This is a genomic window from Streptomyces sp. NPDC030798 (assembly GCF_055572275.1).
On the sequence record NZ_JBVIDR010000005.1, the window covers coordinates 206,688 to 261,352 of the forward strand.

The window sequence follows — 54,665 nt, forward strand, 5'->3', positions numbered from 1 at the left end:
CGCCGGGCAGGGCCTGTGGAACACCAGGATCTCCGGGCAGGGCTGGGTCGCGCTGACCTCCCGGGGCAAGCCGATCGTCGTCGACTGCGGCGGCGGCGAGGACGAGACGTACGTCGACCCCGACGCGCTCGTCGCCTGGTCGCCGAACCTGAAGGTGAAGGGCAAGCGCAGCTTCAAGGCGCAGTCACTGATCGGCCGGGGCAGCGGGGAGGCCTACCAGATGGCGTTCTCCGGCCAGGGCATCGTCGTCGTCCAGCCCAGCGAGGACAGCACCGACCGCCTCCGGTTCCGGGGCTGAGGGGGAGCCAGAACACCATGCAGAGCCCGCTTTTCGCGCACAACGACCTCCAGACCCAGGAGCGCTGGAGCCTGCAGAACAAGCAGATGCTCCGCGTCACCCTGGAGGGCCACGACGACATCCTCGCCCGCAAGGGCACCATGGTCGCCTACCAGGGACTCGTCGAGTTCGACGCCGAGTACCGCAGCAACAACCAGGCACGCGCGCGTGCGCACACCGGAGAGGGCCTGGACCTGATGCGCTGCCACGGGCAGGGCACGGTCTTCCTCGCCAACCTCGCCCAGCACGTGCATGTCATGGACGTCGAGCAGGACGGACTGACCGTCGACAGCTCCTACGTCCTCGCCATGGACTCCTCGCTGCACCACGAGGTCATCGCCGTCGACAGTCTCTACGGCATCTCCGGCTCCGGGAAGTACCAGCTCAACATCACCGGGCGCGGCAAGGTCGCCCTGATGACGTCCGGCGCACCGCTGCTGATGCAGGTCACGCCCGACCGGTACGTCAACTGCGACGCCGACGCGATCGTCGCCTGGTCCACCGGTCTGCGGGTGCAGATGCAGGCCCAGACGCACTCCTCCGGCGTGTGGCGGCGGCGCGGCAACACCGGTGAGGGCTGGGAGCTGAGCTTCATGGGCAGCGGGTTCGCGCTCGTGCAGCCCAGCGAGCTGCTGCCCCCGCAGAACGCCCAGATCGGCCAGGGCCTCGCCGCCCAGTTCGGCATGGGGCAGCACGGGGCGCGCGCGCAGAACCAGGGCAACGTCTGGAGCTGAGCAAGGGGTGAGGGGTGACCGTCCAGCCGGTCACCCCTTGCCCGTCAGAGCCTGGCGCGCGTCGCCTCCAGCAGGCGTACGACCGACTCGTCCGCCACGCCCGCGACCTCGTCGTAGGCGAACCAGCGCACGTCGAGCGACTCGTCGCTGATCGCATGCTCGGCGCCGCGCGGTGCCAGCACCGCGTACTGGACGTCGAGGTGCCAGTGGCACGGCGCCGGGATCGGATGCCGGTCCAGCCGCACGGGGCCACCGGGCAGCGGCGTCAGCCCGGCGATGCCGGACTCCTCGGTCGCCTCGCGCAGGGCGGCCGCCTCCAGGGTGGCGTCGCCCGGCTCGCAGTGGCCGCCCATCTGCAGCCACATCCGCAGCTTGCGATGGAGGGTCAGCAGCGCCCGGCCGCGCTCCGGGTCGATCACCAGGGCGCTCGCCGTGATGTGCCCGTCCGTGCAGGCCTTCCACAGGCCGTCCGGGTGCGCCTGCAGGTGGTCCAGGTAGACCTGGCGCAGCTCTTCCTGGTCCTCGTACTGCTTCAGCACGAGGACCGCGTCGTCGTAAAGGCTCACTCGGCGTCGTCGTCCTTCGCGTCGGCGTCGCCCTTCTTGCGCAGGTCGGGCTTGTCCGCCGCCTCGCCGAGCATCTTGTCCAGCTCGGAGAAGTCCAGCTGCTCGCGGTGCACGAAGCCGTCCGGGTCGTCCAGGTCGGTGGCCGTGGGCAGCATGTCCGGGTGGTGCCACAGCGCGTCCCGGCCGTCGACCCCGCGCGCATCCGTGAGCGAGGCCCACAGGCGGGAGGCGTCGCGCAGCCGGCGCGGGCGCAGCTCCAGGCCGATCAGCGTGGCGAACGTCTGCTCCGCGGGGCCGCCGGTGGCACGGCGCCGGCGCAGGGTCTCGCGCAGGGCGTCGGCGGACGCCAGACGCGGCTTCGCCGCCGCGTGGACCACCGCGTCGACCCAGCCCTCCACCAGCGCCAGAGCGGTCTCCAGACGGGCCAGGGCGGCCTTCTGCTCGGGCGTGTCCTCGGGCTGGAACATGCCCTGCTGCAGGGCGTCCTGCAGCTGCTCGGGGTTCTGCGGGTCGAACTGCCCGACCACGTCCTCCAGCTTGGCGGTGTCCACCTTGATGCCGCGCGCATAGCCGTCGACCGCGCCGAACAGGTGCGAGCGCAGCCACGGCACGTGCGCGAACAGGCGCTGGTGGGCCGCCTCGCGCAGGGCCAGGTAGAGCCGCACCTCGTCCTTGGGCACGCCTAGGTCCTTGCCGAACGCCTCGACGTTGGCCGGGAGCAGCGCGGCCTTGCCGGCCGGGCCCAGCGGCAGCCCGATGTCGGTGGAGCCGACGACCTCGCCGGCCAGCACGCCGACGGCCTGCCCGATCTGCGTGCCGAACATGGCACCGCCCATCGAACGCATCATGCCGATCAGCGGGCCCGCCATCGCCTGCATCTCCTCCGGCAGGACGTCGCCCATCGCCGCGCCGACCCGCTCGGCGACCGGGTCGACCAGCTCCCGCCACGCGGGCAGGGTCGCCTCGACCCACTCCGCGCGCGACCACGCCACGGCCGAGCCGGAGCCGGACGGCAGGGACGTCGCGTCGTCCAGCCACAGGTCGGCGAGGCGGACGGCCTCCTGGACCGCGGAGCGCTCGGCGCTGCCGACGCTCGTGTCCTTCACGCCGTCCGGAGTGCCCTGCGCGACCGTCTGGCGGGCGATCTGCTTCGCCATGTCCCAGTTCACCGGGCCGCCCTCGTAGGAGAGCATCTGGCCCAGCTGCTGGAACGCGGCGCCCAGGTCGGTGGGATTGAGCGAACCGAACATGGCTGCGAGCGGGTTGTCGGCGCCGGGGCCGCCAAAGCCTCCGGCTCCGGGCAGACCGCCGAAACCGAACGGATTGGCCGGTCCCTGCCCACCGCCGCTCTGCTGGTCCTTCTTCTTGCCCTCGTCGCCGTCGTCCGGCTCCTCCGGCGGAAGGCCGAAACCGAATGGGGTGTCACTCACGGGATTCCTCGGCTGGTAAGGCCACCGGTTCTCTCCGGCGGCGCGGCTGCCCGACGTCACCACCCAGCGTAGACACCCGGAACCGATCGGGGCTCGGTGCTTCGCCCACGGACGGGCTGCGGCAGGATGGATGCACCTGGTACGGACGCGTCAGCCGCGCCCGTACTGAAGACAACCTCTGGAGACGCCCGGTGAGTTCCCCAGATCCACAGGTTCGCGCAGCGCGAAACCCCTCAACCTCTCCCGCCGTGCGCGGACCCGTCGTCGCGGTCACCGGCGCCGCCACCGGGGTGGGCGCCCTGCTCACCGAGCGGCTGGCCGCATCCGACGAGATCAAGCAGGTCATCGCCATCGACGAGCGGCGCGGGGAGTGCGCGGACGCACAGTGGCACATCCTCGACGTGCGCGACCCCGCCATCGCGGACAAGCTGCGCGGCGCGGACGTCGTCGTCCACCTGGCGCTCGACCTGGATCTCGGCAGCGACGCGGCCGCCCGGACGGCTTACAACGTCCGGGGGACGCAGACCGTGCTCACCGCCGCCGCGGCGGCAGGAGTGCACCGGGTCGTGCTGTGCACGTCCGCGATGGTGTACGGGGCGCTGCCCGACAACGAGCTGCCCCTGTCGGAGGACGCCGAGCTGCGCGCCACGGCCGAGGCCACCGGCGTCGGGGACCTGCTGGAGATCGAGCGGCTGGCGCGGCGCGCTCCGCGCGCGCATCCCGGGCTGAACGTGACCGTGGTGCGGCCCGCCGTGCTGGTGGGCGGCACGGACACCGCGCTGACCCGGTACTTCGAGTCGCCCCGGCTGCTGGTGGTCGCCGGATCGCGGCCGGCCTGGCAGTTCTGTCACGTCGAGGACCTGTGCGGTGCCCTGGAGTACGCCGTGCTCGAGAAGGTCGACGGGGAACTGGCCGTCGGCTGCGACGGGTGGCTGGAGCAGGAGGAGGTCGAGGAGCTGAGCGGGATCCGGCGGATGGAGCTGCCCTCGGCGGTCGCGCTCGGCGCGGCGGCCCGGCTGCACCGGATCGGGCTCACCCCGTCCCCGGCGGGGGACCTGGCGTACACGATGTACCCCTGGGTGGTCAGCGGGAGCCGGCTGCACGATGCCGGGTGGCGGCCCCGGTGGACCAACGAGGAGGTGCTGGCCGAGCTGCTGGAGGAGGTCGCCGGGCGGCACACGGTGGCCGGGCGCCGGCTGGGGCGCAAGGACGCGACGGCCGCCGGCGCGGCGGGAGCGACGGTGGCCCTGCTGGGCGCCGCCGCTGTGGTACGACGGGCCCGGAAGGCTCGGCGGCGCCTGTGAGCGGGTGCGGCCCGGTCGGTCGGAGGCGGCTGTAGAAGGCTCCAAACGCCCCCGCGCGCGTGCCTGGTGAATCTCGTATTCCTGGACGCCCGGCGCGTGCGGCACGATGGAGGCATGGCACCCACGAACGATCACCCCGGTGAGCAGGCCGCGCAGGATCCCGTCAAGCTGATCGGCATCCGGGACACCCCGCTCTCCCTGGACGAGGTCTTCCAGGCCGTCGGGGACGACGCCGCGGGCGGCATCGCGCTGTTCGTCGGGACCGTGCGCAACCACGACGGGGGCGCCGACGTCGACGCGCTCGGGTATTCGTGCCACCCCAGTGCCGAGGCCGAGATGCGGCGGATCGCGGAGAAGGTCGTCGCCGAGTACCCGGTGCGAGCACTGGCCGCCGTTCACCGCGTGGGGGATCTGAGAGTGGGGGATCTCGCTGTCGTCGTCGGGGTCTCCTGCCCGCACCGGGGCGAGGCCTTCGAGGCGTGCCGGAAGCTGATCGACGACCTCAAGCACGAGGTGCCGATCTGGAAGCACCAGAAGTTCTCCGACGGCACCGAGGAATGGGTCGGCGCCTGCTGAGCCCCTTGCGCGCGTCACTCCCGGGCATCGGCGTGTCCGGTTGCGTAACCGCCCCCCTGGCGTGAGCGTTGTCAGTGCGGATGATTAATCTGCTGATCAGTCAGTCTCGGACGCTCATGGGGTTGGGAGGTCGGCATGGCAGCGCTCGTGTGGCTGCTGATTCCGCTGGTGGCGGCGGTCGGTGCCGGTCTGTGGGGCAGCTGGGCCAACCGGACACGGAAGGCGCGCGGCGACGGACCCGAACTGGACGGGTACGCACGGTTCCGCGAGGCGATGGAGAAGTCGCACCCGCGTGCGCGCGGCGCCTGACGGGGGTGCCCTGACGGTGCGCTGACAGAGGCGTCCCGTAGTGTCGTTGCATGCCACGCCGCACCGCGACGATGCTCGCCTCCACCCTGATGCTGATCGCGCTCCTGTGCGCGGGAGTGCTCATTCCCGTGCCGTACGCGGAGATGTCCCCCGGGCCGACGGTGAACACGCTCGGGGAGCACGGGGGCGAGCCGGTGCTGCAGATCGCGGGCCACAAGACGTATCCCACGGACGGGCATCTGAACATGACCACCGTCCGGGTCACCAGCGCCGACTTCCGGATGAACCTGGTCGAGGCGGTCTACGGCTGGCTGGCGCACGACAGCAAGATCGTGCCCCACGACACCCTCTACCCGGACGGCAAGACCGAGGAGCAGTCCTCCCAGGAGAACGCGGAGGAGTTCAGCCAGTCCCAGGAGAGCGCCAAGGTCGCCGCCCTGAAGGAGCTGGGCATCCCCGTGAAGTCCTGGGTGATCGTCTCCACCGTCGTCAAGGACTCCCCGGCCGAGGGCCGGCTGCACGCCGGTGACGTGATCAAGGCCGTGGACGGCACGGCGGTCAAGCAGCCCTCCGACGTCGCCAAGCTGGTGACCAAGCACACCCCGGGCCAGAAGGTCGTCTTCACCGTCGTCCCGGCCAAGGAGCAGGCCGCCGCCGAGAAGGACAGGAAAACGGCGACCACGACGCGGGACGTCGCGATCACGACGGCGACCTCGCACGACTCCGGCCCCCAGCGGGCCATTGTCGGGATCTCCGCCGGGACGGACCACACCTTCCCGTTCGACATCGACATCAAGCTGGCCGACGTCGGCGGCCCCAGCGCCGGACTGATGTTCGCGCTCGGCATCTACGACAAGCTCACGCCGGGCAGCCTGACCGGCGGCAAGTTCGTCGCCGGCACCGGCACCATCGACGACAACGGCACGGTCGGGCCGATCGGCGGCGTCGAGATGAAGACCGTCGGCGCGCGCGACAAGGGCGCCCAGTACTTCCTCACGCCCGCCGACAACTGCGCGGCCGCGGCCAAGGACACCCCGAGCGGCCTCACCCTCGTCAAGGTCAAGACCATCGACGACGCCATCGGCGCCCTGAAGGACATCCGCAGCGGGGACACCGCGGCCCTGCCGAAGTGCACCACCAAGGGCTGACCGGCGTGGGTACGGCGCCCGCGCGCCGCACCCGACCGGGTCAGTCCTCGAAGGTCGCCGCCAGGGCCTCGGCCAGGCCGGGCACCAGGTCCGGGCCCGTCAGGACCTCCGTCGGGGAGTCCTTCTCGCGCAGGCGCAGCGCCGAGTCGCGGCTGCCGTCGCGCAGCACCGCGACCGTCATCCGGACCTCCTGGCGCTCGGGGTGGTCCGCCACCCACCTGGCCAGATCGGCCTCGCTCAGGCCCTTCGGGACCTGCGCCTCGGCCGACGGAGGCAGCATCAGACGCTCCACCGTGAGCGCGCAGCCGATCACCGCGTCGGGCCAGGCGATGGTGGCCAGGAACTCGTCGAGCGGCTTGTCCGTTGCAATCTCGTCCTGCTCGATCGGGGTGAGACCGGTGGTCTCGGGCGCGTCCTCCAGGCCGAGCTGGGCGGCGAGCGAGGGTTCCTGAGCCCGCAGCCGTGCGGTGTCTACGAGGGCGAAGAGGCGGGCGGGCTGGTCCCAGCCGAGGCCGGAGGCGTACTCGTCGATCTCGAGTACGGCCCGGGTGAGCGGGCTCGCTGCCATGGGAGTGTTGGACATGGTCACAATCCTGCCTCGTTCCTGGCCCGAACCGGGAACCGAGTAAACCGTGAGTAAGTTGCATAGGTGTGGGCCCACGATCACGGGGGGCCACGGCCGGCCCGCGAACACGGGGGCCTGACGGATCGACAGCGAACTTCGAGGGGCGCACCTTGGCTTTCCAGATGCCGGACCGCGGCGGAGGCCCGACGGGGCCGCGGATCAGAGCGGGCCGGCCGTCCCGGCGCGCCAGGACCCTGCTGACCACGCTGGGCGTCCTGGCCGTCCTCGGCATGGCCTTCACCATGTTCGCGGGCTTCTGGACGGACTGGCTGTGGTACCGGTCGGTGCACTACTCGTCCGTGTTCACCACCACCCTGTGGACCAAGATCGGGCTGTTCTTCGTCTTCGGCCTGCTGATGGCGGTCGCGGTGGGCGTGAACATCTGGATCGCGCACCGGTTGCGGCCCCCGCTGAGCGCCATGTCCATGGAGCAGCAGAGCCTGGACCGCTACCGGATGGGCATCGCGCCGTACAAGGCGTGGCTGCTGCTCGCCGTCACCTCCCTCGTCGGCCTGATCGCGGGCGCCTCGGCGTCGAGCCAGTGGCGCACCTGGCTGATGTGGGTCAACGGCGTGCCCTTCCACCAGAAGGATCCGCAGTTCCACCTCGACGTCTCCTTCTACGCCTTCGACCTGCCCTGGTACCGGTTCCTGCTCGGCTTCGGCTTCGCCGCCGCGATCCTGTGCCTGATCGCCGCAGCGCTCACCCACTACCTGTACGGCGGGCTGCGGATCACCAGCCCGGGCGCGAAGGCCACCGCCGCCGCGACCGGGCATCTGTCGGTGCTCCTCGGCATCTTCGTGGCGCTGAAGGCGGTCGCGTACTGGCTCGACCGGTACGGCCTCGCCGTGAAGTCCAGCGACTTCAGGGCGACGGGCAACTGGACCGGCCTGCGCTACGTCGACGCCAACGCCTATCTCCCCGCCAAGACCATCCTGTTCTGCATCGCCGTCATCTGCGCGCTGCTGTTCTTCGCCACCCTCTGGAGGCGCACCTGGCAGCTGCCGGTCATCGGTTTCGGCCTGATGGTCCTGTCGGCGATCCTGATCGGCGGGCTGTACCCGGCCATCGTGCAGAAGTTCCAGGTGCAGCCCAACGAGCAGGCCAAGGAAGCGCCGTACGTCCAGAAGAACCTCAAGGCGACGCGCGAGGCCTACGGCATCGACGACACCAAGGTCACCGACTACTCCGGCAAGTCCGCCACCGCCGACAAGACGAAGCTGCGCGACCAGGTCGACGACGCCGCCGAGATCCGCATCCTGGACCCGAACATCGTCTCGCCGACGTTCCAGCAGCTCCAGCAGATCCGGAACTACTACGGGTTCCCGACCAACCTCGACGTGGACCGGTACCCCGACAAGGACGGCAAGGAGCAGGACACCGTCATCGGCCTGCGCGAGCTGAACCTGGACGGCGTCCCGAAGAACAACTGGATCAACGACCACTTCCGCTACACGCACGGCTACGGTGTGGTCGCCGCCAAGGGCACGGAGGCCGACGAGGGCCAGCCGGTGTTCACCGAGAAGAACCTGCCCTCCAAGGGCGACCTGCCCCGGTACCAGCAGCAGATCTACTACGGCGAGAAGACCACCACCTACTCCATCGTCGGCGGCCCCCAGAAGGAGGTCGACTACTCGGACAACGAGGGCGAGAAGACCACCAGTTACCAGGGCAGGAGCGGGGTCAACCTCGACAATCCGCTCAACCGGGCGGCGTACGCGGTGGCGTTCAACGAGCCGCAGATCCTCTACTCGGGCGCGATCGGCAAGGGTTCGCGGATCCTGTACAACCGCACGCCCAAGGACCGCGTCGAAGCGGTGGCCCCCTGGCTGACCATCGACGGCGACGCCTACCCGGCGGTGGTGGACGGCCGGATCCAGTGGATAGTCGACGCCTACACGACGTCGAACGGATACCCGTACGCCTCCCGCACCACCCTGGGTGACACGACCGCCGACTCGCTCACCGCCACCAACAACTCGCGCGCGGTGGTGGCCCAGCAGAACCAGGTCAACTACATCCGCAACTCGGTGAAGGCGACCGTCGACGCGTACACCGGCGAGGTCAAGCTGTACCAGTGGGACACCAGGGACCCGGTGCTGAAGACCTGGATGAAGGCCTTCCCCGGCACGGTGAAGCCGCGCAGCGCGATCTCCGACTCCCTGCTGGCCCATCTGCGCTATCCGCAGGACCTCTTCAAGGTCCAGCGTGAGCTGCTCACCCGCTACCACGTGACGGACGCGCAGACCTTCCTCAGCGGCAGCGAGGTCTGGGAGGTGCCGGACGACCCGACCAACGACTCGGGCAGCGCGGTGCCGCCGTACTACCTGAGCATGAAGATGCCGGACCAGAGCGCGCAGGCGTTCTCGCTGACGACGACGTTCACGCCCAACGGGCGGGACAACCTCAGCGCGTTCATGGCCGTCGACTCCGACCCGCGCACCAGCGACTACGGCAAGATCAGACTTCTGAAGCTGCCGACGAGCACAACGGTCGACGGACCCAAGCAGGTCCAGAGCAAGTTCAACTCCGAGTCGTCCATCGCCGAGACCATCAGCCTGCTCAGCCGCGGGCATTCGAAGGTCGAGTACGGCAATCTGCTGACCGTGCCGCTGGACGGGGGACTGCTGTACGTGGAGCCCGTCTACGTCCGGGGCGGTTCGCTCAAGTACCCGTTGCTGCGCAAGGTCCTGGTCACCTATGAAGGCAGGACCGCCTTCAAGGACACCCTGGACGAGGCGCTGAACGAGGTGTTCGGGGTGAAGAGTCCGACCACACCGCCGGACACGGGCACCAACCCGCCGGGCACCAGCAACCTTACGGTCCAGCAGGCGCTGGAGGACGCCCAGAAGGCCATCGACGCCGGCAAGGACGCCCTGAAGCAGCCGGACGGGCCGGACTGGGACGCGTACGCCAAGGCCCAGAAGGACCTCGAGGCCGCGCTGAAGCGGGCCGCGGAGGCGCAGAGCAAGGCGGACAAGGCCGGTGCCGGCGGCGGGAGCGGTGACGGCAGGAGCAGTGGCGGAAGCAAGAATTGATCAAGCCCGCCCCGCGCCGTGATACGGTTGCCGAGCAACGGCGCGGGGTGGAGCAGCTCGGTAGCTCGCTGGGCTCATAACCCAGAGGTCGCAGGTTCAAATCCTGTCCCCGCTACTGCATCGAAGGCCCGGATCCTCACAGGATCCGGGCCTTCGTGGTGTGCGAACTCATGTACAGACGGCAAGGACGGCCGCGCCGCCGCGGGGAGTTGGGCGATCTGTGTTTGACTTGTCTCTCTGTGGGCATGTCGACAAAACGCTGAAGTGACCTCACGGGCTGCGGTATACCGGGTGTACCCAGGTTGCAGGTGGTGCGACGATGGACGTTATGGGGGACAAGGCAACTCTGTTCGAGACAGGGCGATTTGTGCGGCCTTCGGGCGAAGAGCCGGCCCGGGACGAACTGGGCGACATGGGGGAGGCCGCCGAGGAGGTACGACTGCGGCTCGCCGCACAGACCGGCGACACCGAGGCGATGAGCGTCCTCGGTGCCCTGCTGCTGCGCCGCGGCGACCTCGACGGAGCCGAGCCCCACCTGCGCGCCGCGACCGCCGCCGGAGACCGGGCCGCCGCCAACAACCTGGGCGTCCTCCTGCACCAGCGCGGCTACGCGGAGGAGGCCGCCGGCTGGTGGCGGATCGCCGCCGTCGCCGGCTCGGCCGCCGCCGCGCACGCGCTGGGACGCCACCACCGCGAGCGCGGGGACGAGCCCGCCGCCGAGTACTGGCTGCGCCAGTCCGCCGAACAGGGCCACGCGCTCGGCGCGTACGCGCTCGCCGACCTGCTGGAGCACCGCGGGGACGTCGGCGCCGAGCACTGGATGCGGGCCGCCGCCGAACGCGGCCACCGGGAGGCCGCCTACCGGCTGGCCCGCGCGCTCGACCGCCGGGCCGCCGGCGATGAGGAGCCCGCGGCCGACAACGCTGTCGAGGAGATCGAGCAGTGGTACCGGCAGGCCGCCGCACGCGGCCACCGGCGGGCCGCGCTGCACCTCGGCGCGATCCTGGAGAAGCGCGGGGATCTGAAAGAGGCCGGCCGCTGGTATCTGACCTCCGCCAAGGACGGAGAGTCGCGCGCCGCCTGCGCGCTCGGCTTCCTGCTCCGGGACGCCGGCGACACCGAGAGCGCCGCCGTGTGGTGGCTGCGCGCCGCCCAGGAGGGCGACGGCAACGCGGCCAACGCGCTGGGCGCCCTGCACGCCGAGCGCGGCGAGACCCAGACCGCCGAGCGCTGGTACCGGGCGGCACTGGACGCCGGGGACGACAACGGGGCGTACAACCTCGGGCTGCTCTGCGCCGAGCAGGGCCGCACCGTGCAGGCCGAGCAGTGGTACCGGCGTGCCGCGTACGCGGGGCACCGGGAGGCCGCCAACGCGCTGGCCATCCTGCTGCTGCAGGGCGGCGACACCACCGGCGCCGAGCCGTGGTTCTCCAAGGCCGCCGAGGCCGGGAGCGTGGATGCCGCCTTCAACCTCGGCATCCTGCACGCCGGGCGCGGCGAAGAGGAGGCCGCGCTGCGCTGGTACGAGCAGGCGGCCGCCGCCGGGCACACCGAGGCCGCGCTGCAGGTCGGGATCGCGCGACTGCGCGAGGGAGACGAGCAGGAGGCCGAGCGGCACCTGCGCTGCGCGGCCGGCGGGGGCAGCGCGGAGGCGGCATACCGGCTGGCCACCCTGCTCGACTCGCGGCGGCCGCCGGAGCCCGCGCACGAGCTCGGCGAGATCGTGCACGAGAAGACGGAGTGCGAGGAGTGGTACGAGCGGGCGGCCACCCAGGGGCACCGGCGGGCCCAGGTCCGGGTGGGCATGCTGGCCGCCGCCCGGGGTGACGTGGTCGAGGCCGCGCGCTGGTACCGGGCGGCCGCGGAGGCCGGGTCGCGCAACGGAGCCTTCAACCTGGGGCTGCTGCTGGCCCGCGAGGGCAGCGAGCCGGAGGCGGCGGTGTGGTGGACCCGCGCCGCCGACGCCGGGCACGGCCGTGCGGCTCTCCGGCTGGCCCTCGTCTACGCGCGTCGGGGGGAGCTGGCGGAGGGGCAGAGGTGGGCCGACCGGGCGGTGGAGCTCGGACCGGCGGAGGTGACGGAACGGGCGGGCAGACTGCGGGACGCGCTGCGACAGGAGCTGTCGGCGTGACGGTGCGCTGTGCGTCCCCTATTGATTTGCCTCGCCGTGCCTCTCTCGCGTAGTGTCGTGTTCACCGACGCGGGGTGGAGCAGCTCGGTAGCTCGCTGGGCTCATAACCCAGAGGTCGCAGGTTCAAATCCTGTCCCCGCTACTGAAGGCCGAGGGCCGGAATCCAGAGATGGATTCCGGCCCTCGGTCGTTGTGCCGCACAAGAAAACACGACACAAGAAAAAGAGGGGGCTTGCGCCCCCTCCGGATCACGTTGTCGGCTGGATCACGCCGCTGCGCAGCTCGGGCACAGTCCCCGGTACGTGACCTCGACGTCCGACACCGTGAAGCCGAAGCGCTCGGTGTCGGGGAGGTCCGCGAGCGGGTTGCCCGTGGGATGCACGTCACGGATCGCGCCGCACTGGGCGCAGACCAGGTGGTGGTGCGGACGGTGCGCGTTCGGGTCGTACCGCTTGGCGCGGCGGTCCGTGGTGACCTCGAGGACCTCGCCGAGGGAGACCAGCTCGCCCAGCGTGTTGTAGACCGTCGCCCGGGAGATCTCCGGCAGCTTGGCGACAGCCCTCGCGTGGACCTCGTCGGCCGTCAGATGGACGTGCTCGCCGTCGAGAACCTCGGCCACGATGCGCCGCTGCGCGGTCATCCGCCATCCGCGGCCGCGCAGCCGTTCCAGAAGGTCGCTCATGGAGCCAGCGTAACAGCAGGAGCGACCAGGTTCCGAACAGGTGTGACTTTGGATCGTGGATTGACTTGGACTAAGTCCAATGGGATGGGCGGGCGGCCGGCGGGGGCGCTCGAGGCGCTGCGCGGCTGACGCACCGGTGCCGGGCGGGCCGGATTCCCTCTGGATTCCGGCCCGTATCGCGTGTCCGGGACGCCGGCCTGATCAGGACACCAGGGCGGGGACCCAGCAGCGGATGATGTCGCGGACCGAGACGATGCCGGCCGGCTCGCCGCGGTCGAGGACGATCAGATGCCGGAAGCCGCCGTGCGCCATGGCGCGGGCCGCCTCCTCCAGGGTCCAGGTCGGGGTGGCGAAGACGACGTTGTTGGTGGTGTGGGCGTGGGTGCGCTCGGTGTCCGGGTTCTGGCCGAGGCCGACGGAGTTGAGGATGTCGCGTTCGGTGAGGATGCCGATGCCGCCGGCGTCCGGGTCGAGCACCACGGCGGCGCCGACACGGCGGGCGGACATCAGGGTCGCTGCCTGACGGAGGGTGTGGGCGGGGCCGATGGTGAGGACCACCGTACTCATGGCGTCTCGGACGAGCATGGAAAGGGCCACCTCCTTGGAATCCCCGAGAAAGTTCAGGCCTGGCGCCGGAGGCGCCCGTGACGGCACTGCACAAGTTCACAAGTGGGGGTGGCCTCAGAGTGCCAGGTAAAGCGGAGGTCAACAAGAGGGCGCACGCGGCCAGTTGAGGGCGTGCGCAAGCGTCCCTTGCTTCTCAGTAGCGCTGGTTGAGATACCCCAGCAACTCGTCGTGCAGCAGACCGTTGGACGCGGCCGCGTTGCCGCTGTGCGGGCCAGGGCGGCCGTCGAGGCCGGTGAAGGTGCCACCCGCCTCGGTGACGATGATCGCGTTGGCGGCCATGTCCCACAGCGACAGCTCGGGCTCGGCGCACAGGTCCACCGACCCCTCGGCGACCATCATGTACGGCCAGAAGTCGCCGTACGCGCGGGTGCGCCAGACCTCGCGGGTGAGGTCGAGGAAGCCGTTCAGGCGGCCCTGCTCCTCCCAGCCGGAGAGGGAGGAGTAGGCGAAGGAGGCGTCCGCCAGCTTGCCGACGCGGGAGACGTGGATGCGGGTCGCCGAGGTCAGGCTGCGGCCGGTGAAGGCGCCGTGACCCTTTGCGGCCCACCAGCGGCGGCCCAGGGCGGGGGCGGAGACGACGCCGACGACGGGGTGGTAGCCGCCCTCTCCCGCTTCCATCAGGGAGATCAGGGTGGCCCAGACGGGGACGCCGCGGACGTAGTTCTTGGTGCCGTCGATCGGGTCGATCACCCAGCGGCGGGGGCCGGTGCCCTCGACGCCGTACTCCTCGCCGAGGATCGCGTCCCGGGGGCGGGCGCGCTGGAGCTGGCCGCGGATGAGTTCCTCGGCGGCCTTGTCCGCCTCGCTCACCGGGGTCATGTCCGGCTTCGTCTCGACCTTCAGGTCGAGGGCCTTGAAGCGGGCCGTCGTGGCGGCGTCGGCCGCGTCCGCGAGGACGTGGGCGAGGCGGAGGTCGTCGAGGTAGTCCGGCATGTGTGGAACGGTATCTGTCGTGGTCGGTACGGGGCTACAGGGGGCGGGGTGCGGTGGCGGTGCCCCGTACCGGCGGCTGGGGTGAGGGGAGTGCCGCTGCGCCCACCCGTGCCGCCCCAGCGGCACGACTGCCGCCTGCCCCCAGCTACGCCGGTGCGCCTGCCCGCTGCCCGGTGCCCCCAGCGACGCCGGTGCGCCTGTCCGCTGCCCGTGGCTCCGTCGGTGCGTTGGCGCCGCGGACTCTTGACAGTGCATCAAAGCGCGTCAAATCTGGGCGCAGAGTCGCTCGCCCCAGGGAGGCGATGATGCCTGCAGCGCGGGAATCGCTACTGGACGCCGCCTACACGGCCCTCGCGCGTCGGCCGTGGTCCGCGGTGCGGATGGTCGATGTGGCCGCGGCGGCCGGGGTGTCCCGGCAGACGCTGTACAACGAGTTCGGCAGCAAGGAGGGCCTGGCCAGAGCGCTGGTGCGGCGGGAGGCCGACGGGTATCTCGCCGGGGTCGAGCGCGCGCTCGCCGCCTCCACCGACCCGCGTGACCGGCTCACCGCCACCGCCGAGTGGATGGCGGCCGCCGCCCGGGACAACGTGCTGGTGCGGGCCCTGCTCACCGGCTGCTGGAGCGAGCGGCTGCCTGCGCCGACGCTCTCCGGCGTGCCGTCCTCCTCCACCGTGCCCGCGCAGCGCCGGGCCGACGGGCCACTGCCCTCGCCGGGCGACCTCGTGCAGATCGTGCGGGACCGGGCGGTGACGGTGCTGGGCGGACCCGAGGCCGCGCAGGTCGACGCATCCGAGCTCGCGCGCTCCTGCGAGCTGGTCGTACGGATCGCGCTGTCCTGTGTGTCCGCGCCCCCGCCGGAGGGCGGCATCGCCGGCCTGGTACGCGGCGCGCTCTCCAGTCGGACGGCCTGACCACACCGGACCGCCGGAGCGCCGTCCGGCGGTGAGCCCCTCAGTGCGCCGACCCCGACAGCTGGAGCCCGATCACCCCCACGATCACGAACGTGATCGACACGATCTTCAGCGTCGAGACCAGGTCCCCCAGGAACACCATGCCGTAGATCGCGGTGCCGGCCGCACCGATGCCCGTCCAGACCGCGTACGCCGGGCCCACGTCGAGCTTCTTCAGGGAGAGGGTCAGCAGGCCGAAGCTGCCGAGCGCGAAGGACGCGAAGGCGATCGTCGGCCAGAGCCGGGTGAACCCGTGGGAGAGCTTCAGGCACACGGCGAAACCGGTCTCCAGAATCCCGGCCACTATGACCAGCAGCCACGCCATGTGCGGTCCTCCCGTAGGTCCGGATCTCCGGCTCGGTGCGATTATGCACTTACCGGAGGGGGACCCCCGCAAACAACGCGGTGCTCAGTCGCCCTCCCTGCGCTCCCGCGTGGCCAGCAGCCGGCGCAGCGAGTACAGCCGGGACGGGTCGGCGTGCCCCTCCTCCACCCACGCGTCCAGCGCGCAGTCCGGCTCGTCGTGACTGCACGCGCGCGGGCAGCCCTCCGTGCCGGGTTCGAGGTCCGGGAAGGCATGGATCACCCGGGACGGGTCGATGTGCGCGAGACCGAAGGAGCGCACGCCCGGGGTGTCGACGACCCAGCCGCCCGTACTGCCGAGGGGCAGCGCCAGTGCCGAGGTGGTGGTGTGGCGGCCGCGGCCGGTCACCGCGTTCACATGCCCGGTCACCCGGCGCCGCTCCTGCGGCACCAGCGCGTTGACCAGGGTCGTCTTGCCGACGCCCGAGTGCCCCACGAACGCGGTGATCTTGCCGTCCAGATGCGCGCGCACCCGGTCGGCGGCGTCCCCGCTCTCCAGCTCCTCGCGGCTGGTGACGACGTACGGGATGTCGAGCGCGCCGTACAGCTCCAGCAGCTTGTCCGGCGGCGCCAGGTCCGACTTGGTCATCACCAGCAGCGGCTCGAGGCCGCCGTCGTAGGCGGCGACCAGACAGCGGTCGATCAGGCGCGGGCGCGGCTCGGGGTCGGCCAGGGCCGTCACGATCGCCAGCTGGTCGGCGTTGGCGACGACCACCCGCTCGTAGGGGTCGTCGTCATCGGCGGTACGGCGCAGCACCGAGGCGCGCTCCTCGATGCGCACGATCCGCGCGAGCGTGTCCTTGGCGCCGGACAGATCGCCGACCAGGGCCACCCGGTCACCCACGACGGCCGCCTTGCGGCCCAGTTCACGGGCCTTCATCGCCATCACCGTCCGGCCGTCGACGAGGCAGGTCAGCCGGCCCCGGTCGACCGTGAGGACCATGCCCTCGGCCGCGTCCTCGTGCTTGGGCCGGATGTTCGTCCGCGGCCGGTTGCCCTTGCGGTGGGGACGGCTGCGGATGTTGTCCTCATCGGTGTGCTTGCCGTAGTGGCGCATGGCGTCGTCCCTACTGCCCGAGCATCCCGGTCCACAGCTCGGGGAAGTCGGGCAGCGTCTTCGCCGTGGTCGCCACGTTCTCGATCCGCACGCCCGGGACGGCGAGCCCGATGACCGCGCCCGCCGTCGCCATGCGGTGGTCCTCGTAGGTGTGGAAGACGCCGCCGTGCAGCGGGCGCGGGCGGATGTGCAGGCCGTCGGCCGTCTCGGTGACGTCACCGCCGAGCTCGTTGATCTCCTTGGTGAGCGCGGCCAGCCGGTCCGTCTCGTGCAGCCGCAGATGGGCCACGCCCCGCAGGGTGGAGGGCGAGTCGGCGAGCGCCGCGACCGCCGCGATGCCGGGCGTCAGCTCGCCCACGTCGCCCAGGTCGACGTCGACACCGTGGATGGCACCCGAGCCGGTGAACTCCAGCCCGTACTCGTTCAGTTCGCAGGAACCGCCCATCTCGGTGAAGATCTCCCGCAGCCGGTCACCCGGCTGGGTGGTGCGGGCCGGCCAGTCCGGGATCAGCACCTTGCCGCCGGTGACCAGGGCCGCCGCCAGGAACGGCTGGGCGTTGGACAGGTCCGGCTCGATCGTCAGGTCCCGGCCGAGCAGCGCACCCGGCGTCACCCGCCACACGTTCGGCTCGCCGCCCGACTCCGGCGTGTCCACCTGGGCGCCGACCGCGCGCAGCATGTCCACGGTCATCCGGATGTGCGGCAGGGAGGGCAGGGTCGCGCCGGTGTGCCGGACCTCGACGCCCTGGTTGAAGCGCGGGCCGGACAGCAGCAGCGCCGAGACGAACTGGGAGGACGAGGAGGCGTCGATCGACACCGGGCCGCCGTCCAGTGCCCCGCCGCCGTGCACGGTCAGCGGCAGCGAGCCCCGGCCGTCGTCGTCGATCCGGGCGCCGAGCACCCGCAGCGCGTCGATCACGCCGTTCAGGGGGCGCTCGTACGACCGCGGGTCGCCGTCGAAGCGGATGGGACCGTCGGCCAGCGCGGCCACCGGCGGCAGGAAGCGCATCACCGTGCCGGCGTTGCCGACGTCGACCGTGGCCGGGCCGTGCAGGCCGGTCGGCAGCACCCGCCACGCCTCGCCGGTGCCGTCGGGGCCGCCCGCGACGGAGGAACTCGACGACACGGTCTCCTCGATCTCCACGCCCATCGCGCGCAGCGCGCCGGCCATCAGCAGCGTGTCGCGGGAGCGCAGCGGACGGCGCAGCCAGCCCGGCTCGGAGGCCAGGGCGGCCAGCACGAGGGCACGGTTGGTGACCGACTTGGACCCCGGCACGTGGACCGTCGCGTCGACGGCTCCGCTCGCGTGCGGGGCGGGCCAGAGGGCGGTGGGGGCGGTGTTCGGGGCCATGGGCCCACTTTATAAGGAGGGGCCGGACTCAACCTTCCAGCAGCCAGCGGCCCCCGCCGATCAGCGAGCACAGCGACACCGCGTGGAACAGGAACAGCCACAGCCCCGCCGGCACGTGCGTCAGCCGGGACAGCTGGTCCGCGTCCGAGTCCCCGGCGCCTCCCCGCGACCGCTTGGCCTGCAGCTCGAAGGCCGGCCGTACGCCGCCGAGGAGCAGGAACCACACCACCGCGTAGGCGAAGGCCGCCTGCACCTGCGGCCCCGCCAGCCACGACACCAGCAGGAAGGCGCCGCCGGCCAGGACCACGGTGAGTACGCCGTACGCGTTGCGGATCATCACCAGCATGGCCACCAGCAGGGCGGTCGCCGCCCACAGCAGCAGGGTGATGCGGCCGGCGGCGAGCAGGGCGGCGCCGCCCAGGCCGAGCAGCGGGGGAGCGGTGTAGCCGGACGCCGCCGTGAGGATCATGCCCAGGCCGTACGGCTTGCCGCGGCTGACGGTGAGGCCGCTGGTGTCGGAGTGCAGCCGGATGCCGGTGAGCTGCCGGCCCGTGAGCAGGGCGACCAGACCGTGTCCGCCCTCGTGCGCGATGGTGATCGCGTTGCGGGATATCCGCCACAACGTGTGCGGGACGACGACGGCGAGTGCGGCGACCAGGGTGGCGAGCACCACCCACAGGTCGGGGTCGGGCTGGGTGCCGGTGAGCCGGTCCCAGAGGCCGGGCAGCGCGATGGCGGCGAGGCTGTCCATGTTCTCTCGGTGGCTCCCTCTTCTTGCTGCGGAATCTGGCAGTGTGGCACGCATGTGCGGACGGTATGCATCGAGTCGTGGGCCCGAGGATCTCGCAGGAATCTTTGAGATCGAGAAGTGGGAGCCCGAGGAGACCCTGGAGCCGGACTACAACGTGGCGCCGACCAAGGAGGTCTACGCCGTCCTCGACCGTCCCCTGAAAGACGCGGACTCGCCGCGTCCGGTTCGCCAGCTCCGCAAGCTGAGGTGGGGCCTGGTGCCGTCCTGGGCCAAGACGCCCGAGGGCGGTGCCCGGATGATCAACGCGCGCGCCGAGACCGTGCACGAGAAGCCCGCCTACCGCCGGGCCTTCGCCACCCGGCGCTGCGTCATTCCCGCCGACGGCTACTACGAGTGGGTCACCGGCACCCAGGAGCGGGAGCTGGAGGTCGAGGGGAGGAAGAAGCGGCCGCGCAAGCAGCCGTACTTCGTGCTGCCCGCCGACGGCTCGGTGTTCGCGATGGCCGGGCTGTACGAGTTCTGGCGCGACCGGACGCTGCCCGACGACCACCCGCGGGCCTGGTGGGCGACCTGCTCGGTGATCACCACGGAGGCCGAGCGGACCCCGCTGGCCGTCGCCCCGGCCGAGGGCCCGCACTCCCTCGCCGAGATCCACCCCCGGATGCCGCTGATGCTCACCCCGGACCGCTGGGACGCCTGGCTGGACCCGGCCCGCACCGACCCGGACGGCCTGCGGGAGCTGCTCGCGCCGCCGGGGCCGGGGCTGATGCGCGCCTACCCGGTCTCCACGGCCGTCAGCAACGTCCGCAACAACGGCCCGGAGCTGCTGAAGGAGCTGGAGGCGCCGGAAGAGGGCACACTCTTCTAGCGTGATCGAGATTGTCGAGACCGACGCCGGAACCGCACGCATCACCTGGCACCGGGCGGACGAGCCCACGCTGGTCCTCGCCGCGAGCCACGGCGCCGGCGGCGGCGTCGAGGCGCGCGACCTCCAGGCGCTCGCCCGGACCCTGCCCGCCCACGGCGTGACCGTCGCCCTCGTCGAGCAGCCCTGGCGGGTGGCGGGCAAGAAGGTCGCGCCCGCCCCCAGGACCCTGGACACCGGTTGGCGCGGCATCTGGCCGGCGCTGTGCGGGATGGGGCTGCCCGTGATCTCCGGCGGGCGCAGCGCCGGCGCCCGGGTCGCCTGCCGTACGGCGGCCGAGTTGAGCGCGCACGCCGTGCTCGCGCTCGGCTTCCCGCTGCATCCGCCGGGCAGGCCCGAGAAGTCCCGCGCCGAGGAGCTGCTGGGCGCCGGGGTGCCCACGCTGGTGGTGCAGGGCGGCAACGACCCCTTCGGCAGGCCGGAGGAGTTCCCCGAGGGCGACTTCGACCTGGTCGAGGTGCCGTACGGCGATCACGGGTTCGCCGTGCCCAAGCGCGCGGAGATCACCCAGGAGCGGGCGCTGGAACTGATCACCGACGGTGTGCGGGAGTGGGTCGCCTCACTCGGGTGACCCGGGAATGTTCGGCGGCGGACCACTGTTGTGGCGCACAGAGGTGTTCGAGCACCGGCACCGACGTCACAGGAGAGGAAGTCCGCCGCATGGGTTCGACCTTTTGCCCGAGCCGTGAGCGCCGCACCGATCTGGACTGGACGGTGCTGCACGCGGCCAGGACCGCTCCTTTTCGAGCGGCGGCAGGCACGGGTCGTGTTCTATCCTCCGAAACGAGTGGGACCGGTTTCGGTCCCGCCCGGGATCTTGAGGAGGTGGGTCCGGTCACCGGTACCGACGCAGGGACCGACAACGGCCAGGCGGAGCAGCCCGAGGGCCAGGGCGTGAGCGCGGAGGCGGGCTCCGGGACGAGTCCGGAGTCGACTTCGGAGCGCAGCGCGCGCTTCGAGCGGGACGCGCTCGAGTTCCTCGACCAGATGTACTCGGCCGCGCTGCGCATGACGCGCAACCCCGCCGACGCCGAGGACCTGGTGCAGGAGACGTACGCCAAGGCGTACGCGTCCTTCCACCAGTTCCGCGAGGGCACCAACCTCAAGGCGTGGCTGTACCGGATCCTGACCAACACCTTCATCAACTCCTACCGCAAGAAGCAGCGCGAGCCGCAGCGCTCCGCCGCGGAGGAGATCGAGGACTGGCAGCTCGCCCGTGCCGAGTCGCACATGTCGACGGGTCTGCGCTCCGCCGAGTCGCAGGCGCTCGACCACCTGCCGGACTCGGACGTGAAGGAAGCGTTGCAGGCGATCCCCGAGGAGTTCCGCATCGCCGTCTACCTCGCGGACGTAGAGGGCTTTGCGTACAAGGAGATCGCGGACATCATGGGGACACCCATCGGTACGGTGATGTCCCGGCTGCACCGGGGCCGCCGCCAGCTGCGCGGCATGCTGGAGGACTACGCCCGTGAGCGCGGGCTCGTCCCGGCCGGCGCCGGAGAGTCGGACGAAGCGAAAGGCTCGGGCTCATGAGCTGCGGAGAGCCGCACGAGACGGACTGCAGTGAGGTCCTGGACCACCTGTACGAGTTCCTCGACAGTGAGATGCCGGACGTCGATCGCGACAAGTTCCAGCACCACTTCGAGGAGTGCTCGCCGTGCCTGGAGAAGTACGGCCTGGAGCAGGCCGTGAAGAAGCTGGTCAAGCGGTGCTGCGGCCATGACGACGTGCCCGCCGACCTGCGCGCCAAGGTCATGGGACGGATCGATCTCATCCGCTCCGGGCAGACCGTCCCCGAGCACGACGTGACCGCCACGGCTCAGGAGAGCTGAGCGCGAAGGCCCTCGACGGCACCCCGGTGGTCCGTCACCCGAATGTGCTAATCCTCGGGCCATGAGCCCGCGCGCCCCCCGACGCCCGCCCTAGGCTCCGAGCCTGCACGGGCAGGGTCGGGGAAGGGGCGCGATGGAGGCGGTTCCGGCGAGAGCACGCGGCTATGTGACCTTGGTCGCCCTGCTCTGCGTGCTCTGCCTGCTGCCCCTGCGGGCCGCACACACACCCTGGCCCGAACTGGCCCTGCTGGCCGCGCTGTACGCGGTCTGCAAGCACGTGGTGCGGCGCCGGCTGGGCGGAACGTTCTACCCGGTGCTGCTGGCCGGCGCGTTCCTGCTGCCCCCTGCGGCCGCCGCGCTGGTCCCGGTGCCCGCCGCCCTGCTGCTGCGGGTCCAGGACCGGCCCGTGCTGCTGCGGCGCGTGTGGCGGGCCGCGCGGCCCTCGCTCGCCGTGTGGAGCGCCGCCCAGGTCCACCAGGCACTGGACGGGCCGCATTCCGTCGGACCTCCCGACTTCCCCTGTGCCCTGGCGCCCGCCGGCGCCGCCGTCCTCGCCTTCTGCCTGGTGCTCACCGTCCTCGACGGCGGCATCCTCGCCGCCGTGGAGCACGTGCCGCTGCGCCGGGCCTGGCGCGGGCTGCTGTCCCGCTCGCTCGCGCCGGTCGCGGTGCACGGACTGGCCGGGCTGATGATGGCCGTGCTGTGGCGCAGCCCCTACGGGCCCGTCGCCGCGCTGCTGGTGCTGCTCCCGATGGGCGTCTCCTGCTGGATCTTCGCCCAGTACCACCGTGAACGGGCCGCCCATCAGGCCACCATCCGCGCCCTCGTGCAGGCCGTCGACATCAAGGACGGCTACACCCGCGGGCACAGCGAGCGGGTCGGCCACGCCTCCGTGCTGATCGCCCGCGAACTCGGCATGGACGACGACCGCGTCGAGGTGCTGCGCTTCGCCGGCATCCTGCACGACGTCGGCAAGCTGGGCGTGCCCACCCGGCTGCTGCGCAAGGACGGGCCGCTCACCCCCGAGGAGCGGCGGATCATCGAGCTGCACCCCGAGTACGGCCACGAGATGGTCCGCGGGATCTCCTTCCTCGGCGAGGCCCGCGCGGCGATCCTGCACCATCACGAGCGCCTCGACGGCAGCGGCTACCCGTACGGGCTGGCGGGCGCTCAGATCCCCGAGTGCGCCCGCGTGGTGGCCGTGGCGGACGCCTTCGACGCGATGACCTCCACCCGCTCCTACAGCAGGGCCCGCCCCGTCGAGACGGCGGTCGCCGAGCTGGAGCGGTGCGCCGGCACCCAGTTCGACCCCCGCATGGTCACGGCCCTCGCCCGCGCCCTGCGCCGGCACGGCTGGCACCCGGCCGTCACCGCCGACGAGACGCCCCACGGCATTCCCGCCCAGCAGCCCGGCACCGGCAGCCGCAGCGGGGCACCCCGGTGACCGCCCTGCGGCTCATCCAGGCCTGTGCCGTCCTCACCGCCGCCGCCTGTCTCGCCGTCACCCTCTGGACCGGGCTGCACGACCGGGGCATCGCGCTCGCCTTCGGGATGCTCGTCACCGTGGGCGAGCTGACGAGGTGGAGCGGACCCCGGGTGCGCCAGGCCGCGCCGCTGGGCACCGCCGGATCGCTGTCCTACGCCCTGCTCGGCGCCGACGCCGGACAGCCGGCCGGGCACGACGCCGCCCAGGTCGTCACCGTCGTCCTCGCCGCATCCCTGCTCGGCGGCGTCCCGCACATCTGGTGCGGCCGCAGCCCCACCCTCGACCACCTCGCCCGCCGCGTCCTCACCGTCGGCTTCACCGCCCTGTGCTTCCAACCCCTCTCGAACCGCGGCGCGTTCGCGCAGTGGAACGGCCCCGCGTACGCGCTGCTGCTGGTCGCCCTGCTCCTGCTCACCGCCCTGTGCGACGCCCTGCTCGCCGCCGTCCTCGCCCACGCCCGCACCGGCTGGCCCTTCGGCGCACTCCTGCGCGACGAGCTGCGCGGGCTGCGCGGCATCGGCTTCGCCGTCTGCGCGACCGGCGCGGTGATGGCGCTCGCGGTCGGCGTCGCCGGACTGTGGGCACTGCCCGTCTTCTGCCTGCCCCTGCTGCTCACCCAGCTGTCCGTCCGCCGCTACGCCGCCGTCCGCGCCACCTACCGGCAGACCATCGCCTCTCTCGCCCGGGCCACCGAGATCGCCGGCTACACCCCTGCCGGGCACGCCCGCCGGGTCGCCGCCCTCAGCCTCGCCGTCGGCCGGGACCTGGGCCTGACCCGGCCCGAGCTGACCGTCCTGGAGTACGCGGCCCTCATGCACGACATCGGCCAGCTCAGCCTCGTCGACCCGGTCCCGGCGGGCGCCACCGCCGCCCTGCCCGCACCGGAACAGCGCCGCATCGCCCTGCTCGGCGGGGCCGTCGTACGGCAGACCGGGGTGGACGAGACGGTCGCCGTGGTCGTCGAGCGGCAGGCCGACCCCTGCGCGGAGCAGCCGCTCGCCGCCCGGATCGTCCGTGCCGTGAACGCCTACGAGGAGAAGTCCCGCGACGCCGGTCCCGACGGACCGCTGCGCGCGCTGGAGGAGCTGCGCCTGGCCACCGCCGGCGACTACGCTCCGGAGGTCGTGGAGTCGCTCGCCCGGGTTCTCGCCCGGGGCAGTCTGACCCTGCCGGTGGCGGGGTAACCCATGGGTAATGAGCGCCTGTCCCCGCGTACGTGGTTGGATGCGAGGGAGAGGGTGTCCGGGGGCACAAGCCAGCCCACTGAGCGGAACTGGAACTGGCAGGCGGGAATCGTGAGGATCTTCGGCAAGGGACGGCACCGGCCCTCCGCCTCCTGGCGGCAGGCCACCGACCGCGCGTTCACGCTGATCGGCGACGGCCGGTACGAGGACGCGGGTGAGCTGCTGACGCGCGCCGCCGACCTGGAACCCTGGCTGTCGGAGTCCTGGTTCAACCTCGCGCTGCTGCACAAGTTCCGGCACGACTGGGAGCAGGCGCGCGCCGCCGGACTGCGCGCCGTCGCGCTGCTCGACCGGGAGGCCGGGGCGCCGGACTGGTGGAACGTCGGCATCGCCGCCACCGCCCTGCAGGACTGGCCGCTGGCCCGCCGCGCCTGGCAGGCCTACGGGCTGAAGGTGCCGGGCGGCGCGACCGCCGCCGGGGAGCCGCTCGGCATGGAGCTGGGCAGCGCGGCCGTACGGCTGTCCCCGGAGGGCGAGGCCGAGGTGGTGTGGGGCCGCAGGCTGGACCCGGCGCGGATCGAGGTGCTGTCCATCCCGCTGCCCTCCTCCGGACGGCGCTGGGGCGAGGTCGTGCTGCACGACGGCGTCCCGCACGGCGAGCGCACGACGTCCGACGGGCACAGCTTCCCGGTCTTCGACGAGATCGAGCTGTGGGCGCCCTCGCCGGTCCCCACCTGGGTGGTCCTGCTGGAGGCCGCCACGGAGGCCGACCGGGACGCGCTGGAGCAGCTCGCCGCCGACGCGGGGTTCGCCGCGGAGGACTGGTCGTCGTCGGTGCGGCTGCTGTGCCGGATGTGCTCGGAGTCGCGGATGCCGTCCGACGAGGGCGAGGGGGTGCATCTGGACCCGCACGACCACAGTGAGCCGGGGCATCCGGGGCCGCTGGGGCACCGGACGGACGGGCAGCTGTGGGTGCCGGAGCGCGAGTGCGGAGTGGCCGCGCCGGCCTCGCTGGTCCGGGGGCTGCTGGACGGGTGGGTCGCCGACAGCCCTGATTCCCGGGACTGGAGGGATCTGGAAGAGGTGTGCTGAGGGCTTCGGCCGGCCGCAGGCTCGTCGTGGCTGGTCGCGCCGTTCCCCGCGCCCCTTCGGGGCGCGTCCACGTACCCTGTAGCAGCAACTTCACCCCCTGTTTTTCCGAGGAAGGCGTACGTCGGTCATGGCGCAGCAGGACACCGATCAGCAGCACGCGGGCGTGCTCCCCGTCGACGACGAGGGCTATGTCGTCGACACGGAGGACTGCGAGGAGCGCGAGACCGCCTGGCGCGAGCGCGGGACCTCGCGGCCCATCACGGTCGTCGGCAACCCGGTGCTGCACAAGGAGTGCAAGGACGTCACCGAGTTCGGCCCCGAGCTGGAGCAGCTCGTCGCGGACATGTTCGCCAGCCAGCGCACCGCCGAGGGCGTGGGCCTGGCCGCCAACCAGATCGGCGTCGACCTGAAGGTCTTCGTCTACGACTGCCCGGACGACGAGGGTGTCCGGCACGTGGGCGTGGTCTGCAACCCCAAGCTGGTCGACCTGCCCGCCGACAAGCGCCGGCTGGACGACAGCAACGAGGGCTGCCTGTCCGTGCCCACCGCCTACGCGCCGCTCGCCCGGCCCGACTACGCCGAGGTGACCGGCCAGGACGAGAAGGGCAACCCGATCAAGGTCCGCGGCACGGGCTACTTCGCACGCTGTTTGCAGCACGAGACCGATCACCTCTACGGCTACCTGTACATCGACCGCCTGTCCAAGCGGGACCGCAAGGACGCGCTGCGGCAGATGGCCGAGAACGAGCCACGCTACCCCGTGGTCGCCAACGACTGACCCGCGCGCCCGAGGTCTGCCGCGACCCCGCGGGAGCTGCCACGACGCCCACCGCGACGCCCGGCCGGGATCCTTCCCGGCCGGGCGTCGTTCGTTTGTTCACGGCAAGATTCCCGGCATCTTGGGGTGGTGAATGAAGCAAATCCGTTCCCCTAACGGTCAGTTGTGGTGCTGAATGTAAGTGCGGGGATACGCAACGGCGCACGCCCGGCACGGCACGGAGGGGTGTGTGCTCCTGGCGGCTGAGAGGGGACTGTTCGTGCACGCTTTCTCACACGGCACCACATCGTCGACCGCGGTCGCAGCACCACCGTCCCTGGCCCTCCCGGCGATCGAGGACGCCTTTCCCCGGCAACTTCACCCGTATTGGCCCAAGCTCCAGGAGAAGACCCGGCAGTGGCTGCTGGAAAAACGGCTCATGCCCGCCGACAAGGTGCGGGAATATGCCGACGGTCTGTGCTACACCGACCTCATGGCGGGGTACTACCTGGGCGCCTCCGACGAGGTCCTGCAGGCCATAGCCGACTACAGCGCCTGGTTCTTCGTCTGGGACGACCGCCACGACCGCGACATCGTGCACGGCCGGGCGGCCGACTGGCGGCGCCTCAGGAACCGCCTGCACGCGGCCCTCGACGCACCCCGGCACCATCTGCACCACCCGGACCCCCTGGTAGCCGGGTTCGCCGACAGTGTGCTGCGGCTGTACGCCTTCCTGCCGCGCAGTTGGAACCGCCGGTTCGCCCGGCACTTCCACGCGGTGATCGGGGCCTACGACCGTGAGTTCCGCAACCGCACCGAGGGATACGTCCCGAAGGTCGAGGAATACCTCGCACTGCGCCGGCTCACCTTCGCCCACTGGATATGGACGGACCTGCTCGAGCAGAGCGCCGGGTGCGAACTCCCGGACGCCGTCAGAAAACACCCGGCATATCGCCGTGCGGCGCTCCTGAGTCAGGAATTCGCCGCGTGGTACAACGACCTCTGCTCACTGCCCAAGGAAATAGCGGGCGATGAGGTCCACAATCTCGGAATCAGTCTCGTCACCCATGAAGGACTGACCCTCGAGGAAGCGGTGGACGAGGTCAGGCGCCGCGTCGAGGAATGCATCGACGAATTCCTCGAGGCCGAGCGGGACGCCCTGCGGTTCGCCGCCGCAATCGCCGACGGTACCACCCGCGGACGCGAGTTGAGCGCCGCCGTGCACTCGTGCGTCGGCAATATGCGGAACTGGTTCAGCTCCGTCTACTGGTTCCACCACGAGTCCGGCCGGTACATGGTCGACAGCTGGGACGACCGGTCCACGCCCCCGTACGTCAACAACGAAGCGGCAGGTGAGAAATGACCGTCGAGTCTGTGCGGCCCGTGACCCACGGGACCGGCGAGCTGCGTGAGGCACCGCTCGCCGGCGGCGCCGTCCCGGTCCTCGGCCACGGCCTGAAACTGGTCCGCGACCCGCTCGCCTTCATGTCGGGGCTGCGCGCGCACGGGGACGTCGTGCGCCTGAAGCTCGGCCCCAAGACGGTGTACGCCGTCACCACCCCGGCGCTCACCGGCGCGCTGGCGCTCAGCCCCGACTACAAGATCGACGGCCCGCTGTGGGAGTCACTGGAGGGCCTGCTCGGCAAGGAGGGTGTGGCCACCGCCAACGGCCCCCGCCACCGCCGCCAGCGGCGCACCATCCAGCCAGCGTTCCGGCTCGACGCGATCCCGGCGTACGGGCCGGTCATGGAGGAGGAGGCGCACGCGCTGACCGAGCGGTGGCGGCCGGGGGAGACCGTCGACTGCACCTCGGAGTCCTTCCGGGTCGCCGTCCGCATCGCGGCCCGCTGCCTGCTGCGCGGCGAGTACATGGACGAGCGCGCCGAACGGCTGAGCGTCGACCTCGCCACCGTCTTCCGCGGGATGTACCGGAGGATGGTCGTCCCGCTCGGGCCGCTGTACCGGCTGCCGTTGCCGGCCAACCGCGAATTCAACCGGGCCCTGGCCGATTTGCACCTCCTCGTCGACGAGATCGTCTCCGAACGGAGGGCATCTGGTCAAAAGCCGGACGATTTGCTGACGGCATTGCTGGAGGCGAAGGACGACAATGGTGAGGCCATCGGGGAACAGGAGATCCACGACCAGGTGGTCGCGATACTCACTCCCGGCAGCGAAACAGTGGCCTCCACGATCATGTGGCTGCTCCAGGTCCTCGCGGAACATCCGGAACACGCCGAGAAGGTGCGCGCCGAGGTCGAATCCGTGACCGGCGGCCGGCCCGTTGGATTCGCCGACGTCCGGGCGCTCAGGCACACCAACAATGTCGTCGTCGAGGCGATGCGCTTGCGGCCCGCCGTATGGATATTGACGCGGCGCGCGGTGACCGACACCGTGCTCGGCGGCTATCGCATTCCGGCGGGCGCGGACATCGTCTACAGCCCGTACGCCATCCAGCGCGACGCCCGTTCCTACGACCACCACCTCGACTTCGACCCCGACCGCTGGCTGCCGGAGCGGGCCAAGGAGGTGCCGAAGTACGCGATGAGCCCGTTCAGCGTCGGCAACCGCAAGTGCCCCAGCGACCACTTCTCCATGGCCCAGCTGACGCTGATCACCGCGGCGATCTCGGCGAAGTACCGCTTCGAGCAGGTCAGCGGGTCGAACGACACCACCCGCGTGGGCATCACGCTGCGCCCGCACCGGCTGCTGCTGAAGCCGGTGCGCTGGTAGGGCACAGTGAGCCGGCGCGCGCTCAGGCGGCCTCGGGGCCCCGGAACGCGCGCCGGTAGGCGTGCGGAGTCGTCCCCAGGGCACGGAAGAACTGGTGGCGCAGCGCGGCCGCCGTACCGAACCCGGTGCGCGCGGCGATCGCGTCCACCGTCTCGTCCGTGCCCTCCAGCAACTCCTGCGCCAGCAGCACCCGCTGACGAAGGATCCAGCGGTACGGCGTGGTCCCGGTCTCCTGCTGGAAGCGGCGGGCGAAGGTGCGCGGCGCCATGTGGGCGCGGGCGGCGAGCTGCTCGACGGTCACCTCCTCGTCGAGGTGCTCCTCCATCCACACCAGCACCTCGCCGACCGTGTCGCACGGGGCCTTGGGCAGCGGCCGCTCGATGTACTGGGCCTGTCCGCCGTCCCGGTGCGGCGGTACGACCATCCGCCGGGCGATCTTGTTGGCGACCTCCGGGCCCTGCTCCTTGCGCACCAGGTGCAGACACGCGTCGATGCCGGCGGCGGTGCCGGCGGAGGTGATCACCGGGTCCTCGTCGACGTAGAGGACGTCCGGCTCGACCGTGAGGCGGGGGTAGCGCCGGGCGAGCTGCTCGGCGTGGTGCCAGTGCACGGCGCACCGCCGCCCGTCCAGCAGCCCCGCGGCGGCCAGCAGGAACACCCCGGAGCACACGCTGAGCACGCGCGCGCCCCGGTCCACGGCCCGCCGCAGCGCCTGCAGCAGCTCGGGCGGGTAGTCCCGCTCGGCGTAGGTCTCACCCGCGGGCACGGCGATCAGGTCGGCCTCCTCCAGCCGGTCCAGGCCGTACGGCGTCGACACCGTGAACCCGCAGTGGGTGCCGAGGGTGGGCCCCTCGGCGGAGACCACGGCGAAGTCGTACACCGGCAGTCCCTCGTCGCTGCGGTCGATCCCGAAGACCTCGCAGACCACGCCCAGCTCGAAGGGATGCACCCCGTCCAGCAGCACCGCCGCCACGTTGCTCAGCATGCTGCCAGTGTGCCTCAGTGCTGGCAGTAATTCGAGCATGTACGGCAGTCCTGCCACTCCCGGTAAGGAGTGTCCGGCGCGACAGTAGTGGCATGAACGGAAACCAGATCCAAGGCCTGATCGGAATGCTCGCCACCCTGACCATTCTGGTCCTCCTGGTCCTCCCGTCGGTGCTCGGCATCCTGCGCGACAGGCGCGTCGACCGGCAGCTCCGGGAGGCACGGGAGGAACGGGAAACCCACGAGGCACGCGGAGGGGCTCCTCGGCACAAGGAGCCTCAGAAGTCCTCGTCCAGGTCGACGGTGCCCTCCACCGCCACCTGGTACGCCGACGGGCGGCGCTCGAAGAAGTTCGTCAGCTCCTGAACGCCCTGCAGCTCCATGAAGGAGAAGGGATTCTCCGAGCCGTACACCGGAGCGAAGCCGAGCCGGGTCAGCCGCTGGTCGGCGACGCACTCCAGGTACTGCCTCATCGAGTCGGTGTTCATGCCCGGGAGGCCGTCCCCGCACAGGTCGCGCGCGAACTGCAGCTCGGCCGCGACGGCCTCCCGCAGCATGTCGGTGACCTGCTGCTGAAGCTGGTCGTCGAACAGCTCCGGCTCCTCCTTGCGGACGGTGTCGACCACGTCGAAGGCGAAGGACATGTGCATCGTCTCGTCCCGGAACACCCAGTTGGTGCCGGTGGCGAGGCCGTGCAGCAGACCCCGGCTGCGGAACCAGTAGACGTACGCGAAGGCGCCGTAGAAGAACAGGCCCTCGATGCACGCGGCGAAGCAGATGAGGTTCAGCAGGAAGCGCCGGCGGTCCGCCTGCGTCTCCAGCCGGTCGAGCTTCTCCACCTCGTTGATCCACTTGAAGCAGAACCCGGCCTTCTCGCGGATGGAGGGAATGTTCTCCACGGCCGCGAAGGCGGCGGCACGGTCGTCCGGGTCGGGCAGATAGGTGTCCAGCAGGGTCAGATAGAACTGGACGTGCACGGCCTCCTCGAAGAGCTGGCGCGACAGGTACAGGCGCGCCTCCGGGGAGTTGATGTGCTTGTACAGCGTCAGCACCAGGTTGTTCGCGACGATCGAGTCGCCCGTCGCGAAGAAGGCGACCAGCCGGCCGATGAGGTGGTGCTCCTCGGGCGTCAGCTTCGCGAGGTCGGCGACGTCCGAGTGGAGGTCGACCTCCTCCACGGTCCAGGTGTTCTTGATGGCGTCCCGGTAGCGCTCGTAGAAGTCCGGGTAGCGCATGGGGCGCAGAGTCAGCTCGAAGCCCGGGTCGAGCAGGTTCTGGTTGCGGGTGGTCATTATTGGCAGGCCTCGCAGGACTCGGGGTTTTCCAGGGAGCAGGCGACCGCTTCGGGGTCAGGGGTGGCCTGCACGGGGACGGCGGCGCGGGCCGCGCGGGCGATGCGCGTCGCCGGGCGGGAACGCAGGTAGTACGTCGTCTTCAGGCCCGACTTCCAGGCGTACGCGTACATCGAGGAGAGCTTGCCGATGGTCGGCGTCTCCAGGAACAGGTTCAGGGACTGTGCCTGGTCCAGGAACGGCGTGCGGGCCGCGGCCATGTCGATCAGGCCGCGCTGCGGGATCTCCCACGCCGTGCGGTACAGCGCCCGCACGTCCTCGGGGATCCAGGCGAAGTCCTGCACCGAGCCGCCCGAGTCGCGCAGCGCCTCCCGGGTGCGCGCGTCCCAGACGCCCAGGTCCTTCAGGTCCTGCACCAGGTACGAGTTGACCTGGAGGAACTCACCGGACAGCGTCTCGCGCTTGAACAGGTTGGACACCTGCGGCTCGATGCACTCGTACACGCCCGCGATGGAGGCGATGGTGGCGGTCGGGGCGATCGCGAGGAGCAGCGAGTTGCGCAGGCCGACCGAGGCGATCCGCGCGCGCAGCGCCGCCCAGCGCTCCGGCCAGGCCGTGGTGACGTCGTAGTGGTCGGGGTGCAGCACCCCGCGTGCGGTACGGGTCTTCTCCCAGGCCGGCAGCGGCCCGCTGCGCTCGGCGAGGTCGGCGGACGCCTCATAGGCGGCGAGCATGATGCGCTCGGCGATCCGGGTGGACAGCTGCTTCGCCTCGGGGGAGTCGAAGGGCAGCCGCAGCTTGAAGAAGACGTCCTGCAGCCCCATCGCGCCGAGGCCCACCGGGCGCCACCGGGCGTTGGAGCGGCCCGCCTGCTCGGTCGGGTAGAAGTTGATGTCGACGACGCGGTCGAGGAAGGTGACGGCGGTGCGGACGGTCTCGTCCAGCCGCTCCCAGTCGATGTCCCCGTCGGCCACGAAGGCACCGAGGTTCACCGAGCCCAGGTTGCAGACGGCCGTCTCGCCGTCGTCGGTGACCTCCAGGATCTCCGTGCAGAGGTTGGAGGAGTGGATGACGTGGCCGGGCTCGGCCGTCTGGTTGGCGGTGCGGTTGGCGGCGTCCTTGAAGGTCATCCAGCCGTTGCCGGTCTGTGCGAGGGTGCGCATCATCCGGCCGTACAGCTCACGGGCCGGCAGGGTCTTCTTCGCCAGGCCCGCCTCCTCGGCCCTGCGGTAGGCGGCGTCGAACTCCGCGCCCCACAGGTCCACCAGCTCCGGTACGTCCGACGGCGAGAACAGCGACCACGGCTCGTCCGCGCTCACCCGGCGCATGAACTCGTCCGGCACCCAGTGGGCGAGGTTCAGGTTGTGCGTACGGCGGGCGTCCTCACCGGTGTTGTCCCGCAGCTCCAGGAACTCCTCGATGTCGGAGTGCCAGGTCTCCAGGTACACCGCCGCGGCACCCTTGCGCCGGCCGCCCTGGTTCACGGCGGCCACCGAGGCGTCCAGGGTCTTCAGGAACGGCACGATGCCGTTGGAGTGCCCGTTGGTGCCGCGGATCAGCGAACCCCGGCTGCGAATGCGGGAGTACGACAGCCCGATGCCGCCGGCGTGCTTGGAGAGCCGGGCCACCTGGTGGTAGCGGTCGTAGATCGAGTCCAGCTCGTCCAGCGGCGAGTCGAGCAGATAGCAGGACGACATCTGCGGATGCCGCGTACCCGAGTTGAACAGGGTGGGGGAGGAGGGCAGGTAGTCGAGGCGGCTCATCAGCCGGTAGAGCGCGGCGACCTCGTCCACGGCGCGCGTGCTGTCGTCCTCGGCGAGACCGCTCGCCACCCGCAGCATGAAGTGCTGGGGTGTCTCGATCACCTTGCGGGTCAGGGGGTGGCGCAGCAGATAGCGGCTGTGCAGGGTGCGCAGCCCGAAGTAGCCGAAGCGGTCGTCGGCGCCGGTGTCGACGAGGCCGTCGAGCCGCTCGGCGTGCAGCCGTACGAACGCGGCGGTCCGGTCGGCGACGAGCCCCTCCCGGTGCCCGACGGCGACGGACTCGGTGAAGCACGTGACGCCCTGGGAAGCGGCCTCGGCACGGATGCCGATGGTCAGCAGCCGGGCGGCCAGCCGCGAGTAGGCGGGATCCTCGGAGATGAGGCCGGCGGCCGCCTCCGTGGCCAGCTCCCGCAGCTCCGCCTCGTCCGCGTGCGCGGACCGGCCGCGCAGCGCGGCGGCGGCGACCCGGCCGGGGTCGGCGTCGGGGAGGTCGGCGGTCAGCTCGGTCAGGGTCCGCAGCAGCGCGGCACCGGGACCGTCGGTCTTCAGGCCACTGACTGAAGCCGGTTCGGCTGGCGCGATGGTCACGTGGGGCTCTCCCTCGCTCGGCACGGGGGCCAGGCGGAGGGCAGGGGGCAGCACGAGCGCACACGGCGTCGCGTCCACCGGCCCACTCCGCGAGGCCCGGACGTCTCGGGGCACCCGGACCGGACGGCCGGGCGCGCTGCCGGCAGGTCCTCGGACTGGAACAGGCGTGCGGACGCACGCGAGTACACCGTTGCGGGACAGTTCCGGATTCGCACCGGATTCCCCTGCGGCGACAGCGAGCATGAGCATACATCTAGTGCCGGGCTGTCGTGTCACCCCCAGATGTTGTGTTGCGTCGGCTTCACAGCGTCAACTCACGCGCGGTGTGTGCCCTCCGAGGACGGCGACGGGCCGCCGGATCCCTCCGGCGGCCCGTCGGTCGTACGGCGGTGGGGCCCTAGTGACCGGCACCCGCCGTCGCCGGCGGCAGTTCCACCTGGACGCCCGGGTCGCCCGCGTCGGCCGTGTAGTCCTCCGGCCTGGTCTCGTCGGTGCCCTCGGGGGCCTTGACGGCCTTCAGGACGAGGGTGAGGAGCACCGTGACGGCGACGTTGAGCACGAAGGCGGTGAGGCCGATGTAGCCGATCTCGCCGATGCCCGGAATCTCGGCGTTGGAGCCGCCGAAGTGCTTCTGGCCCGGGTTGGTCGGGGAGGCGACCCCGTACGCGGCGACCGTGCCGTAGACCATGCCGGCCGCCCAGCCGGCCAGCAGCGCCCACCGGTGGAACCAGCGGGTGAACAGGCCGCCCACCAGTGCCGGGAAGGTCTGCAGGATCCAGATGCCGCCCAGCAGCTGGAAGTTGATGGCGACCGTCTTGTCCATGGTGAGGACGAAGACCAGCGCGCCCACCTTCACCAGCAGCGAGACGATCTTGGAGACCTGGGCCTCCTGCTTCGGGGTCGCGTCCGGCTTGATGAAGTCCTTGTAGATGTTGCGGGTGAAGAGGTTCGCGGCCGCGATGGACATGATGGCCGCGGGTACGAGGGCGCCGATGCCGATCGCCGCGAAGGCCACGCCCGTGAACCAGTCCGGGAACATGTCCTCGAAGAGCTGCGGGATCGCCAACTGCCCGTTGGTGACGTCGACCCCGGCCGCGATCGCCATGAAGCCCAGCAGGGCCAGCAGGCCGAGCATCAGCGAGTACAGCGGCAGGATCGTGGTGTTGCGCCGGATCACCTCGCGGCTCTTCGAGGACAGCGTCGCGGTGATCGAGTGCGGGTACATGAAGAGCGCGAGCGCGGAGCCCAACGCCAGCGTGGCGTACGTCCACCGCGTCGCCTCGGCCGGAACGAGCCCGCCCGCGCCGGCCTTCGTGTACTTCGCGCCCGCCTTGGCGAAGATGTCGTCGAACCCGCCCAGCTTGATCGGGATGTAGATGATCGCCACCGCGATGACGATGTAGATCAGCGCGTCCTTCACGAACGCGATCAGCGCGGGCGCGCGCAGCCCCGACGAGTAGGTGTACGCCGCCAGCACACCGAACGCGATCAGCAGCGGCAGATCCTTCACGAACCAGTTGGTGTTGTCCCCGCCGCCGACGCCCATCACGTCCAGCACCGCCTGGATGCCCACCAGTTGCAGCGCGATGTACGGCATCGTCGCCAGGATGCCGGTCAGGGCGACGGCGAGGGACAGGCCCTTCGAACCGAAGCGGCCGCGCACGAAGTCCGACGTGGTCACGTACCCGTGCTTGTGCGAGACCGACCACAGGCGGGGCAGGAAGGTGAAGATCAGCGGGTAGACGAGGATCGTGTACGGCACCGCGAAGAAGCCGGCCGCGCCCGCCGCGTAGATCGCCGCCGGCACGGCGACGAAGGTGTACGCCGTGTAGAGGTCGCCACCGAGCAGGAACCAGGTGATCCAGGTGCCGAACGACCGACCGCCCAGGCCCCATTCGTCCAGGGAGTGCTCGTTGTCGGCCCGGCGCCAGCGGGCGGCGAGGAAGCCCATGACCGTGACGGCCAGGAAGAAGAAGACGAAGACGCCGAGCGCGACGCCGTTCACACCGTCCTTCACTGCGCCGCACCCCCCTGGCGCGCCCCGCGGGAGCGCTGGTCACGCTGCCACAGCCGGTACGCGATCACGGTGAGCGCGGTGGAGGCCACCACCCACAGCATCTGGTACCAGTAGAAGAACGGGATCCCGATGAAGGCGGGGTCCGTCTTGGCGTACGAGCCGACCCAGAGCATCGCCACGAACGGGGCGACGAGACACAGGCCGATGATCACGCGGACCGGTGTCACCACCGGAGGTCTCACTTCAGGCGTTTCGGACATGCCACGCTCCGTCCCCTCGCTGATCACCGTGTAATGCGCAGGCAATCTAGGTGACGGTGTCACGGCAGCGGAAGACCTCGCCCGCATATCGGCATGTCGATTTCGCGGGCGAGATGTGAAGAACCCGACTCGGCTACTCCTGCGGGCGCTTGAGCCTGGCGACGAACTTGTACCGGTCGCCCCGGTAGACCGACCGCACCCACTCCACCGGCTTGCCCTCGTGGTCCAGGGAGTGGCGGGAGAGCATCAGCATCGGCAGCCCGACGTCGGTGCCGAGCAGGCCCGCCTCGCGCGGGGTGGCCAGCGAGGTCTCGATGGTCTCCTCGGCCTCGGCGAGATGGACGTCGTAGACCTCGGCGAGGGCCGTGTACAGGGACGTGTACTTCACCAGCGACCGGCGCAGGGCCGGGAAGCGCTTGGCCGACAGGTGCGTGGTCTCGATGGCCATCGGCTCACCGTTGGCCATGCGCAGCCGCTCGATGCGCAGCACCCGCCCGCCGGCCGAGATGTCGAGCAGCTCGGCGAGCCGGTCGTCGGCGGTGATGTACCCGATGTCCAGCAGCTGGGACGTCGGCTCCAGACCCTGAGCCCGCATGTCCTCCGTGTAGGAGGTGAGCTGCAGCGCCTGGGAGACCTTCGGCTTGGCGACGAAGGTGCCCTTGCCCTGGATCCGCTCCAGCCGGCCCTCGACCACCAGCTCCTGCAGCGCCTGGCGGACGGTGGTGCGGGAGGTGTCGAACTCCGCCGCCAGTGTGCGCTCGGGCGGGACCGCGGTCCCCGGCGCCTGCGTCTCCGTCATGTCGAGCAGGTGCTTCTTCAAGCGGTAGTACTTGGGCACGCGCGCGGTACGGACGGTCGTCCCGGCCTCGTTCTCCGCACTGCCGACGTCGGTGCTCATGCTCTGCCTTCCCGGCTCCTGATGCCGAAAGCGACCGACATCCCATCGGCCACGTCACATCGTGGCACGGCTTCGTGTGTCAGGGGGCCCACCCGGACGCTCCGTGATCTCCTATATACCCGTGGGCCCGGGGTTGGTCCAGACCATCTCTGTTTCTAGATGCCCTGCCAGTCCGGCTTGTTCGCGTAGGTGTGCCGGAAGTAGTCGGCCAGCTTCAGCTTGGACGCGGCGGCCTCGTCCACGACCACGGTGGCGTGCGGGTGGAGCTGGAGCGCGGAGGCCGGGCAGACGGCCGCGACCGGTCCCTCGACGGTCGCCGCGACCGCGTCCGCCTTCCCCTCGCCGGTCGCCAGCAGCACCAGGTGCCGGGCCTCCAGGATGGTGCCGATGCCCTGGGTGATGACGTGGTGCGGGACCTGCTCGATGTCGCCGTCGAAGAAGCGGGCGTTGTCGACGCGGGTCTGCTCGGTCAGCGTCTTGATCCGGGTGCGCGAGGCGAGCGAGGAGCACGGCTCGTTGAACCCGATGTGCCCGTCCGTGCCGATCCCGAGCAGCTGCAGGTCCACGCCGCCGGCCTCGGCGAGCGCCCGGTCGTACGCCGCGCAGGCCGCCTGGACGTCCTCGGCCGTGCCGTCCGGTCCCATGAAGGCGTCCATCCCGATGCCGAGCGGCTCCAGCACCTCCCGGCGCAGCACCGAGCGGTAGGACTCGGGGTGCTCGGCGGGCAGGCCCACGTACTCGTCGAGCTGCGCTATGCGGGCCCGGGAGGTGTCCACGGCGCCGGAGCGCACCTTGGCGGTCAGCGCCTGGTAGATGGGCAGCGGGGTGGAGCCCGTGGCCACCCCGAGCAGGGCGTCGGGCTTGCGCCGCAGCAGCTGGGCCATGGCCTCGGCGATCAGCTCGCCGCCCGCCGCGGCATCCGGAACGATGACAACTTCCACGCTGGGCCTGCCGTTCTGACGTCGCTGTGTGTGCACCTGTGTGGTTCAGCTGTGTGGTTCAGCCATGTGGTTTAGACCAATCTAGCAGAAGCGGGGCTCGTGAGGCAGGGGAGTGCGGGGCGGGAGTGAGCGCTTTCTGCATTCCGTGGTCGGCGCCATAAGATGCCCGCCATGGTGACCGGCCCACAGGTCCAGCAGCAGACGGGGACGCCCCGGCCACGGGGTCGCCCGCGCTCCTTCGACCGGGCCGCAGCGCTGGAGAAGGCGCTGCTGGCCTTCTGGGAGCGCGGCTACGAGGCGACCTCGGTCGCCGATCTCACCCAGGTCATGGGCATCGGCGCGCCCAGCCTGTACGCGGCCTTCGGCGACAAGCGCAGTCTGTTCGAGGAGGTCGTGCGGGTGTACGCCGCCACGCACGGGTCCTTCGGCGACACGGCCCTCGCCGAGGAGCCGACCGCCCGCGCCGCCGTCACGCGGATGCTGCGCGAGGCCGCCGCCGTGTACACCGACCCGGAGCACCCCTACGGCTGCCTGGTCGCCCACGCGGCCACCAACTGCACGACGCCCGAGGTGGAGCGGCTGCTGCGGGACCGGCGCACCGCGGACCTCGCCGCGCTCGAAGCCCGCATCCGGGCGGACCTCGCGGCCGGGCACCTTCCCGCCGCGACCGACGCCGCCGCCCTCGCCCGGCACACCGCCGCCGTGCTGCAGGGGATGTCCCAGCAGGCGCGCGACGGCGCGAGCCGGGAGGAACTGGGGGCGCTAGCCGAAATTGCCGTGTCCATCTGGCCCCACGACTGAGCCGGGCGGGCTAGGCTTCGTGGCATCGCGTGCCATCGGCCGCCGGTGCAGCATGCCGTCGCGACCATGGACATGCCTCCGTGGTCTAGTCCACAATCGATGTGCACCATCAAAGTGAACAAGCCTCCGTCTTCCCCGCACAGGAAGGCGGACGAGGAACCGGAGCTCTCTGCCCTGACTGCCCCGGCTCCTCGACCTTCGGCCGACCGGGACCGCACACCCCACGGCCGATGAGCTCCGGGCTGCGGTGCCGGGAGGGTTGAGGGTCCCTTCCAGGCGCCGCGGCCCGCGGGTGTTTTTCGGCCACCCGCGAGGCCCCGGGTACGCTCGCACACGTGCCCTCCATGAACGAACTCGTACGCCAGCACACCGCACTCGACGACTCCGACCTCGAGTGGCTCCACCTGCTGGTCTCGGAGTGGCAGCTGCTCTCCGACCTCTCCTTCGCCGACCTGGTCCTGTGGGTCCCCACCCGGGACGGCGCCCGGTACGTGTCGGTGGCCCAGATGCGGCCCAACACCGGCCCGACCTCGTACCAGGACGACATGGTCGGCCACCTCGTGCCGCGTGGCCGGCGGCCCATGCTCGACGCGGCGCTGGACGAGGGCCGGATCGTGCGCGAGGGCGACCCGGAGTGGCGCGAAGAGGTCCCCGTCCGGGTCGAGTCGATCCCCGTACGACGGGAGGGGCGCGTCCTCGGTGTCATCGCCCGCAACACCAACCTGCTGACCGTGCGCACCCCGAGCCGGCTGGAGCTGACCTATCTCCAGAGCGCCTCGGACCTCGCCCAGATGATCGCGGCCGGTGCCTTCCCGTTCGCGAACCAGCAGGTCGACATGGACGCCTCGCCGCGCGTCGGCGACGGGCTGATCCGGGTGGACGCCGACGGCATCGTGCAGTACGCCTCCCCGAACGCCCTGTCCGCCTACCACCGCCTCGGCCTCGCCTCCGACCTCGTCGGGCAGCACCTGGGCCAGACCACCGCCGAACTCGCCCCGACCCGGGGCCCGGTGGACGAGGCGCTCGCCAAGGTGGCGAGCGGCTGGGCGCCGCGCGAGTTCGAGATCGAGGCGAACGACGGGGTCATCCAGTTCCGGGCCATTCCGCTCAAACCCAAGGGCGCCCGCATCGGCTCGCTGGTGCTGTGCCGTGACGTCACCGAACTCCGGCGCCGCGAGCGGGAGTTGATCACCAAGGACGCGACCATCCGGGAGATTCACCACCGGGTGAAGAACAATCTGCAGACGGTCGCGGCCCTGCTGCGGCTGCAGGCCCGGCGCATCGACTCCGAGCGCGGCCGGGAGGCCCTGGAGGAGGCGGTCCGGCGGGTCGGCTCGATCGCCATCGTGCACGAGACGCTGTCCCAGAACCTGGACGAGCGGGTGGAGTTCGACGACATCGCCGACCGGGTGCTGGCGATGGTCGCCGAGATCTCGCCGGGCAAGGTGACCGGCCGGCGCACCGGGCGGTTCGGGATACTCGACGCCGAGGTGGCCACTCCGCTGTCGATGGTCCTCACCGAGATCCTGCAGAACGCCCTGGAGCACGGCTTCCGCGAGGGCGACACCGGCACGGTCGAGGTCTCCGCGGTCCGCGGCGGCACCAGCAAGGAGGCCCGCCTCCTCGTCACCGTCCAGGACGACGGCGTCGGCCTGCCCGAGGGTTTCGACCCGCACCGCTCGGGCAACCTCGGGCTGCAGATCGTCCGAACCCTGGTGGAGGGGGAGTTGGGCGGCACCTTCGACATGGTCCCGGCGCCGGAACGGGGGACGCGGGTGATCCTGGACATTCCGGTACGGGCGCAGAAGTGAGCCGGCGCGCCCGGAGCGCTGGGCCCCGAGCCGGCCGGCACCCCCGGACGACGGGCTCCGGACAGCATTGAGCCCCGGACCACTGGGTGATCCGGGGCTTCAGCTCGAAGCTATGCGCATCGGGGGTACTGCGCGCTGCGGCTCGGGGGCGGGAGATGCGTACTCGCTGTACGCGCCGCCAAGCTCAGGCTGTCAGCAGGGGTGGAGTGTCAGGCGGAGGCCTGACGAGCCCGGTTGCGGGCGGCGCGGCGCTTCATCGCACGGCGCTCGTCCTCGCTGAGACCACCCCAGACGCCGGAGTCCTGACCGGACTCGAGCGCCCACTGCAGACACTGCTCGATCACCGGGCAGCGACGGCAGACGGCCTTGGCTTCCTCGATCTGCAGCAGCGCAGGACCGGTGTTGCCGATGGGGAAGAAGAGCTCGGGGTCTTCCTCGCGGCAAACGGCGTTGTGACGCCAGTCCATGGCTGCTACCTCTCCTTGGTATTACGTGCAAGTTGCTTGTGAATGTGAACGCTTTCACGAATCCCTCAACAAGTGAAGGGCCGACCGCAGAGTCTTCCCCGGCGTGGTCCTTGAGTGAAGAGGGGTTCCGGTGATCAGTGGAGGCTGGTGTTGCGGGCCGTCCCGATCGCCACGTAGAGACTCGCAAACCTCAGCGGCGGATACAACCCCTTCCGGAAAGTTTTTTTTGATTCCTCGGTGTCGACTAGGTCACAGCCGTACTTCCATGGGGTGGATCCTGGCCTAAACGTTCGAGTGAAAGGACTTTGGCCCATTCCGCTCACACAATCACACGCAGTGCACGTCGTACACCTGTGAACGTCACGCTCGTACGCAGCCCCAGGTGGTCACCGTCCATCTGCAGCGGCAGAGGCACCTTCGAATGCAAGGTGAACCGGTCCAGATCGTGCAGGGAGACCGCGTGCCTGCCGTGGGGTCCGCGCTCGGGGGACGAAGTGAGCAACTGTGTGCCATACCGGGCAACTGCGGCGGAGGAGAGGCGGCTGAGACCGAGCACGTCGATGCCGGTATCGAACGACGCCTTAGGTGACGTGTACATCGGGCGATTGCCGAGATACGTCCACGGGGACGTGTTCGAGACTATGGCCACAACGAGATCGTTGACGGGGTCCGCGTCCGGGCGCTCGAGAATGATCGATCCGTGCCGGCGGTTCGGCTCGCCGAGGAACTGCCGGATCACCTGACGCACGTACAGCGCGTGCGTCGACTTCTTGCCCCGCTCGCGCTGCCGCTCGACCCGGCCGACCACGCCCGCGTCGAATCCCAGTCCGGCGTTGAAGGTGAACCAGCGCTCGGGCACCGCCTCGTCCTCGGTGCCGGGTGTGCCCGAGGTGAGGCCCAGGCCGACCACCCGCTCGCTGCCCTGGCGCAGGGCGTCCAGCAGGGCTCCGGTGGCCTCCACCGGGTCATTGGGCAGGCCGAGGGCGCGGGCGAAGACGTTGGTGGAGCCGCCGGGGACCACGGCGAGGCCGGGCAGGCGGTCCGGGTCGGGTCCGGCGTGCAGCAGACCGTTGACGACCTCGTTGACGGTGCCGTCGCCGCCGAGGGCGACGACCAGGTCGATGTCCTCGCTCTGCGCCGCCTGCCGGCCCAGGTCGCGCGCGTGGCCGCGGTACTCGGTGGTGACCGCCTCCAGCTTCATCTCGCTCGCCAGCGCGTGGATCAGCACGTCACGCCTGCGTGCGCTTGTGGTGGTTGCCGCCGGGTTGACCACGAGAAGTGCACGCATGAGGGGCAGCGTACCTACTGGGGGGTATCGGGCCCAGACCGAGGTAGGGATCCGGTAAGAGGAGAGCACGTGAGTCTGGCCACGACGGGCTGGACCGGGCCCGCGGGACCTCTCCGAGAAGACCGGCCGAGCAAACCCGCACGATCGCCCGCGGCCCCACGGCGTGCACCGGCGTCGGGTGGCCGGGCGGTGGGCTGGGTCGGGGGTGCGGGGTCTCGTTGCGGAGGGTGGGCGGGCGAAGTCGCGTCGTCGTCCGTGGCTCCTGGGCGTGCACCGGTGTCGGGTGGCCGGGCCTGGCTTTGGCGCGGTGTTGGCCGACTGCCCCCGGGGAGTCGCGGTGTCCGGCGATGTGGCCTTCGGGCCGCCTCGGTGTCGGGGCGGCCGGTTCGCGGGCGCCCTTTCGGCTGTCTCTGTGTGCGGGCGGCCGGCTCTCGGCCCGCCCCGACGGGGTGTCGTCTCCCGGTCCTCGGCTCACCTCAGTAGCGGCGCAACCTTCGCAGCGCCCCGGCCCCTTGGCTCACCCTGGTGTCCGGCGGGCACCCTTCGGCCGGTGCCCGGGGCCGGCGGCTACCCTTCTGGTGTGAGCAGTGACCAGAAGCCCGCCCCCGACACCGCCGAAGCCGCCGCGGCAGCGGGTCCGCGTCCGCGGCGGCTGACGTATGCCGCCGTTCTGGCCGGGCTCGAGGGGCTGGCGCTGGCCGTGGGCGGTCTGTGGGTTCTGGTCCTCGGGATCACCGGCGCCCCGGACGACCGGCAGCAGGCCGTGACGCTGGGGGTCACCCTGGTCGTGCTCGCGCTGCTGCCCCTGCTCGCCGCGCGCGGGCTGCTGCTGCGGCGCGGCTGGAGCCGGGGCCCCGCCGTCATCACGCAGATCATGGCCCTTCCGGTGGCCTACAACATGGTCCAGGCCGACAGCATGGCCATCCCGGCCGGCATCGCCCTGGCCGTCGTCGCCGTCACGGCGCTGGTCCTGCTGGTGAACCGGGCGACGACCCAGGCCCTCGGGATCAAGGGACCGGGCCGCGCCGAGTAGTCCTCACTCCTCGACGAGGAGCTTCTCCCGCAGCTGGGCCAGGGTCCGGGCCAGCAGCCGGGAGACATGCATCTGGGAGATGCCGACCTCCTGCGCGATCTGCGACTGGGTCATGTTCCCGAAGAAGCGCAGCAGCAGGATCCGCTTCTCGCGCGGCGGCAGGTCCTCCAGCAGCGGCTTGAGGGACTCCCGGTACTCCACACCCTCCAGCGCCTCGTCCTCGGCGCCGAGCGTGTCGGCCACCGCCGGCGACTCGTCGTCGGTGTCGGGGACGTCCAGCGACAGCGTCGAGTAGGCGTTGGCGGACTCCAGGCCCTCCAGCACCTCCTCCTCGGAGATGGCCAGCTTCTCCGCCAGCTCATGGACCGTGGGCGAGCGGCCGTGCAGCTGGGACAGCTCGGCCGTCGCCGTCGTCAGTGCCAGGCGCAGCTCCTGCAGCCGGCGCGGCACGCGCACCGCCCAGCCCTTGTCGCGGAAGTGCCGCTTGATCTCGCCGACGACGGTCGGGGTCGCGTACGTGGAGAACTCCACGCCGCGCTCCGGGTCGAACCGGTCGACGGACTTGATCAGACCGATGGTGGCGACCTGGGTCAGGTCGTCCAGCGGCTCGCCGCGGTTGCGGAAGCGGCGTGCCAAGTGCTCCACGAGCGGCAGATGCATCCGGACGAGCTGGTTGCGCAGCTCCGCGTACTCCGCGCTGCCCGCGTTCAGCTTGCGCAACTCGACGAACATCGCACGCGCCCCGCTGCGGTCCTGGGGCTCGTGCCGGGCGGCCTGCACGGCCTCCGCGCCCAGCGCGTCGTCCTCGGCGTATCGCTCGTGCTCGCTCATCGTCCCGCCCGTAGCCCTTCCCCGAGCCGCCCCCTCCGCACGCGCGGCGGAACCGACCCCGCCGCGCCCCCGCGGAGGCGCGCTCTGCACGGCACCGTCACCGCCGGCCGCGGAGGAGGCGTCCTCCGGGTGCGGCCTGGCCTGCTCGGGGATGCCGTCGATGCCGTCCGCCATGCGTCGGGAACCGTCCGCGGGGCCAGTGCCCCCCGTCGGCAGCTCCCGTGTGCCGCGCTCTTCGTCCCGCACCGGACCGTCCCCGTTCCTCACGCCGGGCCGGGGCCCGCGCCGCGCTGTTTGTAGAGGCTGATCGACACGGTCCTGTCCTCGTCGACGGCGGACGAGACCTTGCCCGCGAGGGCCGAGAGCACCGTCCAGGCGAAGGTGTCACGCGAGGGGGCGTGACCGTCGGTGGTCGGCGCCGACACCGTGACCTCCAGCGAGTCGTCGACGAGGCGGAAGACGCAGCTGAGCACGGAGCCGGGCACGGCCTGCTGCAGCAGGATCGCGCAGGCCTCGTCCACGGCGATGCGCAGGTCCTCGATCTCGTCCAGGGTGAAGTCCAAGCGGGCGGCGAGACCGGCCGTGGCCGTCCGCAGCACCGACAGGTAGGCACCCGCAGCCGGCAGCCGGACTTCCACGAAGTCCTGGGTCGCGGGCTCGCCTGCGATCTGGGACACCCTCACCTCCATGGTGGTACAAGCTTCAGCGGGGCCGAGGGTCGCCCCTCGGGGTAACGCATACGTTGGTTCCGCGGTGACGCTATCGCGCTCCGAACGTTTCTGTCCCCGGGACCCCAACCCCCTGGCGTCACTCACAGTAAAGCTGTGGATACGCTCCGTGTCTAGAGGGTGTGCGGGCCCAAAAGGGAAGAGCGCGCGCCGGGTTGACGTACCCCGGCGTCAGACGCCCGAACCGTCGGCGGCAGCCGCCCCTTGCAGTGTCACACGAGAACGGGGTCGGACGGGAACGCGATCACACGAGAACCCGGCGGCGCCGGCACACCGGTCACACGCGTACGAGCGGTCACACACGGGGCCCCGGTCGGACGAGCGCACCGAACCAGGAGCACACCGCTCGCGCCGGAACGCGGTCGTGCGGGAACATCGCTCGCACCCGCGCGCGTTCGCCGAAGGACATCGGTCGCGCGCGGACGCGGTCAGACGAGCACGTGGTCCACGAAGCACCAGCGCCAGTCCTCGCCGGGTTCGAAGGTCCGCATGACGGGGTGGCCGGTCCGCGTGTGGTGCTCCGTGGCGTGCCGGCCCTGCGAGGAGTCGCAGCAGCCGACGTGCCCGCAGGTGAGGCACAGCCGCAGCTGTACGGGGTGCGTGCCGTTGCGCAGGCACTCCGGGCAGGTCTTGTCGAGCGGCTCGGGTTCGGGGTGCGGCAGCGCGTCGGCGTGCGTGCACTGTTTCATGATTGCCAGATTACGACGGGTGTGCGGGTGGCCGCGCGGAAAAAGAGGGTGGGGCGAGGACCATGGACGTGATGCCGCTGCTGTTGCTCGTGGCGGGCAGCGCCGCGGTCGCCGGCGCGGCCCGGCGGGGCCCGGTGCCGGCGCCCCTGCTGCTGGTCGCGGTCGGCCTGGCGGTCTCCTACCTCCCCGGTGTGCCGGACTACACCCTCAGCCCCGAGGTCGTCCTGCCGCTGCTGCTGCCCCCGCTGCTGTACACGTCGGCCGGCGACAGCTCCTACCTCGACCTGCGGGCGCAGCTGCGGCCCGTCGCGCTGCTCTCGGTCGGCTACGTCCTGTTCGCGACCGTCGTGGTCGGCTACGCCGCGCACCTCATCGTCCCCGGGATGCCGCTGACCGCGGCGCTGGTGCTGGGCGCGGTGGTGGCGCCGCCGGACGCCGTCGCGGCCACGGCGGTCGCACGCCGGGTCGGACTGCCGTCCCGGATCACCACCATCCTCCAGGGCGAGTCCCTGCTGAACGACGCCACCGCGATCACGGCGTACAAGGTGGCCCTGGCCGCCGCCGTCGGCGAGGGCGCGACCTGGGCGGGCGGCATCCGCGAGTTCCTGCTCGCCGCGGTCGGCGGTGTCGGCGTCGGCCTGGTGCTGATGGCGCCGTTGCACTGGCTGCGCACCCACCTCACCGAACCGCTGCTGCAGAACACCCTCTCCCTGCTCATCCCGTTCGTCGCCTACAGCGTCGCCGAGCAGCTGCACGCCTCCGGTGTCCTCGCGGTCGTGGTCGTCGCCCTCTACCTCGGCCACCGCGCGTGGGAGGTCGACTTCGCCACCCGGCTCCAGGAGGAGGCGGTGTGGAAGATGGTCGCGTTCATCCTGGAGTCGGCTGTCTTCGCCCTGATCGGCCTGCAGCTCCCGGTCGTGCTCAAGGGCCTCGGGGAGCACGAGGGCGTCGAGGCGGCCGGGTACGCCGTCGCGCTGTTCCTCGTGGTGGTCGTGGCCCGGTTCGTCTGGGTGTATCCGGGGACCTTCCTGCCCCGTCTGTCGGCTCGTGTCCGCGAGCGCGAGGAGAACCCGACCTGGCGGGGTGCGATGGTCACCGGCTGGGCCGGCATGCGGGGCGTGGTCTCCCTCGCCATCGCCTTCTCCGTCCCGCTGACCGTGCACGGCGGGCATCCCTTCCCGCAGCGCAACCTGATCCTGTTCCTGACCTTCACGACCGTCATCGGCACGCTCGTCGTCCAGGGCCTGAGCCTGCCCCCGCTGATCAGGCTGCTGAAGTTCCCCGGCCGCGACCAGCGGGCCGAGACGCTCGCCGAGGCCAACGCCCAGGCCCAGGCCTCCCGGACCGCCGAGAGCCGCCTGGACGAGCTCCTCGCCGACGAGCGCAACGCCCTGCCCCCGCCGCTGGCCGACCGACTGCGCTCGGTGCTGGAGCGTCGCCGCAACGCCGTCTGGGAACGGCTCGGCCAGGTCAACCCCGTCACCGGCGAGTCCGTCGACGACACCTACCGCCGGCTGTCCCGCGAGATGATCAGCGCCGAACGCGAGGTCTTCGTCAGGCTGCGCGACCACCGCTACATCGACGACGAGATGCTCCGCGCCCTCCTGCGCCGCCTGGACCTGGAGGAGGCGGCGGCGTACCGGGAGGCCGGTTAGTCCGGGGGCAGCGCCTGCTCCGGCTCGGGGAAGGGACGGCCGGTGACGACCGCGGCCAGCGTCGTCCCACGCGGGAAGGCGCCCTCCTCGGCCAGGGCGACAAGTCCGTACAGCAACTTGGCGACATAGAGACGCTCCACCGGGAGGCCGTGCCGCTGCTCGAAGTCACCGGCGAAGGCGTCCAGCTCCGGGGTCGTACGGGCGTAGCCGCCGCAGTGGAAGCGGTCGTCGAGGGACCAGGTGCCGGTGCGGGCGCCGAACGCCTGCTCCTGCAGGTGCCGCACGTCGGCCGTCAGGAAGCCGCCCCTGAGGACGGAGATGCCGATCGCCCGCTGGCCGGCGGCCAGCCCGGCGGCGAGTCCGGCGAGCGTGCCGCCGGTGCCGCAGGCCACCGCGACGGTGTCGGCCCGGCCGCGCAGCTCCTCCCCGAGGGCCGCGCAGCCGCGCACCGCCGCCGCGTTGCTGCCGCCCTCCGGCACGACGTACGCCTCCTCGGCGCCGCACGCGCGCAGGATTCCGGCCAGCATCTCCGGCTCGCTCTTGCGCCGGTACGCCGAGCGGTCCACGAAGTGCAGCCGCATGCCGTCGGCCGCGCACCGGGCCAGGGACGGGTTGAGCGGACGGTCCGCCAGTTCCTGCCCGCGGACCACGCCCACCGTCGGCAGCCCGAGGAGGCGTCCCGCGGCGGCGGTGGCCCGCAGATGGTTGGAGTAGGCGCCGCCGAAGGTGACCAGCGCCCGGCCCCGCGCCGCCTCGATGTTCGGCACCAGCTTGCGCCACTTGTTGCCGATCAGCTCCGGGTGGATCAGGTCGTCCCGCTTGAGCAGCAGCCGCAGACCGCGGCGGGCGAACCGGGCGTCCCGCACCTCCTGAAGAGGCGAGGGAAGCCGCGGGGCGAGCGGGCCGGAACTGATCACGCCCCCATTGTCGCCCCGGGGCCGGCTACGCCTTCAGGCGCTCCGCGACCCGCTCGCGGAGCCAGGCCATCGAGAAGCCGCGGGGGTCCACCTTGCCCGGCTGCCACTCCAGGTGGCCGACGACCGACCGCTGCGTCCAGCCGTGGTGCCGGCACACGGCCGCGGCGGCCCGCTCGATCGCGTCCAGCTGGGCGTCGGGCCAGGGGTCCTCGCCGTCGCCCAGGTTCTCGCACTCGAAGCCGTAGAAGTGCCGGTTGCCGTCGGTGTTCGCCTCGTTGTCCGGCGGCAGCCCCTTCTCGGCGATCACCGCGCGCAGCACGTCGTCGTCGCCGAGGCCCGCATGGTTGGCGCGGCCGTAGCCGACCAGGTGCACGGTGCCGTCCTTGGTGATCACTCCGTGGCACAGCGGGCCCGGGAGGTCCGTACGGCCGTCCCGGCAGATCTCGACGGTGCGCTCGCTGCCGCTGGTCACCGAGTGGTGGATCATCACCCCGTGCACGGGACCCCACGGCCCCTTGTGGTTGCGGTTGTGCTGCTGCCAGTCGCCGACCTCGACGACCCGCACGCCCTCCGCGCGCAGCGCGTCGAGAAACCCGCTCGCGGACATGGGTGGGGCCATGACCGACTCCTTCGTGCCGTGCCCGTGGCCGCCGGTCGCGGCCCTTGCGTACCGCAGCTTCTACCGAAACCGGACGTCTTGGACCACATCGTTCGCACGCTGTGCGAGCCGATCCGGACAGGTCGCGCATCGGGGGCGGCGTCGGACAAGAGCCCTCTTTCTGCCCACCAGTGCGATGATCCATTCCCGCTCTTTCGGGTAATGGTGCGAGCACGTTGCGTGATGGGAGGCTCGATCGCGAGACCGGTGTGCGATTCGGCACCGGGCATACACGAGAGGGCATTTCCTTATGTCGGTAGGCGAAGAGGTCCGCACGGATCAGGGCAAGCCGCAGCAGTCTCTCGGCACGGCGGCAGCGCGGAACCTGGCCACCACCACCAAATCCGTCCCGCAGATGCAGGAGATCAGCTCCCGCTGGCTGCTGCGGAGCCTGCCGTGGGTCGACGTGCAGGGCGGCACGTACCGGGTGAACCGGCGGCTGACGTACGCCGTCGGCGACGGCCGCATCACCTTCGTCAAGACCGGTGACCAGGTCGAGGTCGTCCCGGCCGAACTCGGCGAACTGCCGGCCCTGCGCTCCTACGAGGACGACGAGGTGCTCACCGAGCTGGCCCGGCGCTGCCGCCAGCGGGACTTCGCGCCCGGCGAGGTCATCGCCTCCTTCGGCAGCCGCACCGACGAGGTCTACCTGCTGGCCCACGGCAGGGTGGAGAAGGTCGGCACCGGCCCGTACGGCGACGACGCGGTCCTCGGCGTCCTCGCCGACGGCGCCTACTTCGGCGAGGCCGCGCTGCTGGACCCGGACGCCATCTGGGAGTACACCGCCCGCGCGGACACGGCGGCCACCGTGCTGATCCTCAGCCGCCAGGACTTCGAGCAGGTCGCCGAGCGCGCCGACTCGCTGCGCGAGCACGTGGAGCGGCTGCGCTCGATCCCCGAGCAGCGGACCAACAAGTACGGCGAGAAGGAGGTCGAGCTGGCGGCCGGCCACTCCGGCGAGCCGGACATCCCGCACACCTTCGTGGACTACGAGCCCCGGCCGCGCGAGTACGAACTGAGCATCGCCCAGACCGTGCTGCGCATCCACTCACGCGTGGCCGACCTGTACAACCAGCCGATGAACCAGACCGAGCAGCAGCTGCGGCTCACCGTCGAGGCGCTGAAGGAACGCCAGGAGCACGAGCTGGTCAACAACCGGCAGTTCGGGCTGCTGCACAACTGCGAGTACGACCAGCGGCTCCAGCCGCACGACGGCGTTCCCAGCCCCGACGACATGGACGAGCTGCTCAGCCGCCGGCGCGGCACCAAGCTGTTCCTCGCCCACCCGCGCGCCATCTCCGCGTTCGGGCGCGAGCTGAACAAGCGCGGACTGGTCCCGGAGACCATCGAGATCGGCGGCAACCGCATCCCCACCTGGCGCGGTGTCCCCATCTACCCGTGCAACAAGATCCCGGTCACCGAGGCCCGGACGACCTCGATCATCGCGATGCGTACCGGAGAGGCCGAGCAGGGCGTCATCGGCCTGAGGCAGTCCGGCATCCCGGACGAGATCGAGCCGAGTCTGTCCGTCCGCTTCATGGGCATCAACGAACAGGCCATCATCAAGTACCTGGTCACGGCGTACTACTCGGCCGCCGTCCTGGTGCCCGACGCGCTCGGCGTGCTGGAGAACGTCGAGATCGGCCGCTGGAGGTGATGTCTGCGCACCGCGCGGCCGTGTCCCCGCCCTCCGGGGCGGGTAGGTCCTCGGGGTGCGCGCCCGGCGGGAGAGGGGGCGCCACCGTCCGCGGACTGTGCGAGGGGGAGCCATGGCCGAGTTCATGACGGACATGACGGAGAGCACACGGCCTTCACCCGGGGCGGCACCGCCCCGCGAGCCGGAGGAGGAGCCCGCACCACCCGGGCCGCGCGAGCGGCGCGGCCCGGCAGCCGGCACCGGGGCCGGTCGGTTCGAGGGGCAGGAGGCGGCGGCGCTGCTGGAGCGGACCCGGGCCCTCGTCGACCCCGAACTGCGCGCGGCGGTCGACTCGTTGCCCGGCCCGATGCGCCGGATCGCGCTCTACCACTTCGGCTGGCAGCACGCGGACGGCACACCTGCGGCGGACAACGCAGGCAAGGCGATAAGGCCCGCGCTGGTCCTCGCCGCCGCCTCAGCGCTCGGCGGACCGGCGGCCCGGACGGCGGCCGTGCGCGCGGCCGCGGCGGTCGAACTGGTCCACAACTTCACGCTGTTGCACGACGACGTCATGGACCGCGACACCGCCCGCCGGCACCGGCCCACGGCCTGGACCGTGTTCGGCGACGCCGACGCGATCCTCGCCGGGGACACCCTCCAGGCGCTGGCCCTGCGGCTGCTCGCCGAGGACCCGCACCCGGCCTCCGGCCCGGCCGCCGCCCGGCTCGCCGACTGCGTGGTCGAACTGTGCGCCGGACAGCACACCGACACAGCCATGGAGCGGCGCGCCCCCGACGAGGTCACCCTGGACGAGGTGCTCGCCATGGCCGAGGCGAAGACCGGCGCCCTGCTGGGCTGCGCCTGCGCCCTCGGCGCGCTGTACGCGGGCGCCGGTGACGAGGAGGTGGCGGCGCTCGACGGATTCGGCCGGCAGGCCGGGCTCGCCTTCCAGCTGATCGACGACGTCATCGGGATATGGGGTGATCCGCAGCGCACCGGCAAGCCGGCCGGCGCCGATCTCGCGGTCCGCAAGAAGTCCCTGCCCGTGGTGGCGGCCCTCGCCTCCGGCACTCCGGCGGCGACCGAGCTGGCCGAGCTGTACGGGAAGCCGTACGTCACCGGGGACGCCGAGGACATCGCCCGCACGGCCCTGGCCGTCGAGCGCGCCGGCGGCCGGGACTGGGCGCAGGCCGAGGCGGCCGACCGGATGGCCCGGGCGATGCAGGAACTGGCCCGCGCCGTACCCGCGCCGGAGGCGGCCGGCGGCCTGCTGGCGCTGGCCGAGTTCGTGACCCGGCGCCGCAGCTAGACCGGCGCCGGTCGAAGAGACCCCGGAGTCACCGGGGCCGCGCGGTTCCTGACCCCGCACGGCCACCGGTGGCTCCGGCCAGGGCGGGTCCCGCACATCCCCACGGCGTGCGGGACCCGCTCCACACGGGGAGCGCGGCACCCTCACCCGCCCTACCCTGAGGGCATGGACAGCGAGGGCCACGTCTGTCCCGTCTGCGGACAGCCCGTCGAGACGGTGGTCGGACGGCACAAGACGCTGGGCGCCTGGGTACCGAAGTGGGGCCCCGGCCCGTGCCACAACCCCGACTGCGCGGCCGGCACGGAGCCGAGCGAACCCCTGGCCACCCCGGCGGCAGAGGACCACCGGCCGCGACGCCCGGGAGAACCCCCCGCGGGAAACCCCTGAGCCCGACGACCGGAGTACGGGACGGACCCGGGACCGGGGTCGAATCGAGATGCGGGCGGCCGGGCCGAGGCCGTAGCGTCGCCGCATGCCGAAGCTTCCGCACATCGTGCACATCACCGAGCGCTCCCTCTGGGAGGCTGCCCGCGCGTCCGGCACCTACGAGGTGTCCACCCGTGGCCGCACCCTCCAGGAGGAGGGCTTCGTCCATTTCTCCACCCGTGAGCAGCTCCCCCGCATCGCGGCCTTCCTCTACGGCGACTACGAGGGCCCCGACGAACTGGTCGTGCTGGTCGTGGACCCGGCCAGGCTCGGGGTGCCGGTGCGGTACGAGGCCATGCCGCCGAACGGCGAGGAGTTCCCGCACGTGTACGGGCCGGTGCCCGTGAGCGCCGTGGTCGGGGTGGAGCCCTGGGGCTGACCGGGGGCGCCCCGTGACCTCAGGTTCCGGCGGCCGGCAGACTTCCCGTCTCCGGGTCGCGGCCGGTCAGGCAGTACGTACCGCCGGCCGGGTCGCGCATCACCGTCCAGTGCCTGCCCCGGCGGACGAAGGCCGCGCCCAGCCGCTCGTGCCGGGCGCGGGTCTCCTCCACGTCCGCGCAGGCGAGGTCCAGATGCGCGGAGGCGGGACCGTCGGCACCGAGCCGCTGGAGCAGGACGCGGACGGGCAGACCGGCCGGCGGCCGCAGCACACGGAACTCCGGCAGCGACCCGGTCAGCAGCTCCCACCCGGTGAGCGCCGCCCAGAAGGCGGTCTCGGCGTCGTACACCGAGGGCGGTACGTCGAGACACACCTGGTCGAGTCGGCAGCCGTCGACGACGGGCGGGCGCTCGGTCTCGCCGTGCCAGGCGCCGACGCAGAACGCCTGTCCGCCGGGCGAGCGCAGTACCGCCCACTCGCGGTGATCGGCCACCAGGTCCGCGCCGAGGCGCCGGGCGGTGTCCCCGAACGCCTTCACGTCCTCGACGAAGAAGTCGAGATGGGCGCCCCCGGCCCCGTCGAGGATTCCCTGCATCTTCACGCAGGGGTCCGCCCCGGCCGGCAGCAGCGTCACGAACTCCCCGTGCTCCCCGCGCGGTTGCGACAACCCCGTCCCCGTGACCGCCGTCCAGAAGGCGCGGGCCTCGGCCAGGCGGGCGGCGGGGCGGTCGATGAAGGCGTACGTCCAGCGGATCGGTGTCACGGTGCGGATCGTAGGCGGCCGGGCCGGCGAGCGGGCGGAATTTCTCAGCCCGTGGGCCGCTCCATGAACCGCAGCATGTTCCCGGCCGGGTCCCGGAAGGCGCAGTCGCGCACGCCGTACGGCTGGTCCGTGGGCTCCTGGAGCACGTCACCGCCGGACTCGCGGACCCGCTCGTAGAGGGCGTCGCAGTCGTCGGTGGTGAAGTTGACCCCGCGCAGCATGCCCTTGGCGAGCAGTTCGGCGAGGGCCTGCCGGTCGGCAGGGGAGGCGTCCGGGTTCGCGCCGGGCGGCTCCAGCACGATCTCCACGCCCGGCTGCAGCGGCGAGCCCACGGTGACCCACCGCATTCCCTCGAAGCTCACGTCGTTGCGGATCTCGAGACCGAGCACGTCGCAGTAGAAGGCCAGGGCCTTGTCGTGGTCGTCCACGGCGATGAAACACTGCTTGAGTTGCACGTCCATGAGGTCACGCTAGGCCGCCCGGGGCCGCCCCGCACAGGGACTCGGACTCCTGCTCAGTACGGCCGGCGGCGCGGCCGGGTGAACGTACGGACCACACAGGACGGGATCACCGCGCTCGCCTCGTGGGAGCGGGCGCGGTAGGCGCTCGGGGTCTCCCCGACCAACTCGGTGAAGCGGGAGCTGAAGGAGCCCAGCGAGGTACAGCCGACGGCGAGGCACACCTCGGTCACCGTGAGATCGCCCCGGCGCAGCAGGGCCTTGGCCCGCTCCACGCGCCGGGTCATGAGATAGCTGTACGGCGTCTCCCCGAACGCCTTGCGGAAGCTGCGCTGGAAGTGGCCGGGCGACATGTGGGCGCCACGGGCCAGCTCCGCCATGTCGAGGGGCTCGGCGTACTCGCGGTCCATGCGGTCGCGCACCCGCCGCAGCCGTCTGAGGTCCTCCAGAGTCACGCCCCTCAGCTTCGCACAGACGTTTGCGCGCAGGGGCCGTACCAGCACATCCGGCTGCCGTTTTCGCGGGTGCAGACGACCGCACCCGGCCCGCCATGGACGCCGTGCTCGGCGGGCTGCGGACCGGGTGCGGACAGGGAGACGCTGCAATCGAAGAAACCGCAGGTCAGAAGGCGTAAAAGGATCAGGCCTTCTTGGTCTCCCAGAAGATCTTGTCGATCTGGGCGATGTAGTCCAGCGCCTTCTGGCCCGTCGCCGGGTCGGTGGACGCCTTGGCGGCCGAGAGGGCCTTCAGGGTGTCGTTCACCAGCTGGTGCAGCTCCGGGTACTTCTCGAAGTGCGGGGCCTTGAAGTAGTCGCTCCAGAGCACGGAGACGTGGTGCTTCGCGAGCTCCGCGCGCTGCTCCTTGATGACGGTGGCGCGCGCCTGGAAGTGGGGGTCGTCGTTGCCGGCCATCTTCTCCTGGACGGCCTTCACCGACTCCGCCTCGATGCGGGCCTGGGCCGGGTCGTACACGCCGCAGGGCAGGTCGCAGTGGGCGCTGACCTTGACCTTGGGGGCAAACAGGCGGGAAAGCATGGAGCATTCCTTCCTCGTGATCGTCTTCTCAGGTGCGACATTACTCCCTGGGGAAGGCGATTTCTCGGGTGCCCCCTAGGGCTTAGGACAAAAGTCCAGGGTCAGACTGAGACTGGTGG

General features: G+C 71.4%; 55 protein-coding genes, 2 tRNA genes and 1 riboswitch (1 of these 58 only partly in view). Of the genes, 29 read left to right on the top strand and 28 right to left on the bottom strand.

Going from position 1 to position 54,665, the window contains the following annotated elements:
* A protein-coding gene (locus tag ACZ404_RS13925) for an AIM24 family protein (protein ID WP_468439354.1) crosses the window boundary here: on the top strand, positions 1-298 show its final stretch. It extends 383 nt beyond the left edge of the window; only the last 298 of its 681 coding nucleotides appear in the window; its start codon lies beyond the left edge, outside the window; its stop codon occupies positions 296-298.
* Between the two features lie 17 nt (positions 299-315).
* Positions 316-1,071 carry an AIM24 family protein gene (locus tag ACZ404_RS13930; protein ID WP_468439356.1) on the top strand — a complete coding sequence of 252 codons (756 nt, stop codon included), beginning with the start codon at positions 316-318 and terminating at the stop codon, positions 1,069-1,071.
* A 44-nt stretch (positions 1,072-1,115) separates the two neighbouring features.
* On the opposite strand, the gene ACZ404_RS13935 is transcribed toward ACZ404_RS13930, so the two are convergent.
* The gene (locus ACZ404_RS13935; RefSeq protein ID WP_468439358.1) at positions 1,116-1,637 is read right to left on the bottom strand and encodes an NUDIX hydrolase; all 522 of its coding nucleotides are present in this window, start codon (positions 1,635-1,637) and stop codon (positions 1,116-1,118) included.
* A complete protein-coding gene (locus ACZ404_RS13940) occupies positions 1,634-3,067 on the bottom strand; it encodes a zinc-dependent metalloprotease (protein WP_468439360.1) in 1,434 nt (477 codons plus the stop codon). Before ACZ404_RS13940 ends, ACZ404_RS13935 begins: the two co-directional genes overlap by 4 nt.
* A gap of 191 nt (positions 3,068-3,258) precedes the next feature.
* On the opposite strand from ACZ404_RS13940, the gene ACZ404_RS13945 reads away from it, so the two are divergent.
* From ACZ404_RS13945 to ACZ404_RS13960, 4 genes are all read left to right on the top strand, one after another.
* On the top strand, positions 3,259-4,371 hold the full coding sequence (locus tag ACZ404_RS13945; protein WP_468439362.1) for an SDR family oxidoreductase: 1,113 nt from the start codon (positions 3,259-3,261) through the stop codon (positions 4,369-4,371).
* Positions 4,372-4,485: 114 nt separating this feature from the next.
* Entirely contained in the window at positions 4,486-4,947 is a 462-nt protein-coding gene (locus tag ACZ404_RS13950) for a molybdenum cofactor biosynthesis protein MoaE (protein ID WP_468439364.1), read from the top strand.
* A gap of 135 nt (positions 4,948-5,082) precedes the next feature.
* Entirely contained in the window at positions 5,083-5,256 is a 174-nt protein-coding gene (locus ACZ404_RS13955) for a hypothetical protein (RefSeq protein ID WP_468439366.1), read from the top strand.
* Positions 5,257-5,306: 50 nt separating this feature from the next.
* Entirely contained in the window at positions 5,307-6,404 is a 1,098-nt protein-coding gene (locus tag ACZ404_RS13960; protein WP_468439368.1) for a YlbL family protein, read from the top strand.
* Between the two features lie 40 nt (positions 6,405-6,444).
* Here the strand turns inward: ACZ404_RS13960 and ACZ404_RS13965 are convergent, their stop codons facing one another.
* Positions 6,445-6,987, bottom strand: a complete 543-nt coding sequence (locus ACZ404_RS13965; RefSeq protein ID WP_468439370.1) for a PPA1309 family protein — start codon at positions 6,985-6,987, stop codon at positions 6,445-6,447.
* Between the two features lie 164 nt (positions 6,988-7,151).
* On the opposite strand from ACZ404_RS13965, the gene ACZ404_RS13970 reads away from it, so the two are divergent.
* From ACZ404_RS13970 to ACZ404_RS13985, 4 genes are all read left to right on the top strand, one after another.
* Positions 7,152-10,067 carry a UPF0182 family membrane protein gene (locus ACZ404_RS13970; protein WP_468439831.1) on the top strand — a complete coding sequence of 972 codons (2,916 nt, stop codon included), beginning with the start codon at positions 7,152-7,154 and terminating at the stop codon, positions 10,065-10,067.
* Positions 10,068-10,108: 41 nt separating this feature from the next.
* A tRNA-Met gene (locus tag ACZ404_RS13975) sits at positions 10,109-10,182 on the top strand.
* A gap of 204 nt (positions 10,183-10,386) precedes the next feature.
* Complete coding sequence (locus ACZ404_RS13980) at positions 10,387-12,198, top strand: tetratricopeptide repeat protein (RefSeq protein WP_468439372.1); 1,812 nt, start codon at positions 10,387-10,389, stop codon at positions 12,196-12,198.
* A 68-nt stretch (positions 12,199-12,266) separates the two neighbouring features.
* Positions 12,267-12,340: transfer RNA gene (locus ACZ404_RS13985), tRNA-Met, on the top strand.
* Positions 12,341-12,463: 123 nt separating this feature from the next.
* On the opposite strand, the gene ACZ404_RS13990 is transcribed toward ACZ404_RS13985, so the two are convergent.
* The 3 genes from ACZ404_RS13990 to hisN form a co-directional block, all read right to left on the bottom strand.
* Entirely contained in the window at positions 12,464-12,880 is a 417-nt protein-coding gene (locus tag ACZ404_RS13990) for a Fur family transcriptional regulator (RefSeq protein WP_468439374.1), read from the bottom strand.
* A gap of 201 nt (positions 12,881-13,081) precedes the next feature.
* Complete coding sequence (locus ACZ404_RS13995) at positions 13,082-13,465, bottom strand: CBS domain-containing protein (RefSeq protein ID WP_468439376.1); 384 nt, start codon at positions 13,463-13,465, stop codon at positions 13,082-13,084.
* Positions 13,466-13,640: 175 nt separating this feature from the next.
* Complete coding sequence (gene hisN, locus ACZ404_RS14000) at positions 13,641-14,441, bottom strand: histidinol-phosphatase (RefSeq protein WP_468439378.1); 801 nt, start codon at positions 14,439-14,441, stop codon at positions 13,641-13,643.
* Between the two features lie 305 nt (positions 14,442-14,746).
* On the opposite strand from hisN, the gene ACZ404_RS14005 reads away from it, so the two are divergent.
* On the top strand, positions 14,747-15,352 hold the full coding sequence (locus ACZ404_RS14005; protein ID WP_468439380.1) for a TetR/AcrR family transcriptional regulator: 606 nt from the start codon (positions 14,747-14,749) through the stop codon (positions 15,350-15,352).
* 40 nt (positions 15,353-15,392) lie between these two features.
* Here the strand turns inward: ACZ404_RS14005 and ACZ404_RS14010 are convergent, their stop codons facing one another.
* From ACZ404_RS14010 to ACZ404_RS14025, 4 genes are all read right to left on the bottom strand, one after another.
* A complete protein-coding gene (locus ACZ404_RS14010; RefSeq protein ID WP_468439382.1) occupies positions 15,393-15,716 on the bottom strand; it encodes a DMT family transporter in 324 nt (107 codons plus the stop codon).
* 84 nt (positions 15,717-15,800) lie between these two features.
* Positions 15,801-16,811 (bottom strand): ribosome small subunit-dependent GTPase A, encoded by a 1,011-nt coding sequence (gene rsgA, locus ACZ404_RS14015; protein ID WP_468439384.1) that lies wholly within the window; start codon positions 16,809-16,811, stop codon positions 15,801-15,803.
* Positions 16,812-16,821: 10 nt separating this feature from the next.
* On the bottom strand, positions 16,822-18,162 hold the full coding sequence (gene aroA / locus ACZ404_RS14020) for a 3-phosphoshikimate 1-carboxyvinyltransferase (protein WP_468439386.1): 1,341 nt from the start codon (positions 18,160-18,162) through the stop codon (positions 16,822-16,824).
* 28 nt (positions 18,163-18,190) lie between these two features.
* Positions 18,191-18,913 (bottom strand): M50 family metallopeptidase, encoded by a 723-nt coding sequence (locus ACZ404_RS14025; RefSeq protein ID WP_468439388.1) that lies wholly within the window; start codon positions 18,911-18,913, stop codon positions 18,191-18,193.
* Between the two features lie 52 nt (positions 18,914-18,965).
* Between ACZ404_RS14025 and ACZ404_RS14030 the strand changes: the two genes are divergently transcribed.
* The 10 genes from ACZ404_RS14030 (at position 18,966) to ACZ404_RS14075 (ending at position 28,919) form a co-directional block, all read left to right on the top strand.
* The gene (locus ACZ404_RS14030; protein ID WP_468439390.1) at positions 18,966-19,781 is read left to right on the top strand and encodes an SOS response-associated peptidase; all 816 of its coding nucleotides are present in this window, start codon (positions 18,966-18,968) and stop codon (positions 19,779-19,781) included.
* Between the two features lies 1 nt (position 19,782).
* Positions 19,783-20,409 carry an alpha/beta hydrolase family protein gene (locus tag ACZ404_RS14035; protein ID WP_468439392.1) on the top strand — a complete coding sequence of 209 codons (627 nt, stop codon included), beginning with the start codon at positions 19,783-19,785 and terminating at the stop codon, positions 20,407-20,409.
* Between the two features lie 254 nt (positions 20,410-20,663).
* Positions 20,664-21,371 carry a sigma-70 family RNA polymerase sigma factor gene (locus ACZ404_RS14040; RefSeq protein WP_468439394.1) on the top strand — a complete coding sequence of 236 codons (708 nt, stop codon included), beginning with the start codon at positions 20,664-20,666 and terminating at the stop codon, positions 21,369-21,371.
* Positions 21,368-21,670: a mycothiol system anti-sigma-R factor gene (gene rsrA, locus ACZ404_RS14045; protein ID WP_468439396.1), complete on the top strand. Its 303-nt coding sequence runs from the start codon at positions 21,368-21,370 to the stop codon at positions 21,668-21,670. The genes ACZ404_RS14040 and rsrA overlap by 4 nt, the downstream gene beginning before the upstream one ends.
* A 133-nt stretch (positions 21,671-21,803) precedes the next feature.
* Complete coding sequence (locus ACZ404_RS14050) at positions 21,804-23,114, top strand: HD-GYP domain-containing protein (protein ID WP_468439398.1); 1,311 nt, start codon at positions 21,804-21,806, stop codon at positions 23,112-23,114.
* Positions 23,111-24,340: an HD-GYP domain-containing protein gene (locus ACZ404_RS14055; RefSeq protein ID WP_468439400.1), complete on the top strand. Its 1,230-nt coding sequence runs from the start codon at positions 23,111-23,113 to the stop codon at positions 24,338-24,340. Before ACZ404_RS14050 ends, ACZ404_RS14055 begins: the two co-directional genes overlap by 4 nt.
* Before the next feature lie 111 nt (positions 24,341-24,451).
* Complete coding sequence (locus ACZ404_RS14060) at positions 24,452-25,432, top strand: hypothetical protein (protein WP_468439402.1); 981 nt, start codon at positions 24,452-24,454, stop codon at positions 25,430-25,432.
* 127 nt (positions 25,433-25,559) lie between these two features.
* A complete protein-coding gene (gene def, locus ACZ404_RS14065) occupies positions 25,560-26,210 on the top strand; it encodes a peptide deformylase (RefSeq protein WP_468439404.1) in 651 nt (216 codons plus the stop codon).
* Positions 26,211-26,469: 259 nt separating this feature from the next.
* Positions 26,470-27,552 carry an epi-isozizaene synthase gene (cyc1, locus tag ACZ404_RS14070; RefSeq protein ID WP_468439406.1) on the top strand — a complete coding sequence of 361 codons (1,083 nt, stop codon included), beginning with the start codon at positions 26,470-26,472 and terminating at the stop codon, positions 27,550-27,552.
* Positions 27,549-28,919, top strand: coding sequence for a bifunctional albaflavenone monooxygenase/terpene synthase (locus ACZ404_RS14075; protein ID WP_468439408.1), 1,371 nt, complete (start codon positions 27,549-27,551; stop codon positions 28,917-28,919). Before cyc1 ends, ACZ404_RS14075 begins: the two co-directional genes overlap by 4 nt.
* A gap of 22 nt (positions 28,920-28,941) precedes the next feature.
* Here ACZ404_RS14075 and ACZ404_RS14080 read toward each other — a convergent pair whose 3' ends face one another.
* The 7 genes from ACZ404_RS14080 to nagB all read right to left on the bottom strand — a co-directional run bounded on the left by ACZ404_RS14080 (position 28,942) and on the right by nagB (position 37,662).
* Positions 28,942-29,904, bottom strand: a complete 963-nt coding sequence (locus tag ACZ404_RS14080) for a GlxA family transcriptional regulator (protein ID WP_468439410.1) — start codon at positions 29,902-29,904, stop codon at positions 28,942-28,944.
* A 277-nt stretch (positions 29,905-30,181) separates the two neighbouring features.
* On the bottom strand, positions 30,182-31,195 hold the full coding sequence (locus tag ACZ404_RS14085; RefSeq protein WP_468439412.1) for a ribonucleotide-diphosphate reductase subunit beta: 1,014 nt from the start codon (positions 31,193-31,195) through the stop codon (positions 30,182-30,184).
* Entirely contained in the window at positions 31,195-33,546 is a 2,352-nt protein-coding gene (locus tag ACZ404_RS14090) for a ribonucleoside-diphosphate reductase subunit alpha (protein ID WP_468439414.1), read from the bottom strand. The genes ACZ404_RS14085 and ACZ404_RS14090 overlap by 1 nt, the downstream gene beginning before the upstream one ends.
* 124 nt (positions 33,547-33,670) lie before the next feature.
* A riboswitch (cobalamin riboswitch) is annotated at positions 33,671-33,795 on the bottom strand.
* Between the two features lie 148 nt (positions 33,796-33,943).
* Complete coding sequence (gene mctP, locus ACZ404_RS14095) at positions 33,944-35,563, bottom strand: monocarboxylate uptake permease MctP (protein WP_468439416.1); 1,620 nt, start codon at positions 35,561-35,563, stop codon at positions 33,944-33,946.
* Positions 35,560-35,823, bottom strand: coding sequence for a DUF3311 domain-containing protein (locus ACZ404_RS14100; RefSeq protein WP_468439418.1), 264 nt, complete (start codon positions 35,821-35,823; stop codon positions 35,560-35,562). Before ACZ404_RS14100 ends, mctP begins: the two co-directional genes overlap by 4 nt.
* A gap of 133 nt (positions 35,824-35,956) precedes the next feature.
* Positions 35,957-36,721 (bottom strand): GntR family transcriptional regulator, encoded by a 765-nt coding sequence (locus ACZ404_RS14105; protein WP_468439419.1) that lies wholly within the window; start codon positions 36,719-36,721, stop codon positions 35,957-35,959.
* 155 nt (positions 36,722-36,876) lie between these two features.
* On the bottom strand, positions 36,877-37,662 hold the full coding sequence (gene nagB / locus ACZ404_RS14110) for a glucosamine-6-phosphate deaminase (protein WP_468439421.1): 786 nt from the start codon (positions 37,660-37,662) through the stop codon (positions 36,877-36,879).
* A 171-nt stretch (positions 37,663-37,833) separates the two neighbouring features.
* On the opposite strand from nagB, the gene ACZ404_RS14115 reads away from it, so the two are divergent.
* Positions 37,834-38,463 carry a TetR/AcrR family transcriptional regulator gene (locus ACZ404_RS14115; protein ID WP_468439423.1) on the top strand — a complete coding sequence of 210 codons (630 nt, stop codon included), beginning with the start codon at positions 37,834-37,836 and terminating at the stop codon, positions 38,461-38,463.
* A gap of 335 nt (positions 38,464-38,798) precedes the next feature.
* Entirely contained in the window at positions 38,799-40,274 is a 1,476-nt protein-coding gene (locus tag ACZ404_RS14120) for a sensor histidine kinase (RefSeq protein ID WP_468439424.1), read from the top strand.
* A gap of 209 nt (positions 40,275-40,483) precedes the next feature.
* Here ACZ404_RS14120 and ACZ404_RS14125 read toward each other — a convergent pair whose 3' ends face one another.
* A complete protein-coding gene (locus ACZ404_RS14125; protein WP_003992873.1) occupies positions 40,484-40,741 on the bottom strand; it encodes a WhiB family transcriptional regulator in 258 nt (85 codons plus the stop codon).
* Positions 40,742-41,060: 319 nt separating this feature from the next.
* Positions 41,061-42,029, bottom strand: a complete 969-nt coding sequence (locus ACZ404_RS14130) for a diacylglycerol/lipid kinase family protein (RefSeq protein ID WP_468439425.1) — start codon at positions 42,027-42,029, stop codon at positions 41,061-41,063.
* A 580-nt stretch (positions 42,030-42,609) separates the two neighbouring features.
* On the opposite strand from ACZ404_RS14130, the gene ACZ404_RS14135 reads away from it, so the two are divergent.
* Positions 42,610-43,062, top strand: a complete 453-nt coding sequence (locus tag ACZ404_RS14135; RefSeq protein ID WP_468439427.1) for a hypothetical protein — start codon at positions 42,610-42,612, stop codon at positions 43,060-43,062.
* A gap of 3 nt (positions 43,063-43,065) precedes the next feature.
* Here ACZ404_RS14135 and ACZ404_RS14140 read toward each other — a convergent pair whose 3' ends face one another.
* From ACZ404_RS14140 to ACZ404_RS14150, 3 genes are all read right to left on the bottom strand, one after another.
* Positions 43,066-44,160, bottom strand: coding sequence for an RNA polymerase sigma factor SigF (locus ACZ404_RS14140; protein ID WP_468439429.1), 1,095 nt, complete (start codon positions 44,158-44,160; stop codon positions 43,066-43,068).
* Positions 44,157-44,570, bottom strand: coding sequence for an ATP-binding protein (locus ACZ404_RS14145; RefSeq protein ID WP_006136266.1), 414 nt, complete (start codon positions 44,568-44,570; stop codon positions 44,157-44,159). Before ACZ404_RS14145 ends, ACZ404_RS14140 begins: the two co-directional genes overlap by 4 nt.
* Positions 44,571-45,049: 479 nt before the next feature.
* Complete coding sequence (locus tag ACZ404_RS14150; RefSeq protein ID WP_468439431.1) at positions 45,050-45,310, bottom strand: UBP-type zinc finger domain-containing protein; 261 nt, start codon at positions 45,308-45,310, stop codon at positions 45,050-45,052.
* Positions 45,311-45,372: 62 nt separating this feature from the next.
* Between ACZ404_RS14150 and ACZ404_RS14155 the strand changes: the two genes are divergently transcribed.
* Positions 45,373-46,965: a Na+/H+ antiporter gene (locus tag ACZ404_RS14155; RefSeq protein WP_468439433.1), complete on the top strand. Its 1,593-nt coding sequence runs from the start codon at positions 45,373-45,375 to the stop codon at positions 46,963-46,965.
* On the opposite strand, the gene ACZ404_RS14160 is transcribed toward ACZ404_RS14155, so the two are convergent.
* Positions 46,962-47,882, bottom strand: a complete 921-nt coding sequence (locus ACZ404_RS14160) for a 1-aminocyclopropane-1-carboxylate deaminase/D-cysteine desulfhydrase (protein ID WP_468439435.1) — start codon at positions 47,880-47,882, stop codon at positions 46,962-46,964. The genes ACZ404_RS14155 and ACZ404_RS14160 overlap by 4 nt on opposite strands.
* Positions 47,883-47,907: 25 nt before the next feature.
* Positions 47,908-48,501, bottom strand: a complete 594-nt coding sequence (locus ACZ404_RS14165; RefSeq protein ID WP_468439437.1) for an N-acetylmuramoyl-L-alanine amidase — start codon at positions 48,499-48,501, stop codon at positions 47,908-47,910.
* Positions 48,502-48,790: 289 nt separating this feature from the next.
* Here ACZ404_RS14165 and ACZ404_RS14170 point away from each other — a divergent pair, with 289 nt between their 5' ends.
* The 4 genes from ACZ404_RS14170 (at position 48,791) to ACZ404_RS14185 (ending at position 52,290) form a co-directional block, all read left to right on the top strand.
* Positions 48,791-50,197, top strand: a complete 1,407-nt coding sequence (locus ACZ404_RS14170; protein WP_468439439.1) for a family 2B encapsulin nanocompartment shell protein — start codon at positions 48,791-48,793, stop codon at positions 50,195-50,197.
* 112 nt (positions 50,198-50,309) lie between these two features.
* A complete protein-coding gene (locus tag ACZ404_RS14175) occupies positions 50,310-51,485 on the top strand; it encodes a family 2 encapsulin nanocompartment cargo protein polyprenyl transferase (protein WP_468439441.1) in 1,176 nt (391 codons plus the stop codon).
* Between the two features lie 165 nt (positions 51,486-51,650).
* Positions 51,651-51,872, top strand: coding sequence for a hypothetical protein (locus tag ACZ404_RS14180; protein ID WP_468439443.1), 222 nt, complete (start codon positions 51,651-51,653; stop codon positions 51,870-51,872).
* 85 nt (positions 51,873-51,957) lie between these two features.
* Positions 51,958-52,290, top strand: a complete 333-nt coding sequence (locus ACZ404_RS14185) for a DUF952 domain-containing protein (protein WP_468439445.1) — start codon at positions 51,958-51,960, stop codon at positions 52,288-52,290.
* Positions 52,291-52,309: 19 nt separating this feature from the next.
* Here ACZ404_RS14185 and ACZ404_RS14190 read toward each other — a convergent pair whose 3' ends face one another.
* From ACZ404_RS14190 to sodN, 4 genes are all read right to left on the bottom strand, one after another.
* The gene (locus ACZ404_RS14190) at positions 52,310-53,053 is read right to left on the bottom strand and encodes a VOC family protein (protein WP_468439446.1); all 744 of its coding nucleotides are present in this window, start codon (positions 53,051-53,053) and stop codon (positions 52,310-52,312) included.
* A 44-nt stretch (positions 53,054-53,097) separates the two neighbouring features.
* On the bottom strand, positions 53,098-53,514 hold the full coding sequence (locus ACZ404_RS14195; protein WP_468439448.1) for a VOC family protein: 417 nt from the start codon (positions 53,512-53,514) through the stop codon (positions 53,098-53,100).
* A gap of 53 nt (positions 53,515-53,567) precedes the next feature.
* The gene (locus tag ACZ404_RS14200; RefSeq protein WP_468439450.1) at positions 53,568-53,966 is read right to left on the bottom strand and encodes a helix-turn-helix transcriptional regulator; all 399 of its coding nucleotides are present in this window, start codon (positions 53,964-53,966) and stop codon (positions 53,568-53,570) included.
* 184 nt (positions 53,967-54,150) lie between these two features.
* Positions 54,151-54,546, bottom strand: coding sequence for a superoxide dismutase, Ni (gene sodN, locus ACZ404_RS14205; RefSeq protein ID WP_014674929.1), 396 nt, complete (start codon positions 54,544-54,546; stop codon positions 54,151-54,153).
* Positions 54,547-54,665 lie beyond the last annotated feature (119 nt).

Excerpts from the sequence above, each read along its gene's own strand:
- ACZ404_RS13930 (WP_468439356.1), top strand. The coding sequence starts at position 316 with ATGCAGAGCCCGCTTTTCGCGCACAACGACCTCCAGACCCAGGAGCGC.
- ACZ404_RS13950 (WP_468439364.1), top strand. The coding sequence starts at position 4,486 with ATGGCACCCACGAACGATCACCCCGGTGAGCAGGCCGCGCAGGATCCC.
- ACZ404_RS13955 (WP_468439366.1), top strand. The coding sequence starts at position 5,083 with ATGGCAGCGCTCGTGTGGCTGCTGATTCCGCTGGTGGCGGCGGTCGGT.
- ACZ404_RS13960 (WP_468439368.1), top strand. The coding sequence starts at position 5,307 with ATGCCACGCCGCACCGCGACGATGCTCGCCTCCACCCTGATGCTGATC.
- ACZ404_RS13965 (WP_468439370.1), bottom strand. The coding sequence starts at position 6,987 with ATGTCCAACACTCCCATGGCAGCGAGCCCGCTCACCCGGGCCGTACTC.
- ACZ404_RS13970 (WP_468439831.1), top strand. The coding sequence starts at position 7,152 with ATGCCGGACCGCGGCGGAGGCCCGACGGGGCCGCGGATCAGAGCGGGC.
- ACZ404_RS13980 (WP_468439372.1), top strand. The coding sequence starts at position 10,387 with ATGGACGTTATGGGGGACAAGGCAACTCTGTTCGAGACAGGGCGATTT.
- ACZ404_RS13990 (WP_468439374.1), bottom strand. The coding sequence starts at position 12,880 with ATGAGCGACCTTCTGGAACGGCTGCGCGGCCGCGGATGGCGGATGACC.
- ACZ404_RS13995 (WP_468439376.1), bottom strand. The coding sequence starts at position 13,465 with ATGCTCGTCCGAGACGCCATGAGTACGGTGGTCCTCACCATCGGCCCC.
- hisN (WP_468439378.1), bottom strand. The coding sequence starts at position 14,441 with ATGCCGGACTACCTCGACGACCTCCGCCTCGCCCACGTCCTCGCGGAC.
- ACZ404_RS14005 (WP_468439380.1), top strand. The coding sequence starts at position 14,747 with ATGCCTGCAGCGCGGGAATCGCTACTGGACGCCGCCTACACGGCCCTC.
- ACZ404_RS14010 (WP_468439382.1), bottom strand. The coding sequence starts at position 15,716 with ATGGCGTGGCTGCTGGTCATAGTGGCCGGGATTCTGGAGACCGGTTTC.
- rsgA (WP_468439384.1), bottom strand. The coding sequence starts at position 16,811 with ATGCGCCACTACGGCAAGCACACCGATGAGGACAACATCCGCAGCCGT.
- aroA (WP_468439386.1), bottom strand. The coding sequence starts at position 18,162 with ATGGCCCCGAACACCGCCCCCACCGCCCTCTGGCCCGCCCCGCACGCG.
- ACZ404_RS14025 (WP_468439388.1), bottom strand. The coding sequence starts at position 18,913 with ATGGACAGCCTCGCCGCCATCGCGCTGCCCGGCCTCTGGGACCGGCTC.
- ACZ404_RS14030 (WP_468439390.1), top strand. The coding sequence starts at position 18,966 with ATGTGCGGACGGTATGCATCGAGTCGTGGGCCCGAGGATCTCGCAGGA.
- rsrA (WP_468439396.1), top strand. The coding sequence starts at position 21,368 with ATGAGCTGCGGAGAGCCGCACGAGACGGACTGCAGTGAGGTCCTGGAC.
- ACZ404_RS14050 (WP_468439398.1), top strand. The coding sequence starts at position 21,804 with ATGGAGGCGGTTCCGGCGAGAGCACGCGGCTATGTGACCTTGGTCGCC.
- def (WP_468439404.1), top strand. The coding sequence starts at position 25,560 with ATGGCGCAGCAGGACACCGATCAGCAGCACGCGGGCGTGCTCCCCGTC.
- ACZ404_RS14075 (WP_468439408.1), top strand. The coding sequence starts at position 27,549 with ATGACCGTCGAGTCTGTGCGGCCCGTGACCCACGGGACCGGCGAGCTG.
- ACZ404_RS14080 (WP_468439410.1), bottom strand. The coding sequence starts at position 29,904 with ATGCTGAGCAACGTGGCGGCGGTGCTGCTGGACGGGGTGCATCCCTTC.
- ACZ404_RS14085 (WP_468439412.1), bottom strand. The coding sequence starts at position 31,195 with ATGACCACCCGCAACCAGAACCTGCTCGACCCGGGCTTCGAGCTGACT.
- ACZ404_RS14100 (WP_468439418.1), bottom strand. The coding sequence starts at position 35,823 with ATGTCCGAAACGCCTGAAGTGAGACCTCCGGTGGTGACACCGGTCCGC.
- ACZ404_RS14105 (WP_468439419.1), bottom strand. The coding sequence starts at position 36,721 with ATGAGCACCGACGTCGGCAGTGCGGAGAACGAGGCCGGGACGACCGTC.
- ACZ404_RS14115 (WP_468439423.1), top strand. The coding sequence starts at position 37,834 with ATGGTGACCGGCCCACAGGTCCAGCAGCAGACGGGGACGCCCCGGCCA.
- ACZ404_RS14125 (WP_003992873.1), bottom strand. The coding sequence starts at position 40,741 with ATGGACTGGCGTCACAACGCCGTTTGCCGCGAGGAAGACCCCGAGCTC.
- ACZ404_RS14130 (WP_468439425.1), bottom strand. The coding sequence starts at position 42,029 with ATGCGTGCACTTCTCGTGGTCAACCCGGCGGCAACCACCACAAGCGCA.
- ACZ404_RS14150 (WP_468439431.1), bottom strand. The coding sequence starts at position 45,310 with ATGAAACAGTGCACGCACGCCGACGCGCTGCCGCACCCCGAACCCGAG.
- ACZ404_RS14155 (WP_468439433.1), top strand. The coding sequence starts at position 45,373 with ATGGACGTGATGCCGCTGCTGTTGCTCGTGGCGGGCAGCGCCGCGGTC.
- ACZ404_RS14165 (WP_468439437.1), bottom strand. The coding sequence starts at position 48,501 with ATGGCCCCACCCATGTCCGCGAGCGGGTTTCTCGACGCGCTGCGCGCG.
- ACZ404_RS14170 (WP_468439439.1), top strand. The coding sequence starts at position 48,791 with ATGTCGGTAGGCGAAGAGGTCCGCACGGATCAGGGCAAGCCGCAGCAG.
- ACZ404_RS14175 (WP_468439441.1), top strand. The coding sequence starts at position 50,310 with ATGGCCGAGTTCATGACGGACATGACGGAGAGCACACGGCCTTCACCC.
- ACZ404_RS14180 (WP_468439443.1), top strand. The coding sequence starts at position 51,651 with ATGGACAGCGAGGGCCACGTCTGTCCCGTCTGCGGACAGCCCGTCGAG.
- ACZ404_RS14185 (WP_468439445.1), top strand. The coding sequence starts at position 51,958 with ATGCCGAAGCTTCCGCACATCGTGCACATCACCGAGCGCTCCCTCTGG.
- ACZ404_RS14195 (WP_468439448.1), bottom strand. The coding sequence starts at position 53,514 with ATGGACGTGCAACTCAAGCAGTGTTTCATCGCCGTGGACGACCACGAC.
- sodN (WP_014674929.1), bottom strand. The coding sequence starts at position 54,546 with ATGCTTTCCCGCCTGTTTGCCCCCAAGGTCAAGGTCAGCGCCCACTGC.